Origin of the sequence: Halomicrobium sp. IBSBa (assembly GCF_017612575.1) — an archaeon.
GTDB lineage: Archaea > Halobacteriota > Halobacteria > Halobacteriales > Haloarculaceae > Halomicrobium.
In genome coordinates this window covers 167917-222768 of the sequence record NZ_JADPQC010000004.1, presented here as the reverse complement: position 1 = coordinate 222768, position 54852 = coordinate 167917, and the positions used below count along the sequence as shown (strand labels likewise).

Sequence of the window (54852 nt, the reverse complement as noted above, 5' to 3'; positions counted from 1 at the left end):
TCTCAGTCGTCGTCGGCCGGGGCCGCTCCGTCGAGCGTCCCCGTATCGAAGCCACCCCAGTCGAACGTTCGCTGGAAGTACAGCGCGACGTTGACCAGCGCGAGCAGAACCGGCACCTCGATGAGCGGGCCGACGACGGTCGCGAAGGCCACGCCCGAACCGACGCCGAAGACCGCGACTGCGACCGCGATCGCGAGTTCGAAGTTGTTCGACGCGGCGGTGAAGCCGATCGCGGTCGTCGTCGAGTAGTCCGCGCCGATGCCCCGTCCCATGCCGAAGCTCACGAAGAACATCACGACGAAGTAGATCGTCAGCGGGACGGCGATCAGCAACACGTCGCCCGGCGACGCGACGATGGCACCGCCCTGCGTGGCGAACATCACGACGACGGTAAAGAGGAGCGCGACCAGTGTCAGCGGGTCGATCTTCGGGACGAAGGTGTCCTCGTACCAGTCGACACTCTTGACGCGGGTCCCGACGTAGCGGCTCAAGAATCCGGCCGCGAAGGGGATCCCGAGGAAGACGACGATCGCCTCGAACACCTGCATCGGCGTGATGTCGAAGGTCGCGATGCCGGCGACCAGCGACTCCATCCCCAGCAGCGGCGGGAGGAAGAGAGCGAAAAACCAGACGTAGACGCCGTAGGTGACGATCTGGAAGAGGCTGTTGAAGGCGACGAGCCCGGTGACGTACTCGGTCGATCCCTCCGCGAGTTCGTTCCACACCAGTACCATCGCGATACAGCGAGCCATCCCGATGAACACGAGCCCCAGGAAGTACTCGGGGCGGGCGGGCAATCCGGGGACGAGACCGCTGAAAAAGATCACGGCGAGTCCGAACATCAGCGTCGGGCCGATCAGCCAGTTCTGGACGAGGCTCAGCCCGAGGACGCGCCAGTTGCTGAAGACGGTCCGGAGCTGCGAGTAGTCGGCCTTGGCCAGCGGCGGGTACATCATCAGGACCAGGCCAATCTCCACGAGGTGGAGGTTCTGGATCGGCCGGGTCACCGACGGAGCGACGTATCCGAGGCCGACGCCGATCGCCATCGCGCCGAAGATCCAGACGGTGAGGTACTTGTCGAGCACGTCCATCGACCGTGGGTCCCCACAGCTCTCACAGTCACAGTCGGGCCCGTGATCGTGTTCGGCGGCGCTCATCGATCGAGTGCCTCCTCGACCTCGTCGAACAGGGCAACGACGCGGTCCTCGATCTCGTCGCGGATCGCACGGACGGCATCGAGGTCTCGACCGTCCGGATCGTCCAGCGCCCAGTCGCGCACGTCGACCGTGGCGTCGAGATCGAGCGTCGAACAGCCCATCGTCGCGACGTGATCGCAGGCGTCCAGTTCGGCGGTCGAGATCTCGCGCGGTGTCCGATCCGAGACGTCGATGCCGACCTCCGCCATCACGTCGATCACTTCCCCGTGGACGTGGTCGGCCGGACGAGTTCCGCCGGTGCGGATCTCGACGACCTCACCGAGGTCCCGGCGGTCGCGCTCGCGCTCGGCGAACGCCGTCGACATCTGCGAGCGACCGGCGTTCTGGACACAGACGAACGCGAGGCGAACGTCGGCCATCAGGCCTCACCTCGCGTCTCGTCCAGCGCCGACAGGAGTGCCGTCGTCCGCGCCGTCGCCTCGTAGTAGCGCCAGGTCCCGTCCTTGCGTCGGGTGACGAGCCCCGCCTCCCGGAGGTCCGACAGCGCGTGACTGATCGCGCTCTCGCTGACGTCGACGACCGGACTGATCTCACAGACGCAGAGCTCGTCCTCGGCGGCCGACAGGAGCCGCGCGATCCTGTAGCGAGTGTCGTTGCTCAACGTCGCCAGCGCCGTCAGATCGGCCTCGGGATCCGACGGGATCGTCGCTGCGTGCGATTCGATCGATTCGACGCGGTCCTCGACGTCGCCGGCACAGCACTCGCCGAGTTCCCGCGTGAGGAGGCGCTCCAGTCGCTCAGATTGTTCGGCCATCGGTACTTGATCGATTGCACAATCGTTCATATAACGTTGGTGGATCCGCTCGCTGGACCCGTTCGCCGGGCCGGACCTATTTGCTGGGCTGAAATTGTTCGCCGGACTGTTCGGATATCGACACGTGGACTGTGCCGATTCGCTGGGGGGTGTGTCGGTCGGCCAGTGGGTGCCGACTCGTTGCCACTTTCCGTCCACTGCTGGCGAGCACCAGACTGTCGCCTCCGGACCGCTATTGACCGCTCAGGTGGGATACGTCCTCGTACCCGGGGAAGGTTTTTATTCTGTGGTCCGTTACCCCGTCGCATGAGCCCCGACCAGGCCGTGCTCCGCCGTGCGATCGAGCGCGGCGAACAGGAGGGCGGCAGCGTCGAGTTCAAAGAGCGGCTCACCGAAGACCTCCACCTCGCCGAGGGTCGACTGGAGAGCCTCGCTGCACAGTTGCGCCACCGCGTCCTCTCCGGTGACGGGGAGGCGACCTACGTCGTCGGCGTCACGGACGACGGCGGGCTCGCCGGGATCGCCCCGGAGGCGTTCTCCGAGTCGATGGACGTGCTCTCGCTGCTGGCCGACGAGGCCGGCGCACACATCGAGGCCGTCCAGACCTGGGGGGTCGACAGCGCATCGCAGACGACCGACCCAGACGGTCCCCCGGCGACGGCCGACACGGACACCGCGCCAGAGGGCATCGTCGGCGTCGCGACGATCCGTGAGGGAGCGGTGCTGGAAGACGACGACCACATCGTCGTCGGCACCGCGGGCCACGTCGACCACGGGAAGTCGACGCTGGTGGGCACGCTCGTCACCGGGAGCGCCGACGACGGTGAGGGCAGCACCCGATCGTATCTGGACGTGCAACCACACGAGGTCGAGCGCGGCCTGTCGGCCGACCTCTCCTACGGCGTCTACGGCTTCGAGGACGACGAGCCGGTCCGCATGGACAACCCCGACCGCAAGGACGATCGAGCACGCGTCGTCGAGGAGTCCGACCGCCTCGTCAGCTTCGTCGACACCGTCGGCCACGAGCCGTGGCTTCGGACGACGATTCGGGGACTCGTCGGACAGAAGCTCGACTACGGCCTGCTGACCGTAGCGGCCGACGACGGACCGACGAAGACGACCAGAGAGCACCTGGGCATCCTGCTCGCGACGGAACTGCCGACGATCGTCGCCATCACGAAGGCAGACCTCGTCAGCGACGAGCGCGTCGCCGAGGTCGAGCGGGAGGTCGAACGGGCGCTGCGAGACGTGGACAAGACCCCGTTGCGCGTCGAGCGCCACGGCGTCGACGCCGCGATCGAAGAGATCTCCGAGACCGTCGTTCCCGTCGTGACGACGAGCGCCGTCACGATGGACGGGATCGACCAGCTCGACGCGATGTTCGAACGCCTCCCCAAGACTGCCGGCGAGAGCGGCGCGTTCCGGATGTACGTCGATCGCAGCTACAACGTCCAAGGCGTCGGCGCGGTCGCCTCCGGGACGATCAAGTCGGGAACGGTCGAGGCCGGCGACGAGTTGCTGCTGGGACCGATGCCCGACGGCACCTTCCGCGAGGTCGAAGTCCGATCGATCGAGATGCACTACCACCGCGTCGACGAGGCCAAAGCCGGCCGCATCGTCGGCATCGCACTCAAGGGCGTCACGGAGCCCGCCCTCGAACGCGGGATGGTGTTGCTGCCCCGCGACGCCGATCCGGACCCGGTCAGAGAGTTCGAGGCGGAGGTGATGGTGCTCAACCACCCGACGCGGATCGGCGACGGCTACGAGCCGGTCGTCCACGTCGAGACGATCAGCGAGGCCGCCCAGTTCTTCCCGACCGACGGCCAGCTGTTGCCCGGCGACAGCGGCGAGGCCACGGTCCGCTTCAAGTTCCGCTCGTACCTCGTCGAGGAAGGCCAGCGGTTCGTCTTCCGCGAAGGCCGATCGAAAGGTGTCGGGACGATCACCAGCGTCGAGACGGGCGACTGACAGCAGCGTCGGATTGTGGCGTGAGGTGAGGTGGAGAGTGAGAGGAAGTTTCGAGTGCTTTCGGCGTGGGGGTGGTGGGGGTGGAGTGAGAGGGTTGGGTAGAGTGGTAAGGAGGGGTGTGATGGAGTGATGGTGGTAGGATGGGGTGGAGTGATGGAGTGTTGAAGTGGAGTGGTAGGGTTAGGTGGAGGGATAGGGAGAGAGGAGGTTTCGAGTGCTTTTCACTGTGTAGATGGGGGCACCGTGGGGGCGGGCTCGCTGTCAGGACTCGCCAGCCACGTCTTCGATGTCCTCGCGGGTGTCGAAGACCAGTTCCGGATCGAGATCGTCGAGTTCGAACTCGTAGTACTGGCCGCCGCTGAGGCCCTCGTTGCGTTCGTAGCGCTTGAGGAAGCCGAGCATCCGCAGGTCCGAGAGGTGGCTGTGGACGCTCCGGACGGTCGTCAGCGGTTCGTTCGCCCACGATTCGGCGACGTTCTGGTAGAGTTCGTAGATCTCCTTCGCACGGGCGGGCGTCTCGCCGTCGTCTTCGAGATGGGCCAGCGTCTCCAGCACCAGTTGTGCGTGGGTCGTCTGGTCGCGGATCTTGTCGCTGAGACGCCCGCGCTGGACACGTTCGCGGGCACGTTCGATGTGTTCGTCGGTCACCCGAAACTCGCCCTGATTCTCGGCGACCTCCGCTCCGACGCGTAGCAGGTCGATCGCCTGCCGGGCGTTCCCCATGTCGCGAGCGGCCAGCGCGGCGGCCATCGCGATCGCCGACGAGTCGTAGCCGTCGTCTTTCAGCGCGTTCTCGGCGCGCTCTTCGAGGATCGCGCGGAGTTCGTCGGCCGAGTACGGCGAGAAAGAGATCTCTGTCTCCATCAGCGTGTCTTTGACCTTCGCCGAGAGCTGCTGGCGGAAGGTGTAGTTGTTCGAGATGCCGATGACGCCAACGCGGGAGTCGGTGATGTGGCCGATCGAACGCGCTCGCGGGAGCTCGTACAGCAGCGTGTCCACGTCGTCGAGGTGGTCGATCTCGTCGAAGACGACCAGATGGGTCCCACCGGTCGTGTCCAGTTCCTCGTACAGCGCTCCGAAGGCGTCGCCGGTCCCGAGCCCGCGCTTGGGGAACGTCTCGCCGTCTGGCCCGCGGAGGTCGTTGACGAGTGCGCGCACGACCATGAATACCGTCTTGCCGTTGCAGTTCTGCTCGTGGACGTGGAGCGCGTCGGCCTCCGGACGCTGCTGGATCTCCTCGGTCAGCGCGTCCATCATGTAGTTCGTCACCGCGGTCTTCCCGAGGCCGGCTTTCCCGTAGAGGAAGATGTTCTGGGGACTCCGGCCGAACAGCACGTCCTTGAGCGCGTTGCGGTACTCCTCGATTTCTTCGTCGCGTTCGAGGATCTCGTCGGGCTGGTAGTCCTCGGTCAGGACACTTTTGTCTGCGAAGATAGTGTCCGTAATCGCGTCGAAGGGACCACCCATCGTTAGTTCGGTCAAACCGTGGCCACCACATAAACCTTACTTCACGTGTTTCTCTTGTTTCTCGTGCTTCAGGTGATGCCACCGTGGTGACGACTTTCGTTTCCGATGTCGTCTTTTCCTGTGCGAAGTCCTCACACGTCCTTCTCTCGCTTTTTCGTCGCCCCGTTCTCACGTGAAAGCACTCGAAAGCTACTCTCACACTGTGGTCGACTGGCTCTCGGCACGACGGGCACGGAGTCGTCGACGGCCAGAACTGTCGACCACACCTGCCGACGACCACGATCTGTCGACGCTGTCCTCACACTTTCCCGGTCGCTGCTGCGCTATCCTCACACACCCCACTCGCTGCTCCGCTGCCCCCCCACCCCTCATTCGCAACCGAAAGCACTCGAAATCCCCTCTCACTCTCTCGTGACCCGCCCGTTCGCCGTCTCGATTGCTCCCCAGAGTGGATTTCGAGTGCTTTCCACACGACCGCGCCGGCCTGCCGTGTGGAGAGAGTGCATTTCGTGTGCTTCCCGGCAACGACTCACACGACGTGACTGAGAGCGAGCGAGACGGATCGACTCTCCACCAGCCCCCACGCCGATCAGTGCGCTGCCCGGTACTGCCCGTCTTCTGCAGACACCAGCCCGAACGTCTCTGCCCAGCCGAGCAGCCGCTCTATCCGTTCGTGCCACTCGGCCTCCCAGTCTTCGTGGCGGTTCCGTTCCCACCGGGGGATCTCCTCTCGGATGGCAGTAAAGACCGCTTCGGGCGTCCGTGGCTCTGTCGCCACACACTCCAGCACCTCTCGGGCACCGAAGACCCGCTCCCGGAAGGCGGTCGACAGTTCCTCGTCGCTCGGCGCGTCACGCACCCGGTGGAATCCGCGGTCGGTCTCCGCGACGAGGCCCAGCGCCTGCATGAACGTCAGGTACTCCCGCGCTTCGTCTCGCGACGTGACCGCAGTTCCGTCCCGCACCCGCGTACAGCAGTCCTCGACGCTGCCGGGGACCAGCGGGAGCGTCCCGGCGGCCTCCCGGAGGAAGCCGACGGCACGGACCGGCGGGACGACCTTGAACCGAACCTCGGGCATCGTTCAGAGCCCGAAGCTCTCTGCCAGCACGTCCTCGTGGGTGTCGCCGAAGACGTGGGTCTCGCCCCCGACCACGTCGACGGTTACCTGGGCCGGCGCGAACACTTCGACGGGCAGCTCGCTGAAGTCCCAGTCGGCGTCGTCGAAGGTCTCTGCCAGTGGCGTCCCGTACTCCTCGCCCGCGATCGAGGTGACCTCCTCGAAGCGGTCGAACTCCTCTTCGACGGTGAGATGGACCCGTCCGCCGTAGGCCAGCGCGTCGGTCGTCCGGGCGATGGCGGCCGCCTCGCTATCGGCGACGGGTGCGACCGGCGCGGAGCCGGTCGCCGAGAGGATCGAGATGGGATCGTACCCCAGCTCGGACAACCGGAACGCCGCCAGCTCGGCGGCCCGTGCGGCGGCGACGACGCTGCCAGTGACGCTGGCCGTCGCGTAGACCGGGAGGAAGACGGCCGTCTCGGGAACGCCGGTCCGTTCGGCGACGTGGCTGGCAACGTCTTGCTCCGGTAGCTCGTCGGCTTCGATCGTCAACACGGCGAAGTCCGCGGCGTCGTGATAGCCCACGCGGCTGTAGATCTCTTCTTCGGCCACCAGCGCGCGGGCGGGGCCGCTGCCCAGCCCCTCGAAGCCGTCGACGCTGAGTTCCCAGCCGCCTTTCTGGGAGCACAGCAGCCCCAGCGCGGGGTGGTCGGTCGACAGTTCGACGTGGGTCAGCGGTGCGCCCGCGACGCTCGACAGCTTCGTCTGGACGGTCGCCAGTCCGGCCGTCTGGATCTCGGTCGCGAGCAGCCCCGCCTCGACGGCACCGGGAACGTCGACACCGAAATCGAGCACCGCGGCGTCGCCCTCCAGCGCGTGGACGGCGATCGTCAGTTCGTCGGCGAAGTCGATGGCCTCGTCGACGAGCTCCGTCGCCATCCGATTGAGACTCTCCATACCCACCGCTTGGCTCTCCCTGCCCTAAGACTGTTCGTGTTCGATCGGTGTGCTCACGTCACGACGAGGTAGACGCCCGCCGCGGCCAGGACGAGTCCGGCGACGCGTCCCAGCGTCTCGTTGATCTGGACCTCGTCGCCGCCGGCACCCAGATAGAGGTACTGCTGCTGGAGCTTCCCCATCGCCACCGGCTTGATCGCCCAGACGACGCCGAGTACCACGCAAAACGCCCCGAACGCGACGGTCAGCCACGATTGCATGCCCACACGTGTGTCGGCCTGTGTGAAATCAGTCGCGGTCGCTCCGGGCCGCCCGCCCGAGGTGTTCCTCGACTGCGGTCACCTTGTCGGCGGCCGCCTGGTCGACGGTCCGCTTGTCGTCGATCTTCAGGAAGGTCTCGACGCGATCGGCCTCGACTGCCTCGTGGGCGGCGTGGGCCGCGTCGAACAACTCCTTGCTGTCCTGGGCTTCGATGATCGTGCCCATCGGCGTCGTCTCGTAGGACACGTCGAACGGCTCCAGCGCGGCGACGGCGTCGGCGACGTACGACGCCATGCTCTCTTCGACGACCGGTGCGACCGAGAGGAACGCGATACAGGTCATGCTGGTAGCTGACGGTTCGACGCACCGCCCCTTAGATCACGCGGTGGCACCACTCCTCGCGACCGCGGAAAGATCACCACGTGACCGCGGCATGCCCACCACGCGACCGCGGGAGGAGGGGTACCGTTCGGAGCGTGGAAAGCACCCGCTGACACCGTCGCCGTCTCAGCCCGTCTCCGTGTCAGCGTCGCCGGCTCAGCCCGTCTCCGTGTTTTTCTCGCCTCTATACGACCTCAGTCAGTGGCGTGTGGCTGCTGTATCGACGGCCCGTACCGTTCCAATAAGTATACGTTATTGGGCACGAAAGTCGGCCCCGTGAGGAGTGTCTCAGACGACGTTGCGGTGCTCGTCCTCGAAGACGAGAGCGAGCTACTGGAGGCGTACGTCAACGGGCTCGAAGACGAGTACGACGTGTACGCAGCCGAGACCGCGGCGACCGCGACGGACCACGTGGACGGTCTCGGCGACGACCTCGACGTGGCTCTCCTCGATCGCCGGCTCCCCGAGCGGTCCGGCGACGACGTTCTGCGGTACATCCAGTCGGCACCCATCGACTGTCGAACGGCCATGGTGACCGCCGTCGACCCGTCGCTCGACATCATCGACATGGGGTTCGACGACTACGTCGTCAAACCGGTCACGCCGTCCGACCTTCGGGCGGTGATCGACCGACTGTTGAAACTCGAAGCGTACGACGAAATCTACCAGACGCTGAGCGAGAAACGCGTCAAACGAAGCGTCCTCGCGGCCGAACTGTCTCGGACAGAACTCGAACGCAGCGAGGAGTTCACTGCGCTCCAGTCCGAGATTGCCGATCTCGAAGCCCAACTCGAATCGATCGAGTCGGAGATCGACGACGAGACCCTCCCGCAGTGATCGCGCCGATCAGGTCGGCGGGCTGGAGATCTCGTCGTTCATGTCGAGTCGGCGGTTGTGGACCGCTTCGCCCGACCGTCCGTCGAAGAGGTGGATCGTCTCTTCGGGAATCGAGACGGTGACACGATCACCGACAGCGGCCTGCTGGAGGCCGTCGATCGTCGCGATGAACGTCTCGCCCTCTGGTGCGCTCTCGAACCGGAGATACACCGTGTTCTCGTCGCCCATCGGCTCGACGACCTCGACGACCGCCGAGTAGGTGTGACTGCCCGATTCGTCGGTGCCCACTTCGATGTCCTCGGGGCGGACACCGAGCGTGACGTTTCGGGTCTCGCCTACGTCGTCGAGCGTCGACTGTGAGAGGGGATATTCGAACCGCGAGCCGACGAGCGTGTCGCCGTCCCGCTCCATGTCGAAGAAGTTCATCGACGGATCGCCGATGAAGCCGGCGACGAACTGGTTTGCCGGTTCGTGGTAACACTCCAGTGGCGTCGCCACCTGCTGGAGCTTCCCGTCGTTGAGGATGGCGATACGGTCGCCCATCGTCATCGCCTCGGTCTGGTCGTGGGTGACGTACATCGTCGTCACGTCCAGTTCGGACTGCAAGCGCTGGAGCTCCGTCCGCATCTGGGAGCGCAGCTTGGCGTCGAGGTTGCTCAGCGGCTCGTCCATCAGGAACACCTCCGGGTCTCGGACGATCGCCCGACCGAGCGCGACGCGCTGTTGCTGGCCACCAGAGAGCTCCGAGGGTTTGCGATCCAGCAGCTCCGCGATTCCCATCGTCTCTGCGGCGTCGTGGACCCGCTCTTCGATCTCGTCGTCCGGGAGCGTCGTCGACTCTTCCAGGCCGAACGCCATGTTCTCCGCCACAGTCATGTGGGGGTACAGCGCGTACGACTGGAACACCATCGCGATGTCGCGATTCTGTGGCTTCACGTCGTTGACAACCTGTCCGTCCAGGCGGATGTTGCCGCTGGTCACCGTCTCCAGTCCGGCGACCATCCGCAGGGTCGTCGACTTGCCACAGCCGGAGGGGCCGACGACGACGATGAACTCGCCGTCGTCCATCTGGATGTCGACGTCGTCGACTGCGACGATCTCGCCTTCGTCACCGTCCTGGAACACCTTCGTCAGTCGGTCGAGTTCGAGCGTCCCCATCCTATCGCCCTCCGGAAGCGACGGTACAGTTCTCGTGCGATACGTCTCGTCGACTGTGTGACTGATGTCGAATCATGAGTTCCTGCTGGCTGGTGCGTCGGGTCATGTCGCCACCCCTTCGGCGAACTCCTCGCCGAACATGATGTACACCGCGAGCGTCGGCAGGGCGGCGATGAACGCACCCGCCATCCGAAGCGCGAAGTCCTGTCCTTCGAGTGACTGTCCCAGGCCCGCGAGGATCAGCACGATCGGTGCGGCCGTACTGGATTCCGTCTGGACCAACACGAGCGTGAACAGCAGATCGTTCCAGATCTGGGTGAACTGATAGATCAGAACGACGGCGAACATCGGCCCCGACAGCGGGAGGACGATCCGGCGATAGACGCGCCGGATCGACGCGCCGTCGAGCCGTGCCGCTTCGATCATCTCCTCGCTCATGTTCTTGTAGTACGATCGGAACAGCACCGTACAGATCGGGAGCCCGTAGGCGACGTGTGTGACGATGAGTTCGACGACACCGGTGTAGTCCGAGCTGATCCCGAGTGCCCACACGAAGCCGAGTGCCTCCTGCAGTGGCACCATCGACCAGAACTGCGAGAGCGGCACGAGCACGGCCTGGTAGGGGATGAAGATCCCCGCGACGAACAGCGCGAGGATCGGTGCCTTGTACTTGGGCTTCCAGTTCGACTGCGTGATGCCGTAGGCCGCGAAGCTCCCCAGCAGCGCCGAGATGACTGTCGCCGGCACCGCGTACAGCGCGCTGTTGATCAGTCCGCGCGCGAGCGCGTCGAACGCGGCCTGCCACTTCGCGAGCGTGAACACCTCCGGCGTCGGCGGTGCGAACGGGAGCGTCCCGCTGACGCCGGAGCTGGTCTTGAACGAGGTGACCAGTCCCGACTCGATCGGGATCAGGAAGAACGCCAGGATCGCGAGCAGCCCGAGGTACAGCGCGACGCGGTAGGCGTCGATCTCCGCGAGCAGCCCCGCTGGCTGGTCCGATCCCGCCGCCGATACAGCGCCACCGTCCGTCCGTGTCTCGTCGCTCATAGGTGTCCCTCCTTGTACTGGTAGTAGAGGTACGGGCCGACGATGCTCAGTGCCATCAGGAACAGCATGATCGCGATCGCCGACGAGTACGCCCAGTTGAGGTTCGCGTACGCCTCACGGACCATCTTGGTCGCGAGGATGTCGGCCCCGTTCGGTGGTCGGTAACCGCCGACCAGCGAATACAGGAAGTCGAAGGCCTTCAGCGCGAACACCATCAGGACGACCGAGGCGCTGATCGTCGATCCCTTCAGCTGTGGGATGATGACGCGCCAGTACATCCGCAGCGTCGACGCGCCGTCGACCTTGGCCGCCTCGTAGTGCTCGTCCGGAATCGCACGCAACCCGGCGAGGTAGACGACCATCGCGTAGCCCGCGAACTGCCACATCAGCGCGAACACGACCGCCCAGAGAACGATATTTGGGCTGCCGATCCAGTCGACTCGGTCGAGGCCGATCGACGTGAGCACGATGTTGATGACGCCGTTGTTGAAGTTGTACATCCACGCCCAGAACTGGGCGGTCACCACGAACGAGAGGCTCATCGGGAGCAGGTAGATCGTCCGGAAGGTGTTCTCGAATCGGATGTTCCGGTCGATCAGGATCGCGAGCCCCAGCCCGATCGCCAGTGTCACGAGCGTGAACCCGATCAGGAGCACGAACGTGTTGACCGCGGCGTCGACGAAGCCGCTGTCGGCCAGCGCGCGGGCGTACATCTCCAGGTCCAGATCGCTGTAGTCCGGCGTTCCGAACCCCTGGAAGTCCGTCAGCGAGATCATGACGTTCCAGATGATCGCGCCGTAGACGAACAGCCCCACCAGCAGGAACGGTGGGAGCCAGAACTGCGAGGACTCGACGAAGTCGCTGCCGAACCGCTCGTTCAGCCTGGCGATCGGCCTGAATCCGGTCTGCTGTTTTTCTTCGACGACCCCGCCGTCGGTGACTGCGTTGCCACTCTCCTCGGTGTCGTCGTTATGCAATGCCATGTCTCTCACCACCTGTCGAAACCGCCGAAATCCGGTCGCTCATTGGACCGGGATCAGTTGGAAACCGCGTCGATGAAGCCGCTGGTCGCCGCCTCGACGTTGTACGGTCCCGAGAACTCGCTGGAGATCACGTCGTTCAGCGTCGACATCGTCTCGGAGTCGACGCCCAGACCGTGCTGGAGGTTCGGGGGCCGCTCCTCGGCGTTGGCGAAGTCCTCCTGGGTCTCCTGGAGGTACGGACCGAACGCGCTCATGTCCACGTCCGTCCGGGTCGGGATCGATCCCTTGTACTGGTTGAACGCGACCTGTGCGGCCTCGCTCCCGGCGAAGGCCATGAACTTGTCCGTCTTCTCCGGGGTCGGGTTGTTCGACGGGTAGAGGAACGAGTCGAAGTGGAGCATGTACATTCCCTCGGAGCCGGGGAACGTCTTGAAGCCCCAGTCCTCGTCGTACTCGAAGTCCTCGGCGTTGCGGAAGGCACCGGCCGCCCAGTTACCCTGGTGGATGAAGGCAGCGTTGCCCTCGATGATGTTCTGGTTGGACTCCGTCAGACCGATCGAGGACGCGTCGTCGTTGATGTAGTTCTCGAGGATCTCGGCGACCGACTCGAAGGCCGACTGAACGGCGGCCTCGTCGGGACTGCCCTCGATGAAGTTCATGTACGCGTCGTATCCTTCCTTGCCGAGCATGGTCGACGCCCACAGCTGGGTCGTCGTCCAGGTCCCACTCATACCGTGGGTCATCGGCACCGCGTCGGTCTCGGTCGCGACCGTCTCCAGTGCGTCGATCAGGGCCGAGACGCTGGTCAGCGAATCGGGATCGACGCCCGCCTCCTCGACGACCGAGGTGTTGTAGAACAGGCAGTTCAGTCGGTGGGAACCCAGCGGCACGGCTCGGAACGCACCGTTGTACTGGTGGAGCTCGACTGCTTCCTGGACCATCACGTCCTCGAAGCCCTCGTCTTCCCACACGCTGTCGGCCTCGCCCAGCACGCCCTCGTAGCGCTGGAGGTTCTTGCCGGGCCAGTTGGCGAAGGAACTCGGTGGGTTGTTGTTCTGCAGCCGGTTGGCGACGACTGCGTCGAGGTTCTGGTTCCCGCCCCCACCGATGGGGTTGAACTCGTGTTCCATGTCGGGGTATTCCTCTTCGAACGCCTCGACGAGTGCCTCGGCCGCCGCTGCACCGTCGCCGCCGGTCCAGCCGTGCAGCACTTCGAGTGGCTCCCCGCTGCTGTCGCCGCCATCGCCGCCATCGCCGCCGTCACTGCCGTCGGTGTTCTCACTGCCGCCGTCGCCGCCGTCGCCGCCGTCACCACCGCCGTCCCCGCTACAGCCAGCGAGGCCGATCAGTGTTGCCGCTCCTGTCGCTTCAACGAACCGCCGCCGCGAAAGTCGGTCACTATCGTCAGTCATGGTACTCCATGATAGGGAATGATCGATTGCCATATATAACTGTCCCTCTGAACGAAACTATTCTTACTGAGATTTTTCCACTTAGTTCTGTTCACCATGGAGAACAAATTGTGTGTCGGTAGTTCGCTCGAACGATCGAAGACCGATGGGCATACGGCGGTCCACACGGTGATCGTACCCATGCGCCCTTCGACGACCGCCGCAACGTACCCCATCGCCGGCGACGCGCGTGAGCGGCCGCTGCTCGCCGTGTGGCTGTCGCTCGCTCTCTCGTTCGTCGTCCCAGTCGTCCCACTGCTCCCGGTCGTCGGCTACGTCGTCCGTGCCCTGACGGCCAGCGAACGCGGTGACGCTCTTCCCCCGTTTCTCGCGGACGGTCGAACGCTCCTCCGGCAGTCCGTCGGCGGGTCGGTCCTCTGTGTGTTCTTCCTCGGACTGCCCCTCGCTGCCCTGCTCGTGACCGTGTACGGCGTCGTCACGCTGGACGCCAGCGCGGGCGACCTTCCGACCGGTCGCATCCTCGCCGGTTCGACGGCGACGCTGTTCGTCGGCCTGCTGGGGCTCTACTTGCTCCCGATCGCGCTGACGGTGTACGGCCAGACGGGGTCGCTTCGGGAGGCGTTCTCGATCGCGCCGTTTCGGTCGATCGGTGGCCACGGCGCGTACTTCTTCGGCTGGACGCTCGGGTTCGTCGCGCTCACTGTCACGCTCGGTATCGGGGGGTCGCTCCTCACGTTCTCCCGTGTCGGGCCGCTCCTCGGGACGTTCGTCTTCGCATACGGATTCCTCGTCGCCACGTACCTGTGGGGGCGTGCGATCGCCCGCGCACGCCGACGCTGATCGCCGACACACGACGACAGGGGATTTCTCTATAGTGAACAGGTCTGGGCCGACGCCGCCACGGCCCCGCTCTCGGGGTCGCTCGGGGACGAGTCTGCGAACGGCAGCAGCCTGTCCGTCGCCTCACTCTGGACCCTCGATATCCGCCGGCTGGTGCAATCCGACGACGACACGCGTCCCGCCGAACCGACTCTCTTCGACGTGGAGGTCTCCACCGGAACTACGGACGATCCATCGGGTCAGCCACAGCCCCATCCCACTACTGTGTGAGAGCGCGCGCTCGGTGTCCTGTGTCAGCACATCTCGTTCGACAGCGGGGAGTCCGGGGCCGTCGTCCGCGATCGCCAGTGACACGTCGTGTGCTGGATCCCGCGGCTTTCGGGACACCTCGACGTGGACGCTGGGATCGTCGCCGTCGTTGTGCTCGACCGCGTTCTCGAGCAGGTTCTCGACCGCGTACGGGAGCAGTTCGTGGCCCCTGACGACGGTCGCGGTCGGCCCCGTCGTCGTGACCGTTGCCGTCGGCCAATCGAGTTCCAGTCGCTCTCTGTTGTCGTCCAGTATCGACGACAGCTCGAACGTGGTCCAGTCCTCCTCACTGCCACAGTCACGCAACTGCTCGATGTGGCGCGCCCTCTCACTGAGCTCCGTGATATTGTCGATCCGGCGCTCGATCGCGTTGACGTGATCGCTTTCTTCGGGCACTGCTTCGGCGAGCACTTCGAGGTGGCCCCGCATCACGGTCACGTCGTTTCGGATGTTGTGTCGCAACACTCGATTGAGCACGCTGAGCCGTTGCTCGCGCGTCTTCTGTTCGGTGATGTCGGTCGTGACGAACGTCGCGCCCGTGAACTGGTCGTCGCTGGTGTACAGCGGCCCCGCCCACACTCGAACGTCCAGTATCGCGCCGTCGCTGTCGCGGTGCCGCGTTTCGACGCCGGTGAACTGTTCGCCCGCTTCGAGCCGACGACACCACGACTCGACGGTCTCTGGGGTGTCGGCCACGGTCTGGAGGTAGGGCCGACCCACGACTTCGGACTCCGTCCAGCCGAACATCGACTCGGCACCCGCGTTCCACAGCTGTATCGCGCCCTCGCTGTCGACGACGACGATCGCGACTGGTGCGACCTCGACGACGGAGACGAACCGACTCACCAGATACTCGATCGTCGTGGTGAGGACCTCGATCTCCTCCTCGGTGCTCAGGTGTTCCCGGAGGACGGTGACGAGGTCGACGACGAGCTGATCGACCAGCTCGTCGCGATCCGTCGAGGCGTTAGACTGGTACGTGCTCAGCAAGAGCTGCTGGACCTCGGTGTAGCCCTCGGACCCGAGGACGTTGAACAGCGCGCCGACGAGTTGCTCTGCGCTCCGACTCATTTAGGCAAGCCTAAAAAACAGTCGTGTAAAGAGGTTCCGAACAACAGTCTCCGCTCGACGGTGGCAGCAGCACCCGCGTCTGCGGGCCGCACGCGGCGGGCACTCGCCGGCCACGTCCGTGCGACGTGTGGTGAGAGATGCCACTCGAAAGACGACATTCGATGTCTACTTTCGGGGCTCGAATCTCTCCCCTACAGCAGTAGCGATTACGCGAGACGAGCACACGCACAGCGGTCGCTCGCTGTATAGCGTTCGAGAGGAGTGCGGTGGGGGAATTTGAACCCGGAGCAGACGTGCTCACTTCGTTGCGCGCGACTGCTGTGGTTCAAACCCCTTGTCCCGATTGCTGGCGCTCACGAGTTTGTTCGCGCCAGAACAATGCGGTGGGGGGGATTTGAACCCCCGTTAGGACCGTGGCAGGGTCCTGTGATACCACTACACTACCACCGCGGTGAGTGCATTTTGATTTGGTGGGGGTGAAGGATAAAAGCCTTCCGAATCGGAGCCAAAACCGTGGGAGGGCGACCCGAGTGAGAGAATACCACGTACAGGCCATCTAGGGCCGTGTGAACGCTTCTCATCGCGCGCGTGAAGCGGACTCTTTTTAAGGATGGCTGGGGGAGTAATCGGCACAGTCTAGTGGCGCGACGTGGAAGCGTTTCGGTATGACGACTAGCGTACTCGTGCCGTCTTCCCTCGTCCGGGAAGCCGAGGACAGACGCGAGGCGACTCGCAAGCTGGGATACGTGGCCCGCGCGGCCGTCGTGTTCCGGGCCGATCGGCTGACGGTCTTCCCCGATCCAGCGGGAGCGGGGAAGTGGGAAGACGGGTTCGTCGAAACCGTCTTGCGGTACGCCGCGACGCCGCCGTACCTCCGAAAGGAGGTCTGGGGCAAGCGGGACGAACTGGAGTACGTCGGCGTCTTGCCGCCGCTCCGCGTCCGCTCACAGACCGGCTCCGGATCCGAGGGTTCGGGGTCGTTAAGACAGGGAATCGTGACCGAGGTCGGAGCTGATGGGCGCGTTCGGGTCAATTGCGGACTGCAACACCCGATCTCTCTCCCGGTACCTTCCGCGATGGAAGTGCCCGGTGAGGGGGAGCGCGTCACCGTCAGGGTCTCTTCGCGACGGCCAGTCCGCGCAAAGCTCGTCGACGAGCCCCTCACCGGGTACGTCGTCGACACCGCGGACGTGGATACGGCACTCGAACGGTCCGACGCCGGGTTCGCCATCGCCGCATCGCGGCATGGTGAGGAACTCGGCGTCGACCGGCTCGGCCAACTGGTCGAGCGCCGGACCGACGCGGGCCACATGACAGTGGCCTTCGGCGCTCCGGAGCGCGGGTTGCCAGCGATATTCGGATTGGACCCGGACGACGCCGTCCCAGACGGCACAGGTGACGACGACGCCGGGTTCGACCTTTGGCTGAATACGGTTCCAAACCAGGGAAGCGAGGTCGTGCGAACCGAAGAAGCGATGTTCGCCACCCTCGCTTCGCTGACCCTCACGGAGTAGACCATGCCACAACCAAGCAGACCACGCAAAGGCTCGCTGGGCTACGGCCCGCGTACGCGAGCGGCGAACGAAACGCCGCGCTTCAACAGCTGGCCGTCCGACGACGGCCAGGCTGGTCTCCAGGGGTTCGCCGGCTACAAGGCGGGAATGACACACGTCACTCTCGTCAACGACGAACCCAACTCCCCACGCGAGGGGATGGAAGAGACCGTCCCGGTGACGGTCGTGGAGACGCCGCCAGTGCGCGCCGTGGCAGTCCGAGCCTACGAAGACACGCCGTACGGCAAGCGTCCGCTCACGGAAGTCTGGACCGACGAGTTCCACTCGGAACTCGATCGCGCTCTGGACCTTCCCGAGGGCCACGACGCCGATGCCGCAGAGGAACAGGTACGCGACGCACTCGACGCCGGTGACATCGCGGACGTGCGCGTCGTCACGCACACGGTCCCCGACGAACTGGCCAACGTGCCCAAGAAAAAGCCCGACGTGATGGAGACGCGAGTCGGCGGTGGCTCGCTGAGCGACCGATTCGAGCACGCGCTCGAACTGGTCGACGACGGCGGCGAACACGCCATGAACGACGTGTTCCGCGCCGGTGAGTACACCGACATCGCGGCCGTCACGAAGGGGAAAGGCACCCAGGGCCCCGTCAAGCGATGGGGCGTCCAGAAGCGGAAGGGCAAGCACGCCCGCCAGGGCTGGCGACGACGGATCGGCAACCTCGGTCCGTGGAACCCCTCCCGGGTCCGCTCGACGGTGCCCCAGCAGGGCCAGACCGGCTACCACCAGCGAACCGAGCTCAACAAGCGCCTCATCGACATCGGCGACGGCGACGACGCCAGCGTCGACGGCGGCTTCGTCAACTACGGCGAAGTCGACGGGCCGTACACGCTCGTCAAGGGCTCGGTTCCCGGTCCGGACCAGCGCCTCGTGCGCTTCCGACCGGCAGTGCGTCCGAACGACCAGCCGCGCCTCGACCCAGAGGTGCGCTTCGTCTCGACGCAGTCGAATCAGGGATAACACATGCAGGCAACAATCTACGACCTGGACGGTAACGCAGGCGACGAGGTCGATCTGCCGGCGGTCTTCGAGACCACGGTCCGACCCGATCTCATCGCCAGTGCAGTGCGTGCCCAACAGGCAAACCGGAAGCAGGACTACGGGTCCGACGAGTACGCGGGACTGCGAACGCCTGCCGAGTCGTTCGGCAGCGGTCGCGGGATGGCCCACGTTCCCCGAGAGGGTGGCCAGGCACGGCGCGTCCCCCAGGCAGTTGGGGGCCGACCGGCCCACCCGCCGAAGGCCGAGAAGGACCGATCGCTGACGATCAACGACAAGGAGCGCAAGCTCGCGACGCGCTCGGCCATCGCCGCGACGGCCGACAGCGAACTCGTCGCCGAGCGCGGTCACGAGTTCGACGACGATCTCGAACTCCCGCTTGTCGTCGACGATTCCTTCGAGGACCTCCAGAAGACCCAGGCCGTCGTCGACACGCTCGAATCCCTCGGCGTTCACGCCGACATCGAGCGCGCCGACGACACGAAGATCAAGGCCGGCAAGGGCTCCGCCCGCGGGCGGAAGTACCGCCGACCGTCCTCGATTCTGTTCGTCACCAGCGAGGAGCCGTCGAAGGCGGCTCGAAACCTCGCCGGTGCCGACGTGACCACCGCGCGCGAGGTCAACGCAGAGGACCTCGCACCGGGGACGGCCCCCGGTCGGCTCACGATCTGGACAGAGAGCGCACTCGAGGAGGTGGCCGAGCGATGACGTGGGACGTGATCAAGTATCCGCACGTGACCGAGAAGGCCATGAACGACATGGACTTCCAGAACAAGCTGCAGTTCGCCGTCGACTCCGCGGCCTCGAAGCCCGAAGTCGCCGACGCGGTCGAACAGCAGTACGACGTCACCGTCGAAGCGGTCACGACGCAGAACACGATGGACGGCGAAAAGAAGGCCGTCGTTCGCCTCTCCGAGGACGACGACGCCCAGGAAGTCGCCTCCAGGATCGGGGTGTTCTAACGATGGGACGACGAATTCAGGGACAACGACGCGGTCGCGGGACGTCCACGTTCCGGGCTCCCTCGCACCGCTACAAGGCAGACCTGCAGCACCGTAACGTCGAAGACGGCGACGTCGTCTCCGGCACGGTCGTCGACATCGAGCACGATCCCGCCCGCTCGGCACCCGTCGCGGCCGTCGAGTTCGAGGACGGCGATCGCCGGCTCGTGCTCGCGCCCGAGGGCGTGGGCGTCGGCGATCGGATGCAGGTGGGTGTCTCCGCGGCGATCGAGCCCGGCAACACCCTCCCGCTGGCCGAGATCCCGGAAGGGGTCCCGGTGTGCAACGTCGAGGCCAACCAGGGCGACGGCGGTCGCTTCGCCCGGGCCTCCGGCGTCAGCGCACAGCTGATGACCCACGACCGCAACGTCGCGGTCGTGAAGCTCCCCTCGGGAGCGGTCAAGCGGCTCGACCCGCAGTGTCGTGCCACCATCGGCGTCGTCGCCGGTGGCGGTCGCACCGAGAAGCCGATGGTCAAAGCCGGCAACAAGCACCACAAGATGAAAGCGCGAGGGACCAAGTGGCCCAACGTCCGCGGTGTCGCGATGAACGCCGTCGACCACCCGTTCGGTGGCGGCGGCCGACAGCACCCCGGCAAGCCCAAGTCCATCTCGCGTAACGCCCCGCCTGGTCGGAAGGTCGGGGACATTTCCTCGAAGCGAACCGGTCGAGGTGGCAACGAATGAGTTCAGGATATCAGACTGGCCAGGAGGGTGACTTCACCTATCGTGGCCACACGCTCGACGAGCTGCAGGAGCTGTCGCTCGACGAGGTTGCGGAACTGCTCCCCGCTCGCCAGCGGCGAAGTATCACACGCGGTCTGACCGACGAGCAACAGAAGCTGCTCGAGAAGGCCCGCGACGCAGAGCCCGAGGAGACGGCGAACAACCCGATCCGAACCCACCTGCGGGATATGCCGATCCTGCCGGAGTTCGTCGATCTGACCTTCGCCGTCCACAACGGGCAGAGCTTCGAGCGCGTGCAGGTCGAGCCCGAGATGATCGGTCACTATCTCGGCGAGTTCCAGCTCACTCGGAAGTCGGTTGAACACGGTCAGGCCGGCATCGGGGCGACCCGCTCCTCGAAGTTCGTACCGCTCAAGTAAATCATGGGAATCAGCTACTCAGTCGACGCCGACCCGGACACGACGGCAAAAGCGATGCTCCGGGAGCGGCAGATGAGCCACAAGCACAGCAAGGCTATCGCTCGGGAGATCAAGGGCATGACGGCCGACGACGCGATCGCGTACCTCGAAGACGTGATCGCGGAGAAGCAGTCGGTCCCGTTCAAGTCCCACAACTCGGGCGTCGGCCACCGGAACGACATCGACGGCTGGGACGCCGGTCGCTACCCCGAGAAGGCCAGCGAAGCGTTCCTCGACCTGCTCGAAAACGCGGTCGGGAACGCAGACCACCAGGGCTTCGACGGTGGGTCCATGGAGATCATGCACGTCGCCGCCCACAAGGTCGGCGAACAGCAGGGTCGCCAGCCCCGCGCGATGGGCCGGGCATCTGCCTGGAACAGTCCGCAGGTCGACGTCGAACTGATCTTAGAGGAGGTCGACGAATAATGGCAGACGAACAGCAGTTCATCGAAGACGGACTTCAGCGGACCCAGATCGACGAGTTCTTCGCAGACGAACTCGGTCGTGCCGGCTACGGCGGCATGGACGTCGCCAAGACGCCGATGGGGACCCAGATCGTGCTCAAAGCCGAGAAACCCGGTATGGTGATCGGCAAGGGTGGGAAGAACATCCGGAAGATCACCACCACCCTCGAAGAGGAGTTCGGCCTCGAAGATCCGCAGGTCGACGTCCAGGAAGTCGAGGAGCCAGACCTCAACGCCCGCATCGTCGCGGACCGTCTGGGCAACGCCCTCGAACGCGGCTGGTACTTCCGAAAGGCCGGTCACACCACGATCGACCGGATCATGGAAGCAGGCGCGAAGGGCGCAGAGATCGTCCTCTCCGGGAAGGTCACGGGCGCACGCTCGCGCGTGGAGAAGTTCAACCGCGGCTACATCAAGCACAACGGTGAGCCCGCGGAGAACATCGTCGACAGCGGCGTCGGCGTCGCCGTGATGAAACTCGGCACCATCGGTGTCCGAGTGAAGATCATCCCGCCTGAGGCGGAACTCCCCGACGACTTCGAGATCTACGAGGACGTTGAGGTCGAGGACTACGTCGCCGACACCGACGGCGAGTCCGTCGAGGAACTCCTCGAAGGCGAGCCCGAAGGCGAGGACGCTGCCGCCGAGCACGGCGCGCAGGCCCCCGCCGACGAGGACGCAGACGAGGACGAACTCGTCGAAGACGTCGACGAGGAAGTCGTCGAGGAAGCGGCCGACGAGTTCGACGAGGTCGAGACGCCCTCCGACGAGGACGCAGACGTCGACATCGACGACGTCGAGGAGTCCATCGAGGAGGACCTCGACGAGGACACCGCCGCCGAGGCGGAAGAACTCATGGACGAGATGGACGATTCAGACTCGTCCGCAGACAGCGAGGAGGGTGACGACGAATGACCGTCATCCACGTCGAGGAGGTCCGCGACATGACGGCCGCCGAGCGCGAGTCGGAACTCGAGGACCTCAAGACGGAACTGCTCAACGCCCGCGCCGTTCAGGCGGCGGGTGGGGCACCCGAGAATCCGGGTCGCATCGGCGAGCTGCGGAAGGCCATCGCCCGGATCAAGACGATCCAGACCGAAGAAGGGGACCTCGAATGAGGTCCGACGGGTCGAACGGTGTGAACCGTGAGACGTGCGACGCTGCGGACGAAGAGGACTCCGAATGATGCCACTGACACCCGAAACGCTCCCACGACACGAACTCGCCGGCCTCGACGTCGAGGTCGTCGCAGCGGCAAATCCCGACGCGATCGGTATCGCCGGGACCGTCGTCACCGAGACGACGAAGACGCTGGGTGTCGAGGGGACCGATCGGGTGTGGCACGTGCCGAAGGACGCGGCGACGTTCCGGTTCGACCTCCCGGCCGAGGGCGACTCCGAGTCGCGCTCGGTCCGGGTTCGCGGTTCGAACCTCGTCGCCCGCCCCGCTCGACGCACGGAAGCGACAGGTGATTCCAAATGGCGCTAGGACTGAACGTACAGGAACCGGACGAGGCCTGTGCCGACGATAACTGCCCGTTCCACGGCACACTGAGTGTCCGCGGGCAGACGATCGAAGGCGAGGTCGCGTCCACTGACATGGAGAAGACCGTCGTCGTCGAACGCGAGTACGACGTGAAGGTGCCCAAGTACGACCGGCTGATGAAGCGACGCAGCCGCGTACCGGCTCACGCACCCGACTGTCTCGACCTCGCGGTCGGCGACACGGTCACGATCGCAGAGTGTCGACCGCTCTCGAAGACGAAAAGCCACGTTGTCGTTGCAATCGAGGAGGGTGACGACTGATGGAGGCCCTGAAAGCAGACGTCACACAGGGTCTCGAGAAGGGCTCGCTGATCACGTGTGCCGACAACACGGGCGCACGCGAGCTGCGAGTCATCAGCGTCTCGGGCTACTCCGGGACGAAGAACCGTCATCCGAAGGCCGGGCTCGGTGACAAGATCACCGTCTCGGTCACGAAAGGGACGCCGGAGATGCGTCGGCAGGTGCTGGAGGCCGTCGTGGTCCGCCAGCGCAAGCCGATCCGCCGTCCGGACGGCACCCGCGTCAAGTTCGAAGACAACGCGGCCGTCATCATCAACGAGAACGAAGAACCCCAGGGCTCGGAGATCAAGGGCCCGATCGCTCGCGAGGTCGCCGAACGATTCGGCTCCATCGCGAGCACAGCGACGATGATCGTATAGCATGACACGACAACCATCCAAACAGCGCAAGAACGCACGGCGTGCCCCGCTTCACGAGAAGCAAAAGCAGGTGCGATCGACGCTGGCCGACGACCTCCGCGAGGAGTACGACCAGCGATCTGTTCGCGTCAACGCGGGCGACACCGTCGAAGTGCTGCGCGGCGACTACGCCGGCGAAGAGGGCGAAGTCGTCGAGGTCGACCTCGACGACGCCGCTATCTACGTCGAGGACGTGACCGTCGCGGCAGCCGACGGCGAGGACGTTCCACGCCCGCTCGACGCGAGCAACGTTCGCGTCACGGAGCTGGACCTCGACGACGACCGCCGCGAGGCGCGCCTCGAATCCGAGGAGGACAGCGCATGAGCAACCATCAGAAACGACTATCGGTCCCGAAGAGTTGGCCGGTCGAGCGCAAGACCGAGACGTTCACCGTAAAGGCAGACGCTGGTCCCCACGGCGAAGCAGGAGTCCCCCTCCTGATCGTCCTGCGGGACGTGCTGGGCTACGCGGACTCCCGGAAGGAAGCCCGCTACGCTCTCAACAACGACAGTGTCCTGATCAACGGCAAGGCCGTCTCCGACGAGGAACGCCCGGTCGGGATGTTCGACATCCTGGCGTTCGTCGAGCGAGACGAGTACTACCGCGTGTTCCCCGGCGAGGGCGGTCGGCTGGCGCTGACCCCCATCGACGAGGACAGCGCGCAGTCCAAGCTGGGCAAGATCGTCGGCAAGCGAGCGGTCAGCGGCGATCAGATCCAGCTGACGCTGCACGACGGCCAGACGCTCCTGGTCGAGGAAGACACCGACTACGACGGTGGCGACTCCATCGTCGTCGGCAACGACGACGACGAGGTCGTCGCTCACTTCGAGTACGAAGCGGGCGCGCTCGTCACCGCCGTCGACGGCGCACACGCCGGTGAGATCGGTGAGATCGACGAGATCCAGGTCACACCGGGCAGCTCCTCGAACAACGTGCTCGTCGAGCAGACCGACGGCGACGGCTTCGAGACCGTCGAAGAGTACGTCGTCGTCATCGACGAGAACTTCGTCGACGAGGACGCCGAGGACGCGGCGGCACAGGACCCCGACGGAGGTGACGACGAATGAGCTCCGAGACCGACGCTGGCTTCCACGAGATGCGCGAGCCTCGCGTCGAGAAGGTCGTCGTCCACATGGGCGTCGGCCAGGGTGGTCGTGAACTCCAGGAAGGCGAGGAGATCCTCGCCGAGATCGCGGGCCAGCAGCCGGTCCGGACGGTCGCACAGAACACCGTCGGCGAGTTCGAGATCCGCCAGGGCGACCCGATCGGTGCGAAGGTGACCCTGCGGTCCGACGACGCCCAGGAGTTCCTCGAAACTGCGCTCCCGCTGACGGAGCTGTCAGTTTCGCAGTTCGACGACACCGGCAACTTCAGCTTCGGTGTCGCAGAACACACCGACTTCCCGAGTCAGGAGTACGACCCACAGATCGGGATCTACGGGCTGGACGTGACGGTCAACCTCGTCCGCCCCGGCTACCGCGTGGCCAAGCGCGACAAGGCCTCGCGCTCGATCCCGTCCAGCCATCGACTCGACGCCGACGACGCCGCTGCCTACGTCGAGTCGACCTTCGACGTGGAGGTGAGCGAATGAGCGAAAGCGAATCAGAAACAGAGGCCGAGGAATCGGTCCCGACCGGACAGCTCGAGGCGTGCCAGCGATGCGGTCGCGAGCAGGGTCTCGTCGGCAAGTACGACATCTGGCTGTGTCGCCAGTGCTTCCGAGAGATCTCTCGGGGCATGGGATTCAAGAAGTACAGCTAACTATGACAGGAAACGACCCACTCGCCAACGCGCTGTCGGCGCTCGACAACGCCGAGAGCGTCGGCCACCTCGAACAGACAGTACAGCCCGCTTCGAACGAGATCGGCAGCGTACTCGAGGTCTTCTACGACCGCGGGTACATCGACGGCTTCCAGTTCGTCGACGACGGTAAAGCCGGCTCCTTCGAGATCGAACTGAAAGGTGCCATCAACGAATGTGGCCCGGTCAAGCCCCGCTACACGGCGGGCGCAGACGAGTTCGAAAAGTGGGAGAAACGCTTCCTCCCCGCCCGTGACTACGGGACGCTCGTCGTGACCACCAGCCACGGCATCATGAGCCACTACGAGGCCCGCGAAGAGGGCATCGGTGGCCAGGTCATCGCATACGTCTACTAACAATGCCAGAAGTAACACTCGCAATTCCAGACGAGGCAAGCGCGGAGCAGGACCACCTCGACCTCACGGTCGAGGGGCCCAACGGCTCCGTCACACGGCGACTCTGGTATCCGGACATCGACGTCTCCGTGCAGGACGGTAGCGTCGTCATCGCCTCCGAGGAGTCGGACGCGAAGACGCGCTCGACGATCGGGACGTTCGAGAGCCACGTCGAGAACATGTTCCACGGCGTCACGGAGGGCTGGGAGTACGAGATGGAAGTCTTCTACTCTCACTTCCCGATGCAGGTCGAAGTCGAAGACGGTGACGTCGTCATCGAGAACTTCCTCGGCGAGCGAGCGCCCCGACGCGCTCCCATCCACGGCGACACCGACGTGTCCGTCGACGGGGAGGAACTCACCCTCTCCGGCCCGGACATCGAGGCCGTGGGCCAGACAGCCGCAGACATCGAACAGCTCACACGCGTCAACGACAAGGACGTCCGCGTGTTCCAGGACGGCGTGTACATCACGAACAAGCCGAACCGAGGTGACGCCTGATGGTAGACGACGAAGACGCAACCGAGCAGGGCGACGACGAACTCACCGAACTGACCGACATCAGCGGCGTCGGCGACTCGAAAGCGGAGGCCCTCCGCGAGGCCGGCTTCGAGACCGTCGACGACGTTCGCGGTGCCGACCAGTCCCAGCTCGCAGATGTCTCGGGCGTCGGTAACGCACTCGCCGCTCGGATCAAGGCCGACGTCGGCAGCCTCGAAGTCGCCGACGACACCGAGGCCGAGGTCGAGGAAGAGGAGACCGACGAGTCCGACGAGGACGTCGAGACGGAACTCCGTCCTCGCGGCCTGGTCGACAAGACTCCGACCCTCGACGACGAGGAAGAACGGCTGCTCACCCAGCGCGATCGGGAGAACACGCCGCAGTTCAACGCACAGGATCACCACAAGAAAAAGCGGATCCCGACCTCTTGGCGCGCGCCGCGTGGCAAGCTCTCGAAGCAGCGCCGCGGCATCAAGGGCAAGGGCGATACGGTCGAAGCCGGCTTCCGCTCGCCCAAGGCAGTGCGAGGCAAGCACCCGTCGGGCTTCGAGGAGGTCCGCGTCCACAACGTGGACGACCTCGAGGGCGTCGACGGTGACCGCGAAGCCGTCCGAATCGCCTCCAAGGTCGGCGCTCGCAAGCGCGAGCGCATCGAAGAGGTCGCCGAGGACGAGGGAATCCGCGTACTCAACCCCACCTACGAGGAGGTACAAGTCGAATGACGGACCTGACAGCACAGAAGCGACTCGCAGCAGACATCCTCGACGTCGGCGAGAACAAGGTCTGGTTCGATCCCGAACGCCAGTCCGACCTCGCAGACGCCATCACGCGTGACGACGTCCGCGAGATGATCGACGAGGGTGCCATTCAGGCGAAAGACGCCCAGGGCAACTCGCGCGGTCAGGCGCGAGCACGCCAGGAGAAGCGAGCGTACGGCCACCAGAAGGGAGCGGGTTCCCGGAAGGGGAAAGCCGGCGCACGGCAAAACGAGAAACAAGACTGGTCGTCGCGCATCCGAGCCCAGCGAAACTGGCTCAAAGAGCAGCGCGACGACGGCCAACTCGACAGTTCGCAGTACCGCGACCTGTACGATCAGGCGGCCGGCGGCGAGTTCGACAGCGTCGCCGACCTGCAACGATACGTCGAAGCAAACTACGGTGACGAATAATGGCAACAGGACCACGATACAAGGTGCCGATGCGGCGCCGCCGTGAGGCACGAACGGACTACCATCAGCGGTTGCGCCTGTTGAAATCTGGCAAGCCCCGTCTCGTTGCTCGAAAGAGCAACAAGCACGTCAGGGCGCAGCTGGTGACGCTCGGCCCCGACGGAGACGAGACCCTCGCTGCAGCACAGTCACAGGACCTCCAGGAGTTTGGCTGGGAGGCACCGACGGGCAACCTGCCCGCCGCGTACCTCACCGGTCTGCTCGCGGGTCTGCGAGCGATCGAGAACGGCGTCGAGGAGGCGGTCCTCGACATCGGGCTCAACAGCCCGACGCCGGGCAGCAAGGTCTTTGCGGTACAGGAAGGTGCAATCGACGCTGGGCTCGAAATCCCCCACAACGACAGTGTGCTCGCCGACTGGCAGCGAACCCGCGGCTCTCACATCGCGGAGTACGCCGAGTCGCTCGACGAGGACCTCTACGGGCGGGACTTCGACGCCACCGAGCTGCCGGAGCACTTCGACGAGCTCCGGGAGACACTGCTGGAGGCAGATGAACTATGAGTAACGGATGGAACCCACGAACGCGGCTGGGCAAACAGGTCGCCAACGGCGAGATCGACTCGATGCAGGAGGCGCTGAACTCCGGCCTGCCGCTCAAGGAACCGGAGATCGTCGACCAGCTCGTCCCCGATCTGGAGGACGAGGTCCTGGACATCAACATGGTCCAGCGGATGACCGACTCCGGACGCCGGGTCAAGTTCCGCTGTGTCGTCGTCGTGGGCAACCGCGACGGGCTCGTCGGCTACGCCGAGGGGCGCGACGACCAGGTCGGCGGTGCGATCCAGAAGGCAATCGAGATCGGTAAGCTCAACCTCATCGACATCTCCCGTGGCTGCGGTTCCTGGGAGTGTGGCTGTGGCCGTCCCCACACGGTCGCGCTGCGCACGACCGGCAAGGCCGGGAGCGTCGAGGTCGAGCTCCAGCCCGCACCGCGCGGGCTGGGCCTGGCGGGCGGAGAGACCGTCCGCAAGGTGCTCGAACTCGCCGGTATCGAAGACATCTGGACCCGCTCGTCGGGCAACACGCGAACGACCGTGAACTTCGCGAAGGCGACCTTCAACGCCCTGCAGAACACGGCCGAGGCTCGCGTGCCCGAACGCACCTTCGAGAAGCGTGAGGTGATCGAATGAAGGCACTCGTTCAGCTCCGCGGTGAGGTCGACATGAGCGAGGAGGTATCGGACACGCTAGAGATGCTCAACATCCACGGCGTGAACCACTGCGTGCTGGTCCCCGAGACGGACACCTACCGTGGCATGGTGACGAAGGTCAACGACTTCGTCGCCCACGGTCGGCCGAGCGTCGACGTCGTCGAGACGCTGCTCGCAAAGCGAGCCGAGCCTCTCGAAGGGTCGGCCGACGTCGACGACGAGTGGATCGCCGAGCACACCGACTACGACGACCTCGGTGCGCTCGCGCAGGCCCTCGTCGACGAGGAGACGACGCTGCGCGACGAGGGACTCTCCCCGACGCTCCGTCTGCACCCGCCTCGTGGCGGCCACGACGGGCTCAAACACGCCGCCACCGAGAGCGGCCAGCTCGGGAAGCACGACTCCGAGCAGATCGATCAGCTACTGGAGGCGATGCGATAATGACGAGTAAGAAACGACGACAACGAGGTTCGCGCACCCACGGCGGCGGCTCCCACAAGAACCGCCGCGGTGCCGGTCACCGCGGTGGCCGCGGTCGTGCCGGGCGCGACAAACACGAGTTCCACAACTACGAACCGATCGGCAAGAGCGGCTTCAAACGACCCCAGAAGGTCAAAGAGGAGATCGCCGAGGTCGGGGTCCGCGAGCTCGACGAGGACGCTGCACTGCTGGCAGCCGAGGGCGTCGCGGAAGAGACCGACGGCGGCTACCGCATCGACGCCCGCGAGGTCGTCGACGAGGACGCCGACGCGGTGAAGATCCTCGGTGCCGGCCAGGTCCGAAACGAGCTCGAACTGGTCGCCGACGCCTTCTCCGACGGCGCTCGCGAGAAGGTCGAGGCCGCCGGTGGGAGCGTCGAGCTGACCGAGCTCGGCGAGGAACGCGCAGAAGCCAAGGCTGAAGACGACGAAGACGAAGCAACCGACGAGGAGTAACATGAGCTGGAAGGACACCGCCGAACCGGTCCTCGTTCGCATGCCCGCCGTCCGCCGGCCGGAGGGGCACGTCCCCTTCAAGCGGAAGCTGGCCTGGACAGCCGGGGTGCTCGTGCTGTATTTCTTCCTGACCAACGTGATGCTGTTCGGACTCGACATCGGGTCGGACTCGGCGCCACTGGGTCGATTCTCGTCGATCCTGGCGTCCGGTCAGGGATCGATCATGCAGCTCGGTATCGGGCCGATCGTCACGGCCAGCATCGTGTTGCAGCTGCTCGGCGGTGCCGACCTGCTCGGACTCGACACGCAGAACAACCCCCGTGACCAGATCCTCTACCAGGGGCTCCAGAAGCTGCTGGTACTCGTGATGATCTTCCTCACGGGGCTGCCGATGGTCTTTGCCGGTGGCTTCCTGCCACCCACGTCGGTGAACCTGTTCGGGCTGAATCTGAGCGCCGGGGCCACTTCGTGGCTCATCTTCGCCCAGATCGCCGTCGGTGGCATCCTGATCCTCTACATGGACGAGATCATCTCCAAGTGGGGGGTCGGGAGCGGGATCGGCCTGTTCATCATCGCCGGCGTCAGCCAGCAGTTGATCGGTGGTCTGTTCGCGCACCCGATCTTCGGGAGCCCCCAGGGCGAACTCGGGTTCTTCCCGACCTGGTTCCAGATCATCACCGGTAACATCCCGATCGGACCCGTCCTGCAGGCCGACGGCCTCCAGGAACTGCTGATCGGTGAGGGCCAGATTATCGCGCTGCTGACGACGATCCTCATCTTCGTGGTCGTCGTCTACGCCGAGTCGGTCCGCGTCGAGATCCCGCTGTCGAACGCGCGGGTCAAGGGCGCGCGTGGTCGCTTCCCCGTGAAGCTCATCTACGCCAGCGTCCTGCCGATGATCCTCGTCCGCGCGCTGCAGGCCAACATCCAGTTCCTCGGTCGGATTCTGGTGTCCCAGACCGGCCAGAACGGCGTCATCTCGCTGTTCGGAATGGAACTGCCGTGGCTCGGCGTCTACTCGATCTCACAGGGGAGTCCCGCCAGCCCGACGGGGGGACTGTTCTACTACCTGTCGCCGATCTACGCGCCACAGGACTGGATGTGGTGGGCCTACTCGACACAGGACGCGCTCAACGTGCTCCTGCGAGTCGGCGTCGACCTGACGTTCATGATCGTCGGCGGTGCGATCTTCGCCATCTTCTGGGTGGAGACCACCGATATGGGGCCGGAAGCGACGGCCAAGCAGATCCACAACTCCGGGATGCAGATTCCCGGCTTCCGACAGAACGTCGGCGTCGTCGAGAAGGTGCTCGAACGCTATATCCCGCAGGTCACCGTCATCGGCGGTGCCCTCGTGGGCCTGCTCGCCGTGATGGCGAACATGCTGGGTACCGTCGGGGGCGTCTCCGGTACCGGGCTGCTGCTGACGGTCTCGATCACGTACAAGCTGTACGAGGAGATCGCAGAGGAGCAGCTCATGGAGATGCACCCGATGATGCGCCAGATGTTCGGGTAATCACACGGCGACGTTCACGGCCGACGACGCCCTCGTCGACGCGGTCTCTGGACCGCCCTTTTCCGTTCACACGACGAGGTAGAGGCCTCTTTGCCGAGATGAATTTCTCCTCCCGCTCGGTGTCGTAGAAGACTCACCAGTTATCTGTTCTGCATCTACCTACGGCCTTTATTTCCCTCTCTGTCTGCGTCTGGGCGTTATCAGAGACAAATATCTCTCGATATCTCAGCAAACTTCTATTCTGGAACTATATACAGTGTATTTGTGTATCAAATCGAGCATCTGTATTCGAACTCGCACTATCTCTCTTCACCCAGACCGATTCACTCACTTGACACCGATTGATGGATTCCCTCGGGGACCCTCGCACTGCGGTGCGTGTTGCCAAACGTTTTGTATTCTCGGGACGGGCACTACGTCGTGGCGTCGATGAACCCGATACTCTCCCCACCGAAGGCAGTTCTCGTCGTCGGTGCCCCGACCTCGCGAGGTGAGCGGCTCGAAACGGTCCTCGCCGACGTGGCCGACAGCGTGTACGTCGCCAAATCGACAGACAGGGCCACGGCTGTCCTCTCGGAGCACGACGACGTTGGCTGTGTCGTACTTGCGGCCGACTGCGACGGCGTCGTCGGGTTCCGGCGGACCGTCACAGACCACGACGAGTATCTGCCGGTCGTGCTCCTGTTCGACGGCTCGGTGACCGACGTGAGCGGCGTGACCAGTGCCGGAGAGACGACGCTCCTGCCGACTTCGGCGTCGGACGAGGAGCTGTGTGATATCGTCACGGACCACTTCGAAACGTACCGTGATCGGCTGGTAACCGCAGAGGAGAGTGACATGCTCCAGTCGTTCCTGTCCTCGATCGAGATCCCGATGTTCGTGAAAGACGAGCAGGGTCGGCACCTCCGGAAGACGGAGGCGTGGGGCGGTATCGACCCGGAGGTCGTCGTCGGGAAGACCGACCGGGAGCTGTACGCGTACGATCCCGAGTCGGCCGAGCAGTTCTACGACCACGACATGCGGGTCATCGAGAACGGCGAGCGCATCGTCGACCGCGAGGAGGCTCCCGGACCGCCGGGCAACCGGTACTGGGCACGGACGACCAAGGTCCCGTGGCACGACGACGACGGCAGCGTGAAGGGACTGCTGGGGCTGTCCTACGAGATCACGGACCTCAAGCAGCAGGAACGGCGACTGGAACTGCTGGAAGATCGCTTCGACCAGTTCGCGACTTTTCTCTCCGAGGAGGTCCTCGACACGCTCCAGTCGGCGAACGGACAGCTCGGCATCGCTCGCGAGACGGGCGACGACGACGCGTTTCGGGCCATCGAGAGCGCCCACGACCGCATGGAACAGCGACTTCGCGACCTCAGTACGCTCGCGGGCAAGTCCCCGAACGTCGGTGCCACGAACAGCGTCAATCTGGCCTACGTCGTCAACGAAGTCTGGTCGTTCATCGCGACCGGCGACGCACAGCTAGCGTTGCACGTGCCCGACGAGACGCTCATCCACGCGTCGATGGGGGGCATCCGTCCGATCGTCGAGCACCTCCTCCGACACGCGGCAGACAGCGGCGAGGACGTGACGGTGTCCGTCGGCGCACTCCAGGCGGGCTTTTACGTCGCCCACGACGCGCCCACGTCGTCGGCCGACTGCGGGCGAGCGACCGAGAGTGGATTCGTGACGCCGAACGACGGACAGGGATCGGGCCTCGCGTTCGTCTCCGAGATCGTCGAGCGCAACAACTGGTCGCTCACGGTCACCGACCGCGACGAGTCGGGGACGCGCATCGAGATCCGTGGTCCGCTGGTCGTCACCGGCACGGAGACGGACTGTGTTCCGGGGGCCGACCACTCGCTCACCGAGAGCGATCCGGTCGGCGAGGGTGACGTGACCGGCAGCGTCGAGGTCGAGTCCGTGAGCAACTGGTGGACGCTGGCCGGAACGACGGGGACACAGCGACAGCAGCGAGACTACTACTTCGCACACGCCGCCGTCGAGGGCGACGCCCGTATCGAGGCGCGACTCGTCGACATCGAACACGTCAACGACTACGGCTCTGGCGGGCTCATGGTCCGGGACGGGCTCGGTCCCGAGGACCCGTACGGCTTCCTCGGCTGGACGGTCGGGCGCGGGACGGAGATTCTCTGGCGGACCGACCCCGGCGGCGAGACGAGCCGGCATCTGCTCGACGACGACGCGGGACCGCAGTGGCTCCGGATCGACCGGATCGGCGACACGGTGACCTACCTCGTCTCGCTCGACGGATCGAACTGGCGTCGCCTAGACCAGCGTCCGGTCGCGCTGTCGGACCCGATCCACGTCGGACTCGCCGTTTCGGGTGCGATTCCGACCGACGAGTGCGAGGCGACGTTCGCGGACGTGACGGTCTGTGAACTCGACTGTGAGTGATACTGCCGGCTGTAACGTCGTGACGATCTTCGCCACCCGGGGTGGCGAAATCGGTCACAGATGTACAGCCGGTAGTATGAGGGGCGTTCTGCCGTCTCACTCGATCGTCGCCAGTACGTCGCCGATCCACTCCAGGTTTCGCTCGGGGACGACGCCGTAGCCGTAGAACGACAGCGAATCGGCACCCGCGTCGACGGCCGCCTCGACCTGCTCGCGGAGCTGTGCCCGCGAGTGGACGATCGGATCGCCCGCGAGGATGCCCGCCCGCACGGGGGCGTCGACGAGCGACCGGGTCGTGTGAACGTCGTCTCGGACCACCGTCGGATCGGAGTGATAGGCGAGAACCGTCGCTTCGTCCATGTACTGAGACATTCCCGCAAGATCGAGACCGTGCTTCCAGGACTGTTCGACGCCCATCCGGTCGTCACCGAGGCCACCCATCTTGAAGTAGTAGCCGAAGTCGGTGTCTCCGAGCACGTCGTCAAACGCGCCGAACAGCTCGGTCAGCGTCTCGCGGCGCGCGTCGGCGTAGGCGAACACTTCGGGATGTTCCATGAGCCAGCCACCCACGTCGGTATCGTGGGCGAGACGGCCCTCGAACCGGTCTGTCAGCCCCGCGCGGGCCGACTGCCGGGCGCGCTCGACGTCGACGCCGGCCGCCCGGGCGTTGTCCTGACAGTGTTCGCAGAAACAGAGGCCAAAGAGGAACTCGCCGAGTCGGCCCAGCCGGTGGAAGAACTCCTGGTGGTGCCAGCCGTAGCCGGTGCCGTACTGGTAGTCGGCCAACTCCATCTCGACGGTCTCGAAGACATCACGGTCGCCGAGGTCACCCGTCAGCTCGATACCGAACTCCTGTACGTCGGGGTGGGACGGACAGAGGCCGAACACCAGCGAATCGCCGAACGGGGACGTGAGCGTGGCGTCGGGGTGGCGCTGGCCCTGCCGAGAGCTGTGGAACGTCGCTCCCCACGAGTTCAGATCGACGGGAGTGCCCTCGAAGCCGGCCGCGATCTCGGCCAGCCAGTCGTCGTCTCCCATCGTCTCGTTGACGTCGGGCGTGATCTCGCCGTAGCGGTCCCAGTCGGGCTGGAAGTACTCACTGGCGTCGGCGAAGAACGTCTTCCGTTCGGGGTTGTGCGGGTTGAGCGTCTGCACGGAGTGCATGGTCGTCGCCAGGTTCACCTCGTCGATCCCCAGGGCGGCGACACGCTCGGCGGCCCGCTCTGGTCCCTCGTCGACGAGGTCCCACGGGTGTGCCCAGATGGCGGCGTTCACGCCGACCACCTCGCGTTACTCTCGAAGGTCGCCGCTGGATCGGCCGGATAGATCGGCCGCGGGACGTGCTCGTACGGTGTCTCCTCGACGCGCTGGTTCGTATCGCCGGCAGTGAGAGCGAACAGCCGTCTGGCGGCGACCTCCTTCCAGGCCGGACTGAGGTAGCCGCTCTTGAGGACGACGGTGCCGCGCTCGTCGAGGTCGAGGCCGAAGTCCGCGAAGAAGTCGGGGTCCCGGTGCAAGTTCGTCTTGCAGTCCGCGACGAACACGTCGGCGCTGTCGGTCGCGAGGTGGGCGACGGCGGCCCGCTCGTAGCTTTCGACCCGCTCGACCGTCCCCGTGAGTTCGAGGCCGCCCTCTCGATCGACGAACTGACCCAGTTCGAGCTCGACCGTCGCGCCCGCGCCGGCAGCCACACAGGTGTCGTAGCTGTCCGGGTCCGCGTAGATCGCGGCGATGGGCCGGTCGAGGTCGTCGCGATCCAGCAGTCGTTCGAGGAAGTCGACGGCGTCCTGACTGCCGCCGGCACCGGGGATGTCGCCCGTCTCGGCGACGGCGACCGGCCGCGCGTCTTCGCCGGCCGCGACCGTCAACGCCTCCGTCGGCGAGTGTGCTTCGGTGGTGAAGTCGAACTCCCGGCGACGTTCCCAGAACGAGGTCGCGAGGTCGGCCGCCGTCTCCGTGACTGCCTCGCGGGCGCTCGCGTCGCCAGTCACGAGCGCGTGACACCCCGCGTGGGGGGAGTCCGCCCAGGGAAAGCCCAGGAAGTAGTTGGCGTCGGCGACGCCCGGTCGCTCGTCGGCTTCCCGGAGACGCTCGATCAGCGTCCGCATCGGCTCGGCTTCCGTCTCTGATCGCTCGCCGGCCAGTATCATCGGCATGGACTCCCAGGCCAGCGCCAGGTCGAGTTCGCCCCGGAGGTCTGCGACCAGCAGGTCGGCTGCGCGCTCGCCCGTCTCGACCACGTCGGTGTGTGGCGCGGTCCGGTACCCCGCGACGCCGTCGACTCGCTCGACCAGCCCTTCGGTGATGGTCGCGTGCATGTCCAGCGCGGCGGTGACCGGTACGTCGTCGCCGACGGCCTCGCGAACGGTTTCGAGGATCGCCCCTTCGGGGTCGGGCTCGCCGTCGACGTACATCGATCCGTGGAGGTCGAGACAGACGCCGTCGAGGTCGGCGTCGAGGCGGTCAGCGAGCTCCGACCGCATCCACTCGAAGGCGTCGGCCGTCACCGTACCAGAGGGGATGTTCGCGGCCCCGACCGTCGGGACGACTTCCACGTCGGCCTCGCGGAGCCGGTCGACGATGCCGTCCAGCGACCGCTTGGTGGCGAAGGAGTCGAGCAGCGCTTCGCCGGTCGCGGTCTCGAAGTCGGCCAACGTCGTCGGTCGGTCTGTGAACGTATTCGTTTCGTGACTGATCGTCGCGACTGCGACACGCATAGCGGACCGACAGTGCCGGCGGTAAAAAATCTGTGGGAACGGATCGCAATCGACGGGGCGGCGTCGACGACGCGGCACCCGCTCGGTGGCCGGCTTGCCGACGGTCTACTGTCCCGAGCCCACGTCGTCCCGCGGGTTGGGCACGTCCGAGAGCGCGACCGTCGTGGCGCGTTCGTCGACGGCCGCGTCCGGAATCTCCAGGGTGACGACACCGTCCTCGACGGTCAGGGGAACCTCGTCGCCGGTGGCCACGACTTCGGCTGTCGACAGTGCGGACAGGTCGGCGTGTTCCCCGAGCGCGAGGGGCTCTGTCTCGTCGGGCTCGTCGAGGAAGTGGACGTAGAGCGTGCGTTCCTTCCACGTGTACCGGACGCCGTGGTTCTCGGGGTCGTCGGGGAGTCCCTCCTCGGACTGTGTCTCCTCTGGCTCGGCCTCGGCGACGGGATCGCGTCCCCAGGTCGCCCAGTAGGTCGTCCCGTAGATGGCCGCTCCGTTGTCGTCGAGCCACTCGCCCAGCGTCTCGATGGGGCGACGCTGGAGTTCCGGGATGGTCCCGTCGGCTCTGGGGCCGACGTTGATGAGGAGGTTCCCGTTCTTGCTGACGACGTCGACGAACATCGCGACGAGTTTGTCGCCGTCGAGGTGGTCGTCCTCGTCTTCGGCCCGGTTGTAGCCAAAGGAGTAGCCGACGCCCCGACACATCTCCCACTTGCCCCCGTGGATGTCGTCGAGGTGGTCGTACTCGGGGGTGACGAAGTCGCCGTGGTGGCCCCACGACTCCTGGGCGGCGCGGTCGTTGACGGCGACTTCCTTGTCCCACTCCTCGGCCGCGCGCTCGTAGAAGTCGACGACGAGTTCCTGGGCGTCGAGGCGATCACCGTCGATCCGGGGCGTGTCGAACCAGAGCAGGTCGGGTTCGTACTTGCGGATGAGCTCTCGGTGCTTGGCGTTCATGAAGTCGACGTACTCTGGGCCGGGCACGGCGTCCTCGATGGTGGTCGCGTCGTAGTCGGGGTGGCCGAACAGCCCGTCGAACCCGGGCTGGTAGTAGTTCTGGTTGGCGTGATACGACGGCGCAAAGCGAAGCCCCTCCGCCCGGACTGCCTCACAGAGTTCGCCGACCAGATCCCGTTCTGGCCCCATCTGGGCGGCGTTGTACTGCATGTAGTGGCTGTCCCACAGCGGGAAGCCGTCGTGGTGTTCGCCGGTCATGACGACGTATCTCGCACCCACATCCGAGAAGAAAGACGCCCACTCCTCGGGGTCCCAGTGCTCGGCGTCCCACATCTCGGCGAAGTCGAGGTACTCCACGTCCTCGCCCCACTCGTCCTCGTGGTACTCGCGGATCTCGCTGTCTTCGCGGTACATCCCGAAGGGGTACCACTCGGCGTAGCTCCCGACCGGTGCCCACCCGGGCACCGAGTACGGGCCCCAGTGAACGAAGATCCCGAGCTTCGCGTCCTCGAACCAGTCTGGAACTGGATGTTCGTCTATCGACTCCCAGGTCGGATCGTACTGCTCGCCCATACTGGCCGTAGCCACGCCCCCAGTACAAAACGATTGGCTTCCCAGAGTGGTTCGCCGCCAGCCGCCCGACGTGCCGAGCGGTACAACCCCAGCGAGATCTACGCTTCGTCGGCCGTCTCGACCATCCGACCGTACATCGCGTCGAGCAGTTCGTCGTGCTTGGCGTCGTGGCCGTACTGCCAGCACATGATCCCCCGCAGGGACTCCTCGCGGAGGTACTCGACCTTGTGACCGATGGACTCGGGATCGTCGTAGCTCATGAACTCGCCCTCGGCTTCGAGGTAGGGTGCCTTGGCGTCCTCGTCCCACTTCCTGGTGTAGCTGTCGTCGTCGCCGAACTCGGCTTGCATCTCCTCGTAGCCCATGCGTTCCGTCCCACGGCAGTAGAACCCGCTGCCGACGACGATCTTCTCCCGCGGGACGCCGGCCTCGACGTACGTCTCGACGGTGTCAGCGACGCTGAAACGCGGGTTCAGCGACGACGTGTAGAGGTTCGTGTGGTGGCTCCGCTCGTTGAGGAGCATGTCGTAGGTCATCGCGTTGACGAGGTCGAGGCGCTCGGCGACGGCCGGCAGGTCCACGCCGACGAGGTGGCTCGGCAGGTTGCTCAGTGCCGACGTGAGCAGGTACTCGCGGCCGTCTTCGCGCCCGGCCTCGTCGAGGCGCTCGCGCAGGTGTTCCAGGATCGCCGTGAAGTCGTCGGCCTCGTCCTCGTCGGGAAACTCCCAGTCGTAGTCGATGCCGTCGAGGTCGTGCTCGCGGACGAACTCGATGGCACTGTCCGCGAACCGGTCGCGACTCTCTGGAGTCGCCGCGATGTCGGGGAACTCCTCACAGCGGCCCCAGCCGCCGACGGAGACGATGACCTGCAGGTCGGGATTGTCCTCGCGGAGCGCGACCAGTTCGTCGATGTGCTCGGCGTCGTCGTCGATCACGCCGTCGGCAACGTCTGCGAACGCGTAGTAGACGTGCGTGAGCTTCGAGGCCGGGATGTCAACGTCCGGCAGGCAGCGGTCGGCGACGTACGCGCCGATCACGTCGTCCGATGCGAGTGACTCGGGAGACTGGGCTGTCTCTGACATACGCCACCGTTACGCCAGGCTCGTCTTAAATCTACGTGAAGCGACGCCCGGGCGAGGACACCTATTTACGGGCTGGCCGTCCAGCCTGGCGCATGGGAAGCGACACCGAGACTGTCGTCGTCATGCAGCGACTCGACCCAGACCGCGTCGACGAGTACGTCGAGAGCCACGAGCACGTCCCCGCGGCGGTGACGCGGGCGATGGAAGCGGGCGGTGTCGAGGCGTTCCGCCTGTTCGTCGAGGACGACGTCGCCGTCTGCGTCGTCGAAGCCGAGTCGTTCGAGGCCTACCAGGAGCGCTACGAGAGCGACGAGGCGTGTCTGGAGTGGGAGGCCCACGTCGACCAGTTCAAACGCTCGGGCGTCGATCCGGGGACGGGCGAGATGCCGACGATGGACGAGATCTGGTCGTTCACCAGCGACGAGTAGCTACTGGGCGATCGCTCCGGCCGGGATGGCCCATCGCGGGACACGGCGTCACACCCGGTGGATCTCGTGGAAGGTCCGATAGCGCAGGTACGCCTCGTCGCGCCAGGAGAGGCAGTCGACGGCGTCGAGCCACGAGAGACACGCCTCGTAGTCGGCCCACTCGTCCATCCAGGGGTAGTCCGAACCCAGCATGAGCCGCTCGGGACCGAACCACTCCAGGAGCTGCCGGAGGTAGTCGTGCAGATCCGCGTACGGCCAGGCGGCTCCCGACGACCGGGGCACCGAACTCACCTTGACCGCGACGTTGTCGGCGTCGGCGAGGGCCTCGAAGTCGGTCCACGGCGCGGCGTCCGGTGCCGTCGTCTCGTCTGGCCACCCCATGTGGTCGATCACGAACGTCACGTCGGGGTGGCGCTGGACCAGCCGTGCCACGTCGCGCAGCTGTTGGGCCTTCGGGAACACGAAGACGGCCGTATCGAGGGCTCCGGCGGTCTCCCAGAACTCCGCCAGCGAGTCGTCCAGGAACCACGTCCCGGAGCGATCGATCGTCGTCGGCGCGGCGGCGTACTCGAAGGCGGCGTGCAACCGGACGCCCAGCATCCGGTCGTGGTTTACGACACGCGCCAGCTGCCCAGCGGGATCGGGCCGCTCGGCGTCCGGAAAGAAGTCGATCAGCCCGACGCCGTAGAGGCGGTCTGGGTGGGCCTCGATGGCCTGCTTCGTGTACTCGTTGGCCCGCTCGCCCCGACCGTACAGCGGGGTGGTCACGACGACGGCCTCGGCAACGTCGGCCCGATCCATGTCCGCGACGAGGTCCGCGTGCGTGTACGGCCCGCTCCACCCCGGCGGCGTCACGTCCGGGTGTCGCCACGGCAACTCCGCGGTGTCCGCTCCCCACGCGTGGGTGTGCGTATCGACCAGCATACGCCGTCGTTCAGGCCCACGAGGCATGAATCTTTCCGGAGGGTTTAGGACGCAGGTCGCGGTAGCCATCTGGCATGGTCGGCACAGCGACGTACGACTTCGAGGGAGTGGCAGCTATCGTCACCGGATCGACGAAAGGGATCGGCCGCAGCGTCGCCGCGGCCTTCGCCGAACACGACGCCGACGTGGCCGTCAACGCACGAACGGAGAGCGAGGTCACCCAGACGGCGGCCGAACTCGACGAGCTGGGCGAGGGCACCGTCGTCGGTATCCCCGGGGACATGGCCGAACCCGACGACGTGGAGACGCTCGTCGCGGCGGCGATCGAGGCGTTCGACCAGGTGGACGTGCTCGTCAACAACGCGGCGGTCTGGCCACGGGAGGGGTCGTTGCTCTCGGCCGACCTCGACGAGTGGGACCACACGATGGCCGTCAACGTCCGTTCGCAGTTCTACTGCGCGACGCTGGTGGGCCGGCACATGGTCGAGGCGGGCGTCGACGGTCGTATCGTCAACGTCTCCAGCCAGACCGGCGATCGACGGACCGGCGGGCGTGGCCTGTACGGCATCTCGAACACGGCGGTCAACGGGCTCACCTGGCGGCTCGCCCACGACTTCGCCAGCGAGGGGATCCGCGTCAACGCCGTCTCGACCGACGCCGTCGACACCTTCCAGCTCCGCAAAGAGGCACGCGCCGTCGCCGACACCGAGGACACGACCGTCGAGGCCGTCCTCGACGACTGGGGCCAGCAGCGCCCGCTCGGCCGGCTCGGCCGCCCGGACGATGTCGCGGACGGCGTACTCTTCCTGTGCTCTGATCGGGCCGACTACGTCGTCGGCGACATCCTCCGGATCGGCGGGGGCGGCAATCTGCAGTAGCCACGTGGCGACGAGACTCACCCGGTTTTATTAGTCGGCGTGTGGCGGTGGTGTGTATGGTCGAGATCACCAGCATCGAGAGCACCGAGTTCGCGTATCCGCTCCCGGACGTGGGGACGGACCGTCACGGATTCAACCTCGTGTACGAGCCCGGCACCACGACCGAGCGGAAACTGTTCGCGATCGAGATCCACACGGACACGGGCATCTCCGGGCAGTACGTCGGCGGCAACTCTCCGGCGGCCGCCCAGTACAACATCGTCGCCGACTACCTCGTCGGGAAGAACCCGCTCCACCGCGAGAAACACTGGTCGGAAGTCAAACGCGCGCTCCGGAAGTACGATCGAATGGGAATCGGCCCCATCGACATCGCGCTGTGGGACTTCGCCGGCAAGTACCACGACGCGCCGATTCACGAACTGCTCGGCACCTACCGCACGTCGATCCCCGCCTACGCGTCGACGTACCACGGCGACGAGAACGGCGGTCTGGACTCCCCCGAGGCGTTCGCGTCGTTCGCCGAGTCGTGTCTCGACCGCGGTTTCGGCGGCTTCAAGCTCCACGGCTGGGGTGGCGGCGACGGCTCCCGGGACGTCGACCGCGAGGCCGCCGCGGTCCGGGCGGTCGGCGAGCGCGTCGGCGACGAGATGGACCTGATGATGGACCCCGCCTGCGAGTACGAGACGTTCGGCGACGCGCTCCAGGTCGGGCACGCCTGCGACGACGCCGGCTTCTTCTGGTACGAGGACCCGTACCGCGACGGCGGCGTCTCCCAGCACAGCCACAACAAACTGGGCGAACACCTCGACACGCCGCTCCTCCAGACCGAACACGTCCGCGGCCTCGAACCGAAGACCGACTTCGTGGCCTCGGGCGCGACCGACTTCGTTCGAGCCGACCCCGAGTACGACGGCGGGATCACCGGCGCGATGAAGACCGCACGCATGGCCGAGTCGTTCGGACTCGACGTGGAGTTCCACGCGCCGGGGCCGGCCCAGCGCCACTGTATCGCCGCCTGCCGGAACACCAACTATTACGAACTCGCACTGGTCCACCCCGACTGTCAGAACACCCAGCCGCCGGTGTACGACGGCGGCTACTCGGATCTGCTCGACACCGTCGACGACGACGGCTGTGTCGACGTTCCGGACGGCCCCGGCCTCGGCGTCGAGTACGACTGGGACTACATCGAGGCCAACGCGACCGGGAGTCGGCACGTCTACGACGACAGTAACAATTGAAACGATTGACACACCGATCGCACTGTTGTCGTGCGATCGGGTGTACATCGACTTTCAATGGCGACTATAGCGTCGGCGTCTCGCGGGCGCTCGTCGATGCCCTAACCGTCAAAATAATATGTGACGCTTCGAATATACGCAGTAAGCCCCTGTCTGTGGTACGCCATTACAGGGCAGTCAGGATTCGACTATGCACACTCAGAGTCACCAGCAGTCGGGCAGTAGTGTCGTCGACCCCATCCTGGAGATCAGAAACGCGTCTGTCACGTTCGACATGGATCGGGGTGAGTCTCGCGTCCTCGACGAGACCAACATGGACATCGGCCGCGAGGAGGTCCTGGGGATCGTCGGGGAGAGCGGATCGGGCAAGTCGATGTTCGCCTCGGCGTTGCTCGACGCCGTCGTCCAGCCCGGCCAGCTCAGCGGGACCGTCCGCTACCACCCCGAAGACGGCGACCCGGTCGACGTGACGTCGTTGCCGGAGGACCAGCTCAAGTCGTTCCGCTGGGAGCACATCTCCATGGTGTTCCAGGGCGCGATGTCGTCGTTCAACCCCACGACGACCATCGAGACTCACTTCAAAGAGACGCTGCTGGCCCACGACACCGACGTCGAGGAAGGGCTCGAACACGCGCGGGAACTGCTCTCGGATCTCTACCTCGAATCCGACCGCGTGCTGGCGTCGTACCCACACGAACTCTCCGGGGGGATGACCCAGCGTGCGCTCATCGCGCTGGCACTGGTGCTCGAACCCGAGGTGCTCGTCATGGACGAGCCGACGGCGGCGCTGGACCTGCTCATGCAGCGGTCGATCCTCGAACTGCTCGAAGACCTCCAGTCGAAGTACGACCTCACGCTGGTGTTCATCACGCACGACCTCGCGTTGATCTCGGAACTCGCAGACCGGCTGGCGGTCATGTACGCGTTCGACTTCGTCGAGATCGGTCCCACCGAGGACCTCCTCGACCACGCGGCCCACCCGTACACGCGGGCGCTCCTCAACGCCGTCCCGAACCTCGAAGCCCCCATCGACAAGATGGAACCGATCGCCGGCTCCGCTCCCGACCCGGTCAACGTTCCGGACGGCTGTCGCTACCACCCGCGGTGCTCGCTTGCCGACTCGACGTGCCGGGAGTCAGACCCCAGCTTCTACGACGCGACGGACACCCACGACGTGGCCTGTCACCACTGGGAGGCGGCACAGACGGAGATTCCCTTCTCGCTCGACGACGGCCAGGACGGCGCGGCGTCGGCCGACGTTTCGGCCACCTGGTCCGACCACCAGGACGAGGACCCGCTGGTGTCGATGGAGTCGCTGGAAGTCCACTTCGGCGACGACGACGGGCCACTGAGTGGCTACTTCTCCGACTCCGAGACGGTCCGGGCCGTCGACGGCGTCGACCTGGACATCTACGAGAACGACGTCGTCGCACTGGTCGGTGAGTCTGGCTGTGGCAAGACCACGCTGGGCAAGACCGCCGTCGGGCTCCAGCGGCCGACCGGCGGCTCGATCACCTACCGCGGACAGGACATCTGGGACGCAAAGGACGGAAAGGGTGACGTGTCGGTCCCCTTCGCCGACATTCGCCGCGCGCTCCAGATCATCCACCAGGACCCCGGCAGTGCGCTGAACCCCTACCACCGGGTCCAGACCACGCTCGCAGAGCCCCTCAAGCGCTGGTACCCGGAACTGGACAAACAAGAGCGCAACGCCCGCATCAACGGGATGCTCAAGACGGTCGGCATCACGCCGGCCGAGGACTACGCCGAACGATACCCCCACCAGCTCTCTGGCGGCGAACAGCAACGCATCGCGCTCATCCGCGCGCTGTTGATGAACCCGGACCTCATCCTCGCCGACGAGGCGATCAGCGCGCTCGACGTGTCGCTGCGCGTCGAGACGATGGACCTGATGCTGGAGCTGCAAGACCGGTTCGACACCTCGTTCCTGTTTATTTCCCACGACCTCTCGAACGCCCGGTACCTCGCCGAGAAGGCCGACGGCCGCATCGGGATCATGTACCTCGGCGAACTCGTCGAGATCGGACCGGTCGAGCAGATCCTCCAGAACCCCAAACACCCCTACACAAAGGCACTGCGCTGGGCCACGCCGGATCTCGCCGGGGACGACGAGTCCGAGATGCCGATGCGGACCATCGACATTCCCGACCCTGTCGACCCGCCCAGTGGCTGTCGGTTCCACACGCGCTGTCCCGAAGCCCGCGAGGTCTGTGCCCAACAGTCCCCCTCGCTGGAAACGAGCGACCACTGTGCGTCCTGCTTCCGGACGGACGAGGACCACGAGTACTGGGACAGTCCATCCCTGGCCGACGACGCGTAACGCGGCGGAACTTTTATTGAGTCGTCTGTCGCAGTCGAGTGTATGAGTTCGAACAGCGTTTCGAGCGAAGCGACCTCGCCGACCGCCGTCAGGCGCGTCCTCGGACACGTCTGGCAATCGAACCTCCTCCGTATCGCCCTGCTGGGCGTCGTCCTCGTCGTCCTCGGTGCGCTGGTCATCGACGGCGTGTTCGCGGGGATGTTCGGCATCTGGGGCGTCTCGGCCATGCTCGTGGGCTTCGGTGGCTACCTCGTCTACAAGCTCTCCTACGAGCCATAATGTATCGGGCGGGAATCATCGGTGCGGGCGGCATCGCCGGCCTCGGTATCCTCGGGATGCACGACGAGGACGACGTGGGCGAGACGAAGGTCCGCGCGAGTCACGCGGGCGGCTACGACGCCACCGAGGACATCGAACTCGTCGCCGTCGCCGATGTCGACGAGGAGGCACTCGCGACGTTCGGTGACGCGTGGGACGTTCCCGCCGAGCACCGCTACACCAGCCACGAGGCGATGCTCGCCGCCGAGGACCTCGACGCCGTCTCCGTCTGTACGCCGTCGTACCTCCACCACGACCACGTCGTCGACGCCGCCAGCGCGGCCGACCCGCCCTCGGTCATCTGGTGTGAGAAACCCATCGCCTCGCAGGTCGCGAACGCCCGGGCGATGATCGACGCCTGCGACCGCCGAGAGATCGACCTCGTCGTCAACCACTCGTTTCGCTTCACCGAGAAACTCCAGCGCCTCCGGACGCTGCTGCAGGACGAGCGTCTCCTCGGAGAGGTCCAGTCCGTCTCCGCGCAGTTCAGACAGGAACTGCTCCGCAACGCGACGCACGTCCTGGACACGCTGTCGTACCTCCTCGATCAGGACGTCGACACCGTGGCCGGCCACCTGACGGGGACGAACGGTGCCACGACCGCACTCGACGCCGACGAGCAGGTGACCGACTCCGGTGGCGGGGGATTCCTCGTCACCGACGAGGACGTGTACGTCAACGTCGACTGCACGCTCGAACGGGAGATCTCCTCGATGACCTTCCAGATCGTCGGGACCGAGGGAAAGTGCTATCTCAACAACGACGACGGCGAGTGGCGCTACTGGCGGCTCGAAGACGGCGAACACGTGGAGCGTGAACTGCCCGGCATCGACGGCGCGTGGTCGTGGGACGAGGACTACCGGTCGGCCTTCCCCAACGCGGCGCGCCACGTCAGCGACCTGCTGGACGGGGCGGCGACGAACCACTCGCCCGGCACCGAGGCGATCACGTCGCTGGAGGTCATCATCGGCCTGTACGTCTCACACAACACCGACAGCATCGTCTCACTGCCACTCGAACGCCCCCTCGAAGACGTGACGGTCACCTCGTGGTGAGTACGCCGCCGTCGAAAGCCGGTGTGTCTCCCGTCTCGGCCCCTCGTCGGTTCTTCGAAAAAGAACAACTGTTTTCTAACATGGGACTGTACCCCATGCCATGTCGGACGGTCCAAAAGCGACGTACCCGATCAAGGCCGCACAGACCTCCTATCGCGTCCTCGAAGCGCTAGAGGAACTCAACGGGGCCGGCATCTCCGAGCTCGCCGCGGAGACCGACCTCCCGAAGAGCAGCGTCCACAACCACCTGAGCACGCTCCGCGAGATGGAGTACGTCGCGAAGGAGGGGTCGACCTACCGTATCAGCCTGAAGTACCTCAGCCTCGGGACCCACGCCCGCTCCCGCCGGCAGGTCTACGAGGTCTCGAAGTCCGAAGTCGACGAGCTCGCCGCGGACACCGGCGAACTCGCGAACCTCATGGTCGAGGAGCACGGACGCGGCGTCTACGTCTACAGCCGACACGGCGACGACGCCGTCAACGTCGACGCCCGGATCGGTCACCGCGTCCACCTCCACAGCACCGCCCTGGGCAAGGCGATCCTGGCCCACCGCGACCGCGACGAGGTGACGGACATGCTCGACAGGCACGGGATGCCGAGCATGACCGCGGAGACGATCCAGAGCCGCGACGTCCTCTTCGACGAGCTGGAGACCATTCGAGACCAGGGCATCGCATTCGACAGGCAGGAGCGTCTGGAGGGGCTCCACTGCGTCGCCGCACCGATCCTCGACAAGGACAGAGAGGTCAGAGGGGCCATCAGCGTCTCCGGCCCGGTCAACCGCCTCAACGGGGAACGCTACGAGGAAGAGATCCCGAGCCTCCTGTGCAAGGCCGTCAACGTCATCGAACTGAACATGGCGTACTCGTAACCGTGTCCCGGCGCGACTCGTTCCCGCGATTCCTGCTGAAGTACGTCTGTAGCCAGAAGCGCGGCATCGCGGCGCTCTTTGGCTTCCTGGCAGTCGCGCTCGTGCTCCTCGCCGTGTCGGTCTCCGTGACCGAACCTGGGAGCGCGAACCACGTCCTCGCCGTCCTCAACCTCATCGGGATCGGACTCCTCGAAGGGCTACTCGTCGTCCTCGTTCTCGCTTGCTGGTCGATCACCGGCGACGATCCCGTCGAGTGATCGTCCGGCCGTCTTCACCGCGGTCGTTCCCGAGCCACCTGGGCGAACGACGAATCTGCAATGACGAACAAGATTCTTCGCTGCCGAACGGTCCCGCTCCATCCCGCTCGCTTCGAGTAACGAACGTACGTCTGTTATCTACCGTCCCAGAAAACCCGGACCCCACTGGTAACAGGCAGTAGAGGCGTTCTATGACGATATTCAACGCAGACGAATCGACGGCTGACGGGGACGTGGACGTACGGGTAGTCGAAACACACCGAACGTCCGTGATAGTCTCCGAGACACGTGAATACCTGCCACGGACTCCGGACGACCCAGAGGGCAGAAGAACTGTTCGGTAGAACATAATCAAATTCGGCGACAAAGAACAACTCCGCTACGGCGCTCCCAGATGGGATAACAAAGGTACGTTTGATATTGGATGTTCTGGTCGCCGTGAGAGTTGCTGTCGTCGGCCGGCACAGACCCAGTACCGTGGTATTCAGCATCACATAACGCACCGCACGGTGTCGGTCGACGGCGTCGTCTCCAGAGATGGTGTCACTGCGAGTTTCCGCTGCCTCTCTCTGACCACGACGGTCGCCACGCGGTGGCCGTGATCGTCGTCGGTTCGGACCGCCGACCCCGATGATGAAAAATTATAAATAGTCTAGGTAACTGGGGTGTGGTATGGTGGCAAACAGAAACCGCCAGGAGAGTGGAGAGCGTAGCCAGCGTCGGGTCTCACGCCGACGGCTGCTCACCGTGACTGCCAGTGGCGCTGCTGCCCTCGCGGGCTGTAGCGGTGACGGATCGACGACCACGTCGACCGACGGGAGCGGGGACTCCTCGACGTCGGCTTCGGACGCCGAGCCGCGCGACCCCGAACTGGTCAGGAAGGTCGGACGGATCCCGACCGACGTCAACTGGAACATCTTCGGTCCGGACTTCCCGTGGAACCTCGCGCGTGGGCTGTACCACGTGACCCGGCCCACTCAGCTGTGGGTCCTCGACGACTGGTCGTACGACACCGACGAGCAGATCGAGACCTGGACGTTCCCCGACAACCTGACCTGGTGGAACGGCGACCAGGTGACGGCCGAACACCAGTACATCTCCGACGAGATCTCGCGCCTCCAGAATCCCGAGGGGAGTTCCATGAAGCGGGTCTGGACCGAAGACGACCGAACGCTCAAGCGCGAGTACAAGAAGCCCCAGAACCCGACGATCCTCAAGGAGAGTTCCACTGGGACCTTCCTCGCGGCCCACCCGAGCCTCTACCAGGAGTGGCTCGAAAAGTACCAGGACGCTGCGGACCAGTCCGCGCGGGACTCGGTCACCCAGGAGCTCGAAAAGTTCAAAGTGACCAGCACCGAGATCCTCGACAACGGGCTCGGTAACGGCCCTTACGAGCTGACGGAAGTCAACAACCAGGCCATGGTGTTCGAGGTCCGGACGGACCATCCGTGGTACCAGGACAACCAGGTCGAGACCTACCGCGTCCGGGCGATCAAAGAGGGCGGCAGCATCATCAAGAAGCAGGACAAACTCGATCTCGGACGCGGGCTGTTGAAGTCCTCGTTTACCGGTCCCGATCACCTGCAAAACATCACCGAGAGCCGGTCCGTCCAGCTCCGCAAGGTCGCGTTCAACCACACGAACGAGCACCTCCAGAAGCGGAAGGTCCGGCAGGCACTCGCCCACCTGATCGACTGGAACAGCATCATCGCGAACCAGCAGCCCCAGGCCGCCGCGGTGCCAAAGCAGACGGGAATGGGCAAGCGGATGGCAAAGCAGTGGCTCGGTGACGAACTGTACGGCAAGATGGCCGACTACCCGATCACCGCCGACCCCGAGGGCGCGACGAAGTACCTGAACGAGGCCGGCTACAGCAAGCAAGGCGGGGAGTGGGTCGATCCCGACGGCAAGACCGTCTCGTTCAACATGCTCTCGATCAACTGGGGTGCCTTCACCAAAGGCGCGCGGACGGTCAACTCCCAGATGAACCAGTTCGGCTTCGACATGAACTTCGAGGGCGTCTCCGGCGGTGTCTACTACAAGCGCGCCAGAAACCAGATGGACTACGACCTGACCTTCTTCTTCCACAACAACTTCCTGAACCACCCGATCTCGTACTTCCGATCGAGCCAGATCGGCGGGCTGCGTCTCGCGAATCTGGAGAACTACGGCACCCAGCTCCCGAAGTGGCTCGACGAGGGCAAGGAACGCTCCCCGTTCAACGGAATGGCGCTCACGCCGGAGATTCCGACCGAGCCCGGTGCCAAGGAAATCTCCGGCGACGGCAAGCAGATCAACCTCTGGGAGCTGTACGACGAGACGCTCAGCGCGGAATCTGAGGCACAGACCCGCGAGAACGTCCGCCTGCTCGCCCGGTACTGGAACTACGATCTACCCCACCTCGTCATCCTCCAGCCGAAGGCCGGCTTCTGGGGAGACACGAAGGACTTCGACATGCCGGTCGACGACGAGACCTACGAGATCTACGCCGGCATGCACGCCGCACTCAAGCGCGGGGCGATCAAGCACAAGTACAAGTAACCGTCGTCCACCCGACCGCTGTCTGTCCCAGTCCACCGTCTCACACTTTCTTCAGACCGTTGACTGTCACTTCGTGACGCTATTCGCGACGACATCTCACAGAGAGACAGCCGAGAGTCTCGTGCGAAAAACCGGATCTTCGGAGGACCGACCGCACGCAGTCACGCCCCGGGAAAACGCTGCGCGAAGTCTCACTCCATCTTCGCTGTCGCCGTCTCCTCGCCGGCCGTATCGGAGTGGCGGGCCCGGATACGGGGGTTGAACAGGCGGTCCATCCCCTGGGAGAGCAGGATGAGGCCGACCGAGAACAGCGAGATGGTCACCATCGGCCAGATCATCCAGTGGATCCGGCCGAGGTTGCTCAACACGCCGCTGGTCTGGTAGGCTTCGTTCATGATGACGCCCCAGTTGGCCGAGGTAAACGGCAGGATGCCGAGGAAGTACAGCCCGACGGACTCGAAGATGACACCTCGGGCCGCGTTGGCCGCGTTGATCGTGATGTAGGGCATCAGCTGCTTCGTCACGTCTTTGCGGAGGATGTGTGGCGAGGACATCCCCATCGCTCTGGACGCCTCGACGTAGGACTCGTGGCGGATCGAGAGCACCTGTGACCTGAGGGTGCGAGCCAGACCCGGCCAGTTGTCGATCCCCAGCAACAGCCCGACGACGAAGGGTCGTTCCGGCGTGAAGATCGACGCGATGACGAGGATCAGGGGGAGCCCCGGGATCGTCAGCACCGCGTCCGTGATGAACATCAGGATGTCGTCGACTCTGCCGCCCTTGTAGCCGGCCGTGACGCCGATGACCGTCGCCAGCACCATCGAGATGACGGCCCCCGCGACGACGATTTCGAGGACTGCCGGCGTCGCGTGGACGAGCTGTTTTCCGATGGGTTTGCCGTAGCCGTCGGTCCCGAGGGGTACCGCCCAGTTGGTAAACGGCGGCACGTACCGCGGTGCCTCGTTGAACTCCGGTTTCGGCACGATCGAGACGCCGACAGTCCCGACGAGGGTAAACGCCAGCAGGATCGAGATCCCGATCCTGGTCCGCAGGTCGCCCCAGATGATCCGGAACGGGGTCCGGATCGAGTCCTCGACGAAGCGGTCGAACCGCTCTCTCCGCGAGAGCGGTCCCGTACTCTCGTCGGCGATGTCTGCGAGGTAGTCGGCCGCCGATTCGGAGTCAGAACGACTCATCTTCGCCTCCCGATTCGATCCGTGGGTCGATGAGACTGTATGTCATGTCTGCGATCGTGATGCCGGTGATGGTGATCGTCGTGAAGAAGATGAACGAACCCAGCAAGAGCGGGTAATCGCGGTTCTCCAGGGCACCGAACGTGTACCAGCCGACGCCCGGGTACGTGAAGATCTGTTCCATGATGACGCTGCTGGAGAAGATGCCCGCCAGCCCGATCATCAGCCCGGTGTACATCGGCAGGATGGCGTTCTTGCCGACGTAGCGAGCGGCGATGAGCCGGCTACTGAGTCCGCGAAGCCGGGCCGAGCGGACGTAGTCCTCTCCGAGGATACGGACGCTGTTGCCGCGCATCCCCAGCGCACCGCCCCCGAACCCGACGACGAAGCCGGTGAAGATCGGGAGAATGGAGTGGTGGACGACGCTCACCATGAAATCGAGGTTGAACCCCGGCGTCGTCGCCGGGCCGTATCGCCCGGCGATCGGGAACCACCCCAGCTGGTACGAGAAGACGATGAGCATGAAGATGGCCGCCGCGTAGTAGGGGACGGAGTTGGCGGCGACGATGACGCCGGTCATCCCGGAGTCGAACCGCGACCCCTCGCGGTAGGCCATGAACGCGCCCAGGAAGACGTTCGTCGAGAACCCGAGCACGAGTCCGTAGACGCTGACGTAGATCGACCACGGCATCGCCTTGAACAGGATGTCGAACACCGGTTCGTTCTGCCAGATCGACTTCCCGAAGTCCTGGTGGACGACGATGTCCTTGATGTAGTTGTAGTACTGGACGTACAGCGGCGCGTCGGGCTGGAAGCCCGTGTACAGCTCGATCAGTCTGTTCACCTCCTGCATGTTGGCTTGCCCGGTGCCCTGGGTCGCCATGTCCTGTAGCAACTGCTGGCGCATCAACTCCAGTGGCCCCCCGGGCAGCAAGCGGTACATGAAGAACGTGATCGTCACGACTACGAACAACGTCAGCACTGATTGGCCGATTCGCTTGGCATAATACCGCATACGACGTTGTTTGCAAACCCTCTATATATAATTTGCGTAGCAGGACTGGACCGCGGTCCCCCTGTCGGCGGCGACAGTCTCGCTCTCCGTCCGCACGACGCTCTCGGAATCGGGCGTCGCTCGTCTCACCCGACGACGTGGATTCGATTGTCGTATCTGGTCTGCTGGGAATCGGTCTTGACACAGCTGGTCGCGACGACCGCGTTCCCGACGACGGCGGGCGAGGCAAACTGGCTCGAAAACGTGTTCGTCGTGTTCACTCGCCACAGCGTCTCGCCGGAGGCGGGGTCGACACCCTGTAGATTGACGCCGCCGACGTACAGCGTCTCGCCGTCGAACGCAGCCGTCTCGTAGGTGAGCCCGACGTTGCGGTGCCAGTCGACGGCTCCCTCGGCGGCGTCGACGGCGTACAGCGTGCCGGTCACGCTGCCGACGTAGACGGTGTCGTGTCCGACCGTCGGCGTCGTCCAGAGCTGTCCCTCCAGCGGGGCCGTCCACCGTTCGCGCCGTCCTTCGAGGTCGATCGCGTAGAGACGCCCGCCGTTGTCGCCGACGTACGCGACCCCGTCTGCCACTGCCGGGGCCGAGCGGCTCGCGACGCCGTCGATCTCGTGGTGCCACCGCTCGGTGCCCGTGGCTCGATCGAGGGCGAACAGCGTCGAGCGCTCACCGTCCGCACACGTCGCGAGGTACAGCACCGTGTCGTCCCGGACCGTCGGCGGCGACCAGACGGCGTCCGAGGGCTGGCAGTCGCGTCCGTGGTGCCACTGTTCGGTGCCGTCGTCCGCGTCGAAGGCCCGGAGCGTCTTTCCGGCGGTTCGCGTCCGGGCGTACACCGTGCCGTCGGCGTACACCGGGGCCGAGACGACCTGGAGGGGCTGGTGCCACTCGGTGTCGCCGCCGTCGCGTGCGAAGCCGTACAGGCCTGCACGCTCCCCGCGGATCGTCACGTAGACGCGCCCGGCACCGAGGGCCGGGGAGAACCGGTTGGCGCGACTGAGCGTGCGGGACCACTCGACCGCTCCGGTCGTGACGTCGAGTGCTTCGACGGAGCGGCCACAGCCGACGTAGGCGATGCCGTCGGCGACGGCCGGCGTCCCGAGGATGTCCCCCTGGTCCTGGGCGCAGGTGTGAGACCACTGCTGTGTGGCGTCGGTTCGCGGCCCGGATGCGTCGGGACTGTGGCCCGTGTGACGCGCGTTGCGGCCGAACATCCCCCACCCGGTGTCGACGGAGAGGTCGGTCGCGGCCTCGGTCGTGCGCTCGTCGTCAGTCGTTCGGGGCGATCGATCGCTCGTCGTCGGTGCCGAACAGCCGGCGAGCAGCCCGCCACCGACGACGGCCAGCACGCTCCGCCGATCGACCCGTGTGCTGTCGTCCGTCACTGTCGGCTGTTCGACGACCGGTCGCTTAAACGTTTGTCCGAGAGTCGCTCCGTCGGCGTCACCGTGCGAGTGACGAACAGCTTTTTAGCCGATTGCCCGCACAACCCTGTATGGTCGCCTACGAGCCGACGTGGGAGTCACTCGAACAGCACGAGCTACCGGACTGGTTCGACGACGCGAAGCTCGGGATCTTCATCCACTGGGGGGCCTACTCCGTCCCCGCGTGGGCCCCCGTCACCGACGACGGGGAAGTCAGCGAGTCCGGCTACGCCGAGTGGTACGTCAGGGGGATGTACGACGAAGACAGCGACGTGTACGACTACCACCGCTCGACCTACGGCGAACAGGTCGAGTACACCGACTTTCTGGAGCAGTGGAGCGCCGACGGCTGGGACCCGGAGCGCTGGGCGACCTTCTTCGACGAGGAAGTAGGTGCGCGCTACGTCGTCCTGACCGCGGAACACCACGACGGCATCCAGCTCTGGGACAGCGACGTGACCGACTGGACGACCGTCGAGCGGGGCCCGAACCGGGACATCGTCGGCGAACTCGGCGCGGCCGTCCGCGACCGCGACATGAAGTTCGCCGGCTCCTTTCACGGCCTCCTGAACTTCTTCGATCCGGACAACCCCGGTCTGTTCGGTCACCCGGACGTCGACGACGAGGGCCACCCCGGCCCGGAGTACGTCGAGTTCATGAACGAGAAGCTGACCGAACTCATCGACGAGACGCGGCCGGATCTCCTGTGGCTCGACGGCAACTGGAAGGCCGACACTGAGGCGTACGGCACCAAGGAGACGGTCGCCTACTACTACGAGCAGGCGGCCGAGGAGTGGGACAAGGAAGTCGCCGTCAACGACCGCCTCGGTGCGGGCGAAGAGCAGACACACGGCGACTTCTACACCCCCGAGTACGAGACGTTCGACGAGAGACAGGAACACAAGTGGGAGGCGACGCGCGGCCTCGGTGGCTCCTTCGGGTACAACCGCAACGAACCAGAGGACCACTATCTCACGGTCGCGGAACTCGTCCACTCGTTCGTCGACATCGTTTCGAAGAACGGCAACCTCCTCATCAACGTCGGCCCGCGAGCGGACGGGACCATCCCGGCGGTCCAAAAAGAGCGCCTGCGAGGACTTGGCGAGTGGCTCGCGGTCAACGGCGAGGCCATCTTCGGCACCACCTACTGGGAGCAGGCCGAGGACAGTGTCGCTTCCAGCATCGACGTACGCTACACCTGGAAAGACGGGACCCTCTACGCGACGCTGTTCGACTGGGCCATCGGCGAACAGACGCTCTTCGAGGACGGCCCCGACGTAACGCCCGCGTCGGTGTCGCTCCTGACGGCGTCCAGCAAAGAGCCGGTCGACTGGAAGCACGAGGACGGGGCGGTCACCATCGATTTCGACGCCAATCCGCCTTCTGACCATCCGGGGGTCGCCTACGTCCTCGCGCTGGCGGACGTAGCGAATCCGGCGTCGGCCTGATACGGCCTATTGTCGATCGTTTCCGGACCGACGACGTGGCGACCCGCCTCACCGCAACAGCGAGTGGCGAGCGAGGAGCCGGCGCAGCCGAATCCCGATCGCACCGCCGACGAGCCCGGTCGCCAGCGCGACGCCGGCCGGGAGCGAGACCGCCAGCGCCTCGTAGATCCCGTAGACGAGCAGCTGGTCGAGCAGCGTTTCGGGCGCTCGCCCGAGCGTCGTCAACACCACGTCGTACCGGCTCGACAGGACGAAGTCGTCGACGACGTGGACCGCCAGCAACAGCGGCGTCGCGACGACCGCGGCGAGCGCACCCCGGTAGTAGCCCGCGTCGTCCCACGCGGTCAGCGTCCCGGCGACCACTCCCCCGAGGAATCCGTTGGCCACGATCGCCGTCGTCGGCAGCAGCCCCAGTTTCCCCACGGCGAACGAGAAGACCACGACGACCACGGCACCGGCGAACTCCGGGTGGTCCAGACCGCGCCAGCGGTGATGCGTGGCGCTCACGGCTGT

The 54852-nt window shown here is 65.3% G+C and carries 62 protein-coding genes and 1 tRNA gene (1 of these 63 only partly in view); 39 read left to right on the top strand and 24 right to left on the bottom strand.

Features of this window, described 5'->3' with window-relative positions; all coding sequences use genetic code 11:
- Positions 1-2: 2 nt before the first annotated feature.
- From arsB to IL252_RS12545, 3 genes are read right to left on the bottom strand one after another with little or no spacing between them, the layout of a single operon-like run.
- Positions 3-1157 carry an ACR3 family arsenite efflux transporter gene (gene arsB / locus IL252_RS12555; RefSeq protein ID WP_279634286.1) on the bottom strand — a complete coding sequence of 385 codons (1155 nt, stop codon included), beginning with the start codon at positions 1155-1157 and terminating at the stop codon, positions 3-5.
- Positions 1154-1576, bottom strand: a complete 423-nt coding sequence (locus tag IL252_RS12550) for a low molecular weight phosphatase family protein (protein ID WP_208628261.1) — start codon at positions 1574-1576, stop codon at positions 1154-1156. The genes arsB and IL252_RS12550 overlap by 4 nt, the downstream gene beginning before the upstream one ends.
- Complete coding sequence (locus IL252_RS12545; protein WP_208628260.1) at positions 1576-1971, bottom strand: metalloregulator ArsR/SmtB family transcription factor; 396 nt, start codon at positions 1969-1971, stop codon at positions 1576-1578. Before IL252_RS12545 ends, IL252_RS12550 begins: the two co-directional genes overlap by 1 nt.
- Before the next feature lie 306 nt (positions 1972-2277).
- Between IL252_RS12545 and IL252_RS12540 the strand changes: the two genes are divergently transcribed.
- On the top strand, positions 2278-3939 hold the full coding sequence (locus tag IL252_RS12540) for a GTPBP1 family GTP-binding protein (RefSeq protein ID WP_208628259.1): 1662 nt from the start codon (positions 2278-2280) through the stop codon (positions 3937-3939).
- A gap of 261 nt (positions 3940-4200) precedes the next feature.
- Here IL252_RS12540 and IL252_RS12535 read toward each other — a convergent pair whose 3' ends face one another.
- The 5 genes from IL252_RS12535 to IL252_RS12515 all read right to left on the bottom strand — a co-directional run bounded on the left by IL252_RS12535 (position 4201) and on the right by IL252_RS12515 (position 8023).
- Positions 4201-5406 (bottom strand): orc1/cdc6 family replication initiation protein, encoded by a 1206-nt coding sequence (locus IL252_RS12535; protein ID WP_018259092.1) that lies wholly within the window; start codon positions 5404-5406, stop codon positions 4201-4203.
- 589 nt (positions 5407-5995) lie between these two features.
- Positions 5996-6484 carry a hypothetical protein gene (locus tag IL252_RS12530; RefSeq protein WP_208628258.1) on the bottom strand — a complete coding sequence of 163 codons (489 nt, stop codon included), beginning with the start codon at positions 6482-6484 and terminating at the stop codon, positions 5996-5998.
- A gap of 3 nt (positions 6485-6487) precedes the next feature.
- Positions 6488-7420, bottom strand: a complete 933-nt coding sequence (mch, locus tag IL252_RS12525; protein ID WP_208628257.1) for a methenyltetrahydromethanopterin cyclohydrolase — start codon at positions 7418-7420, stop codon at positions 6488-6490.
- Positions 7421-7473: 53 nt separating this feature from the next.
- The gene (locus IL252_RS12520) at positions 7474-7680 is read right to left on the bottom strand and encodes a hypothetical protein (protein WP_015762773.1); all 207 of its coding nucleotides are present in this window, start codon (positions 7678-7680) and stop codon (positions 7474-7476) included.
- A gap of 28 nt (positions 7681-7708) precedes the next feature.
- The gene (locus tag IL252_RS12515) at positions 7709-8023 is read right to left on the bottom strand and encodes an MTH1187 family thiamine-binding protein (protein WP_170093850.1); all 315 of its coding nucleotides are present in this window, start codon (positions 8021-8023) and stop codon (positions 7709-7711) included.
- Between the two features lie 315 nt (positions 8024-8338).
- On the opposite strand from IL252_RS12515, the gene IL252_RS12510 reads away from it, so the two are divergent.
- A complete protein-coding gene (locus IL252_RS12510) occupies positions 8339-8899 on the top strand; it encodes a response regulator transcription factor (protein WP_244257126.1) in 561 nt (186 codons plus the stop codon).
- Between the two features lie 9 nt (positions 8900-8908).
- Here IL252_RS12510 and IL252_RS12505 read toward each other — a convergent pair whose 3' ends face one another.
- From IL252_RS12505 to IL252_RS12490, 4 genes are all read right to left on the bottom strand, one after another.
- Entirely contained in the window at positions 8909-10057 is a 1149-nt protein-coding gene (locus IL252_RS12505) for an ABC transporter ATP-binding protein (RefSeq protein WP_208628256.1), read from the bottom strand.
- 102 nt (positions 10058-10159) lie between these two features.
- Complete coding sequence (locus IL252_RS12500; RefSeq protein WP_208628255.1) at positions 10160-11104, bottom strand: carbohydrate ABC transporter permease; 945 nt, start codon at positions 11102-11104, stop codon at positions 10160-10162.
- Positions 11101-12087 (bottom strand): carbohydrate ABC transporter permease, encoded by a 987-nt coding sequence (locus tag IL252_RS12495; RefSeq protein WP_208628254.1) that lies wholly within the window; start codon positions 12085-12087, stop codon positions 11101-11103. Before IL252_RS12495 ends, IL252_RS12500 begins: the two co-directional genes overlap by 4 nt.
- A gap of 53 nt (positions 12088-12140) precedes the next feature.
- Entirely contained in the window at positions 12141-13499 is a 1359-nt protein-coding gene (locus IL252_RS12490; protein WP_208628253.1) for an ABC transporter substrate-binding protein, read from the bottom strand.
- Between the two features lie 180 nt (positions 13500-13679).
- Between IL252_RS12490 and IL252_RS12485 the strand changes: the two genes are divergently transcribed.
- On the top strand, positions 13680-14339 hold the full coding sequence (locus IL252_RS12485) for a DUF4013 domain-containing protein (RefSeq protein ID WP_208628252.1): 660 nt from the start codon (positions 13680-13682) through the stop codon (positions 14337-14339).
- 123 nt (positions 14340-14462) lie between these two features.
- Here the strand turns inward: IL252_RS12485 and IL252_RS12480 are convergent, their stop codons facing one another.
- A complete protein-coding gene (locus IL252_RS12480; protein ID WP_208628251.1) occupies positions 14463-15719 on the bottom strand; it encodes a PAS domain S-box protein in 1257 nt (418 codons plus the stop codon).
- Between the two features lie 379 nt (positions 15720-16098).
- Positions 16099-16169, bottom strand: a tRNA-Gly gene (locus tag IL252_RS12475).
- Positions 16170-16384: 215 nt separating this feature from the next.
- Here IL252_RS12475 and IL252_RS12470 point away from each other — a divergent pair.
- The 26 genes from IL252_RS12470 to IL252_RS12345 all read left to right on the top strand — a co-directional run bounded on the left by IL252_RS12470 (position 16385) and on the right by IL252_RS12345 (position 33079).
- Positions 16385-17233 carry a putative RNA uridine N3 methyltransferase gene (locus IL252_RS12470; RefSeq protein WP_208628250.1) on the top strand — a complete coding sequence of 283 codons (849 nt, stop codon included), beginning with the start codon at positions 16385-16387 and terminating at the stop codon, positions 17231-17233.
- 3 nt (positions 17234-17236) lie between these two features.
- Positions 17237-18253, top strand: coding sequence for a 50S ribosomal protein L3 (locus IL252_RS12465; protein ID WP_018259107.1), 1017 nt, complete (start codon positions 17237-17239; stop codon positions 18251-18253).
- Positions 18254-18256: 3 nt separating this feature from the next.
- On the top strand, positions 18257-19000 hold the full coding sequence (gene rpl4p / locus IL252_RS12460) for a 50S ribosomal protein L4 (RefSeq protein WP_153552978.1): 744 nt from the start codon (positions 18257-18259) through the stop codon (positions 18998-19000).
- Complete coding sequence (locus IL252_RS12455) at positions 18997-19254, top strand: 50S ribosomal protein L23 (RefSeq protein ID WP_015762786.1); 258 nt, start codon at positions 18997-18999, stop codon at positions 19252-19254. Before rpl4p ends, IL252_RS12455 begins: the two co-directional genes overlap by 4 nt.
- 2 nt (positions 19255-19256) lie before the next feature.
- Positions 19257-19979 carry a 50S ribosomal protein L2 gene (locus IL252_RS12450; RefSeq protein ID WP_015762787.1) on the top strand — a complete coding sequence of 241 codons (723 nt, stop codon included), beginning with the start codon at positions 19257-19259 and terminating at the stop codon, positions 19977-19979.
- A complete protein-coding gene (locus IL252_RS12445) occupies positions 19976-20398 on the top strand; it encodes a 30S ribosomal protein S19 (protein ID WP_153552979.1) in 423 nt (140 codons plus the stop codon). The genes IL252_RS12450 and IL252_RS12445 overlap by 4 nt, the downstream gene beginning before the upstream one ends.
- A gap of 3 nt (positions 20399-20401) precedes the next feature.
- Positions 20402-20863 carry a 50S ribosomal protein L22 gene (locus IL252_RS12440; RefSeq protein WP_015762789.1) on the top strand — a complete coding sequence of 154 codons (462 nt, stop codon included), beginning with the start codon at positions 20402-20404 and terminating at the stop codon, positions 20861-20863.
- The gene (locus tag IL252_RS12435; RefSeq protein WP_153552980.1) at positions 20863-21816 is read left to right on the top strand and encodes a 30S ribosomal protein S3; all 954 of its coding nucleotides are present in this window, start codon (positions 20863-20865) and stop codon (positions 21814-21816) included. Before IL252_RS12440 ends, IL252_RS12435 begins: the two co-directional genes overlap by 1 nt.
- Complete coding sequence (rpmC, locus tag IL252_RS12430) at positions 21813-22019, top strand: 50S ribosomal protein L29 (protein ID WP_015762791.1); 207 nt, start codon at positions 21813-21815, stop codon at positions 22017-22019. The genes IL252_RS12435 and rpmC overlap by 4 nt, the downstream gene beginning before the upstream one ends.
- A gap of 67 nt (positions 22020-22086) precedes the next feature.
- Positions 22087-22389 carry a ribonuclease P protein component 1 gene (locus tag IL252_RS12425; RefSeq protein ID WP_049940794.1) on the top strand — a complete coding sequence of 101 codons (303 nt, stop codon included), beginning with the start codon at positions 22087-22089 and terminating at the stop codon, positions 22387-22389.
- Positions 22380-22706, top strand: a complete 327-nt coding sequence (locus IL252_RS12420; protein WP_015762793.1) for a 30S ribosomal protein S17 — start codon at positions 22380-22382, stop codon at positions 22704-22706. The genes IL252_RS12425 and IL252_RS12420 overlap by 10 nt, the downstream gene beginning before the upstream one ends.
- Positions 22706-23104 (top strand): 50S ribosomal protein L14, encoded by a 399-nt coding sequence (locus IL252_RS12415; protein ID WP_015762794.1) that lies wholly within the window; start codon positions 22706-22708, stop codon positions 23102-23104. Before IL252_RS12420 ends, IL252_RS12415 begins: the two co-directional genes overlap by 1 nt.
- Before the next feature lies 1 nt (position 23105).
- Positions 23106-23468, top strand: a complete 363-nt coding sequence (gene rplX, locus IL252_RS12410; RefSeq protein WP_208628249.1) for a 50S ribosomal protein L24 — start codon at positions 23106-23108, stop codon at positions 23466-23468.
- Positions 23465-24211, top strand: a complete 747-nt coding sequence (locus IL252_RS12405; RefSeq protein ID WP_153552983.1) for a 30S ribosomal protein S4e — start codon at positions 23465-23467, stop codon at positions 24209-24211. The genes rplX and IL252_RS12405 overlap by 4 nt, the downstream gene beginning before the upstream one ends.
- A complete protein-coding gene (locus IL252_RS12400; RefSeq protein WP_208628248.1) occupies positions 24208-24735 on the top strand; it encodes a 50S ribosomal protein L5 in 528 nt (175 codons plus the stop codon). The genes IL252_RS12405 and IL252_RS12400 overlap by 4 nt, the downstream gene beginning before the upstream one ends.
- The gene (locus tag IL252_RS12395; protein WP_015762798.1) at positions 24732-24905 is read left to right on the top strand and encodes a 30S ribosomal protein S14; all 174 of its coding nucleotides are present in this window, start codon (positions 24732-24734) and stop codon (positions 24903-24905) included. The genes IL252_RS12400 and IL252_RS12395 overlap by 4 nt, the downstream gene beginning before the upstream one ends.
- Positions 24906-24907: 2 nt before the next feature.
- The gene (locus tag IL252_RS12390; RefSeq protein WP_015762799.1) at positions 24908-25300 is read left to right on the top strand and encodes a 30S ribosomal protein S8; all 393 of its coding nucleotides are present in this window, start codon (positions 24908-24910) and stop codon (positions 25298-25300) included.
- A 2-nt stretch (positions 25301-25302) separates the two neighbouring features.
- Positions 25303-25839 carry a 50S ribosomal protein L6 gene (locus tag IL252_RS12385; protein WP_015762800.1) on the top strand — a complete coding sequence of 179 codons (537 nt, stop codon included), beginning with the start codon at positions 25303-25305 and terminating at the stop codon, positions 25837-25839.
- Complete coding sequence (locus IL252_RS12380; RefSeq protein ID WP_170093860.1) at positions 25839-26561, top strand: 50S ribosomal protein L32e; 723 nt, start codon at positions 25839-25841, stop codon at positions 26559-26561. The genes IL252_RS12385 and IL252_RS12380 overlap by 1 nt, the downstream gene beginning before the upstream one ends.
- Complete coding sequence (locus IL252_RS12375; RefSeq protein WP_153552986.1) at positions 26558-27007, top strand: 50S ribosomal protein L19e; 450 nt, start codon at positions 26558-26560, stop codon at positions 27005-27007. Before IL252_RS12380 ends, IL252_RS12375 begins: the two co-directional genes overlap by 4 nt.
- On the top strand, positions 27007-27567 hold the full coding sequence (locus IL252_RS12370) for a 50S ribosomal protein L18 (RefSeq protein ID WP_015762803.1): 561 nt from the start codon (positions 27007-27009) through the stop codon (positions 27565-27567). The genes IL252_RS12375 and IL252_RS12370 overlap by 1 nt, the downstream gene beginning before the upstream one ends.
- Positions 27564-28196: a 30S ribosomal protein S5 gene (locus IL252_RS12365; protein ID WP_015762804.1), complete on the top strand. Its 633-nt coding sequence runs from the start codon at positions 27564-27566 to the stop codon at positions 28194-28196. Before IL252_RS12370 ends, IL252_RS12365 begins: the two co-directional genes overlap by 4 nt.
- Positions 28193-28657 carry a 50S ribosomal protein L30 gene (rpmD, locus tag IL252_RS12360; RefSeq protein ID WP_153552987.1) on the top strand — a complete coding sequence of 155 codons (465 nt, stop codon included), beginning with the start codon at positions 28193-28195 and terminating at the stop codon, positions 28655-28657. Before IL252_RS12365 ends, rpmD begins: the two co-directional genes overlap by 4 nt.
- The gene (locus tag IL252_RS12355) at positions 28657-29151 is read left to right on the top strand and encodes an uL15m family ribosomal protein (RefSeq protein ID WP_208628247.1); all 495 of its coding nucleotides are present in this window, start codon (positions 28657-28659) and stop codon (positions 29149-29151) included. Before rpmD ends, IL252_RS12355 begins: the two co-directional genes overlap by 1 nt.
- Before the next feature lies 1 nt (position 29152).
- On the top strand, positions 29153-30667 hold the full coding sequence (secY, locus tag IL252_RS12350) for a preprotein translocase subunit SecY (protein WP_208628246.1): 1515 nt from the start codon (positions 29153-29155) through the stop codon (positions 30665-30667).
- A gap of 429 nt (positions 30668-31096) precedes the next feature.
- Positions 31097-33079: a PAS domain-containing protein gene (locus IL252_RS12345; RefSeq protein WP_208628245.1), complete on the top strand. Its 1983-nt coding sequence runs from the start codon at positions 31097-31099 to the stop codon at positions 33077-33079.
- A gap of 96 nt (positions 33080-33175) precedes the next feature.
- Here IL252_RS12345 and IL252_RS12340 read toward each other — a convergent pair whose 3' ends face one another.
- The 4 genes from IL252_RS12340 to IL252_RS12325 form a co-directional block, all read right to left on the bottom strand.
- A complete protein-coding gene (locus IL252_RS12340; protein WP_208628244.1) occupies positions 33176-34354 on the bottom strand; it encodes a hypothetical protein in 1179 nt (392 codons plus the stop codon).
- Positions 34351-35796, bottom strand: a complete 1446-nt coding sequence (locus tag IL252_RS12335; RefSeq protein ID WP_208628243.1) for a M81 family metallopeptidase — start codon at positions 35794-35796, stop codon at positions 34351-34353. Before IL252_RS12335 ends, IL252_RS12340 begins: the two co-directional genes overlap by 4 nt.
- A 105-nt stretch (positions 35797-35901) precedes the next feature.
- Positions 35902-37323 carry an alpha-L-fucosidase gene (locus IL252_RS12330; RefSeq protein WP_208628242.1) on the bottom strand — a complete coding sequence of 474 codons (1422 nt, stop codon included), beginning with the start codon at positions 37321-37323 and terminating at the stop codon, positions 35902-35904.
- 98 nt (positions 37324-37421) lie between these two features.
- On the bottom strand, positions 37422-38405 hold the full coding sequence (locus IL252_RS12325) for a glycoside hydrolase family 18 protein (protein WP_208628241.1): 984 nt from the start codon (positions 38403-38405) through the stop codon (positions 37422-37424).
- Between the two features lie 92 nt (positions 38406-38497).
- Between IL252_RS12325 and IL252_RS12320 the strand changes: the two genes are divergently transcribed.
- The gene (locus tag IL252_RS12320) at positions 38498-38833 is read left to right on the top strand and encodes an L-rhamnose mutarotase (protein ID WP_208628240.1); all 336 of its coding nucleotides are present in this window, start codon (positions 38498-38500) and stop codon (positions 38831-38833) included.
- 48 nt (positions 38834-38881) lie between these two features.
- On the opposite strand, the gene IL252_RS12315 is transcribed toward IL252_RS12320, so the two are convergent.
- Positions 38882-39757 carry an amidohydrolase gene (locus IL252_RS12315; RefSeq protein WP_208628239.1) on the bottom strand — a complete coding sequence of 292 codons (876 nt, stop codon included), beginning with the start codon at positions 39755-39757 and terminating at the stop codon, positions 38882-38884.
- 74 nt (positions 39758-39831) lie between these two features.
- Between IL252_RS12315 and IL252_RS12310 the strand changes: the two genes are divergently transcribed.
- From IL252_RS12310 to IL252_RS12275, 8 genes are all read left to right on the top strand, one after another.
- Positions 39832-40635, top strand: a complete 804-nt coding sequence (locus IL252_RS12310) for an SDR family NAD(P)-dependent oxidoreductase (protein ID WP_208628238.1) — start codon at positions 39832-39834, stop codon at positions 40633-40635.
- 56 nt (positions 40636-40691) lie between these two features.
- Complete coding sequence (locus tag IL252_RS12305; RefSeq protein WP_208628237.1) at positions 40692-41876, top strand: mandelate racemase family protein; 1185 nt, start codon at positions 40692-40694, stop codon at positions 41874-41876.
- Between the two features lie 190 nt (positions 41877-42066).
- Entirely contained in the window at positions 42067-44217 is a 2151-nt protein-coding gene (locus IL252_RS12300; protein ID WP_208628236.1) for an ABC transporter ATP-binding protein, read from the top strand.
- 42 nt (positions 44218-44259) lie between these two features.
- The gene (locus IL252_RS12295; RefSeq protein WP_170092367.1) at positions 44260-44496 is read left to right on the top strand and encodes a hypothetical protein; all 237 of its coding nucleotides are present in this window, start codon (positions 44260-44262) and stop codon (positions 44494-44496) included.
- A complete protein-coding gene (locus IL252_RS12290; protein ID WP_208628269.1) occupies positions 44493-45590 on the top strand; it encodes a Gfo/Idh/MocA family protein in 1098 nt (365 codons plus the stop codon). The genes IL252_RS12295 and IL252_RS12290 overlap by 4 nt, the downstream gene beginning before the upstream one ends.
- Before the next feature lie 100 nt (positions 45591-45690).
- Positions 45691-46461 (top strand): IclR family transcriptional regulator, encoded by a 771-nt coding sequence (locus IL252_RS12285; protein WP_208628235.1) that lies wholly within the window; start codon positions 45691-45693, stop codon positions 46459-46461.
- Positions 46462-46463: 2 nt separating this feature from the next.
- Complete coding sequence (locus tag IL252_RS12280; RefSeq protein ID WP_208628234.1) at positions 46464-46718, top strand: hypothetical protein; 255 nt, start codon at positions 46464-46466, stop codon at positions 46716-46718.
- A 672-nt stretch (positions 46719-47390) separates the two neighbouring features.
- A complete protein-coding gene (locus IL252_RS12275) occupies positions 47391-49259 on the top strand; it encodes an ABC transporter substrate-binding protein (protein ID WP_208628233.1) in 1869 nt (622 codons plus the stop codon).
- Between the two features lie 191 nt (positions 49260-49450).
- Here the strand turns inward: IL252_RS12275 and IL252_RS12270 are convergent, their stop codons facing one another.
- The 3 genes from IL252_RS12270 to IL252_RS12260 form a co-directional block, all read right to left on the bottom strand.
- Positions 49451-50455 (bottom strand): ABC transporter permease, encoded by a 1005-nt coding sequence (locus IL252_RS12270; RefSeq protein WP_153553003.1) that lies wholly within the window; start codon positions 50453-50455, stop codon positions 49451-49453.
- Positions 50442-51467, bottom strand: a complete 1026-nt coding sequence (locus IL252_RS12265; protein ID WP_208628232.1) for an ABC transporter permease — start codon at positions 51465-51467, stop codon at positions 50442-50444. Before IL252_RS12265 ends, IL252_RS12270 begins: the two co-directional genes overlap by 14 nt.
- A 125-nt stretch (positions 51468-51592) precedes the next feature.
- Positions 51593-52852, bottom strand: coding sequence for a PQQ-binding-like beta-propeller repeat protein (locus tag IL252_RS12260; RefSeq protein ID WP_208628231.1), 1260 nt, complete (start codon positions 52850-52852; stop codon positions 51593-51595).
- Positions 52853-52962: 110 nt separating this feature from the next.
- Here IL252_RS12260 and IL252_RS12255 point away from each other — a divergent pair, with 110 nt between their 5' ends.
- The gene (locus IL252_RS12255) at positions 52963-54339 is read left to right on the top strand and encodes an alpha-L-fucosidase (protein ID WP_208628230.1); all 1377 of its coding nucleotides are present in this window, start codon (positions 52963-52965) and stop codon (positions 54337-54339) included.
- A gap of 48 nt (positions 54340-54387) precedes the next feature.
- Here IL252_RS12255 and IL252_RS12250 read toward each other — a convergent pair whose 3' ends face one another.
- Together IL252_RS12250 and IL252_RS12245 are read right to left on the bottom strand one after the other, a co-directional pair.
- Positions 54388-54846: a hypothetical protein gene (locus IL252_RS12250; RefSeq protein WP_208628229.1), complete on the bottom strand. Its 459-nt coding sequence runs from the start codon at positions 54844-54846 to the stop codon at positions 54388-54390.
- Positions 54843-54852, bottom strand: the 3' end of a protein-coding gene (locus IL252_RS12245) for a hypothetical protein (protein WP_208628228.1). 461 nt of this gene lie beyond the right edge of the window; only the last 10 of its 471 coding nucleotides appear in the window; the start codon falls outside the window, past its right edge; its stop codon occupies positions 54843-54845. The genes IL252_RS12250 and IL252_RS12245 overlap by 4 nt, the downstream gene beginning before the upstream one ends.

Bases quoted from the DNA above. Each gene is read 5' to 3' on its own strand.
- arsB (WP_279634286.1), bottom strand. From the start codon at position 1,157: ATGAGCGCCGCCGAACACGATCACGGGCCCGACTGTGACTGTGAGAGC.
- IL252_RS12550 (WP_208628261.1), bottom strand. From the start codon at position 1,576: ATGGCCGACGTTCGCCTCGCGTTCGTCTGTGTCCAGAACGCCGGTCGC.
- IL252_RS12545 (WP_208628260.1), bottom strand. From the start codon at position 1,971: ATGGCCGAACAATCTGAGCGACTGGAGCGCCTCCTCACGCGGGAACTC.
- IL252_RS12540 (WP_208628259.1), top strand. From the start codon at position 2,278: ATGAGCCCCGACCAGGCCGTGCTCCGCCGTGCGATCGAGCGCGGCGAA.
- IL252_RS12535 (WP_018259092.1), bottom strand. From the start codon at position 5,406: ATGGGTGGTCCCTTCGACGCGATTACGGACACTATCTTCGCAGACAAA.
- IL252_RS12530 (WP_208628258.1), bottom strand. From the start codon at position 6,484: ATGCCCGAGGTTCGGTTCAAGGTCGTCCCGCCGGTCCGTGCCGTCGGC.
- mch (WP_208628257.1), bottom strand. From the start codon at position 7,420: ATGGAGAGTCTCAATCGGATGGCGACGGAGCTCGTCGACGAGGCCATC.
- IL252_RS12520 (WP_015762773.1), bottom strand. From the start codon at position 7,680: ATGCAATCGTGGCTGACCGTCGCGTTCGGGGCGTTTTGCGTGGTACTC.
- IL252_RS12515 (WP_170093850.1), bottom strand. From the start codon at position 8,023: ATGACCTGTATCGCGTTCCTCTCGGTCGCACCGGTCGTCGAAGAGAGC.
- IL252_RS12505 (WP_208628256.1), bottom strand. From the start codon at position 10,057: ATGGGGACGCTCGAACTCGACCGACTGACGAAGGTGTTCCAGGACGGT.
- IL252_RS12500 (WP_208628255.1), bottom strand. From the start codon at position 11,104: ATGAGCGACGAGACACGGACGGACGGTGGCGCTGTATCGGCGGCGGGA.
- IL252_RS12495 (WP_208628254.1), bottom strand. From the start codon at position 12,087: ATGGCATTGCATAACGACGACACCGAGGAGAGTGGCAACGCAGTCACC.
- IL252_RS12490 (WP_208628253.1), bottom strand. From the start codon at position 13,499: ATGACTGACGATAGTGACCGACTTTCGCGGCGGCGGTTCGTTGAAGCG.
- IL252_RS12485 (WP_208628252.1), top strand. From the start codon at position 13,680: ATGCGCCCTTCGACGACCGCCGCAACGTACCCCATCGCCGGCGACGCG.
- IL252_RS12480 (WP_208628251.1), bottom strand. From the start codon at position 15,719: ATGAGTCGGAGCGCAGAGCAACTCGTCGGCGCGCTGTTCAACGTCCTC.
- IL252_RS12470 (WP_208628250.1), top strand. From the start codon at position 16,385: ATGACGACTAGCGTACTCGTGCCGTCTTCCCTCGTCCGGGAAGCCGAG.
- IL252_RS12465 (WP_018259107.1), top strand. From the start codon at position 17,237: ATGCCACAACCAAGCAGACCACGCAAAGGCTCGCTGGGCTACGGCCCG.
- rpl4p (WP_153552978.1), top strand. From the start codon at position 18,257: ATGCAGGCAACAATCTACGACCTGGACGGTAACGCAGGCGACGAGGTC.
- IL252_RS12455 (WP_015762786.1), top strand. From the start codon at position 18,997: ATGACGTGGGACGTGATCAAGTATCCGCACGTGACCGAGAAGGCCATG.
- IL252_RS12450 (WP_015762787.1), top strand. From the start codon at position 19,257: ATGGGACGACGAATTCAGGGACAACGACGCGGTCGCGGGACGTCCACG.
- IL252_RS12445 (WP_153552979.1), top strand. From the start codon at position 19,976: ATGAGTTCAGGATATCAGACTGGCCAGGAGGGTGACTTCACCTATCGT.
- IL252_RS12440 (WP_015762789.1), top strand. From the start codon at position 20,402: ATGGGAATCAGCTACTCAGTCGACGCCGACCCGGACACGACGGCAAAA.
- IL252_RS12435 (WP_153552980.1), top strand. From the start codon at position 20,863: ATGGCAGACGAACAGCAGTTCATCGAAGACGGACTTCAGCGGACCCAG.
- rpmC (WP_015762791.1), top strand. From the start codon at position 21,813: ATGACCGTCATCCACGTCGAGGAGGTCCGCGACATGACGGCCGCCGAG.
- IL252_RS12425 (WP_049940794.1), top strand. From the start codon at position 22,087: ATGCCACTGACACCCGAAACGCTCCCACGACACGAACTCGCCGGCCTC.
- IL252_RS12420 (WP_015762793.1), top strand. From the start codon at position 22,380: ATGGCGCTAGGACTGAACGTACAGGAACCGGACGAGGCCTGTGCCGAC.
- IL252_RS12415 (WP_015762794.1), top strand. From the start codon at position 22,706: ATGGAGGCCCTGAAAGCAGACGTCACACAGGGTCTCGAGAAGGGCTCG.
- rplX (WP_208628249.1), top strand. From the start codon at position 23,106: ATGACACGACAACCATCCAAACAGCGCAAGAACGCACGGCGTGCCCCG.
- IL252_RS12405 (WP_153552983.1), top strand. From the start codon at position 23,465: ATGAGCAACCATCAGAAACGACTATCGGTCCCGAAGAGTTGGCCGGTC.
- IL252_RS12400 (WP_208628248.1), top strand. From the start codon at position 24,208: ATGAGCTCCGAGACCGACGCTGGCTTCCACGAGATGCGCGAGCCTCGC.
- IL252_RS12395 (WP_015762798.1), top strand. From the start codon at position 24,732: ATGAGCGAAAGCGAATCAGAAACAGAGGCCGAGGAATCGGTCCCGACC.
- IL252_RS12390 (WP_015762799.1), top strand. From the start codon at position 24,908: ATGACAGGAAACGACCCACTCGCCAACGCGCTGTCGGCGCTCGACAAC.
- IL252_RS12385 (WP_015762800.1), top strand. From the start codon at position 25,303: ATGCCAGAAGTAACACTCGCAATTCCAGACGAGGCAAGCGCGGAGCAG.
- IL252_RS12380 (WP_170093860.1), top strand. From the start codon at position 25,839: ATGGTAGACGACGAAGACGCAACCGAGCAGGGCGACGACGAACTCACC.
- IL252_RS12375 (WP_153552986.1), top strand. From the start codon at position 26,558: ATGACGGACCTGACAGCACAGAAGCGACTCGCAGCAGACATCCTCGAC.
- IL252_RS12370 (WP_015762803.1), top strand. From the start codon at position 27,007: ATGGCAACAGGACCACGATACAAGGTGCCGATGCGGCGCCGCCGTGAG.
- IL252_RS12365 (WP_015762804.1), top strand. From the start codon at position 27,564: ATGAGTAACGGATGGAACCCACGAACGCGGCTGGGCAAACAGGTCGCC.
- rpmD (WP_153552987.1), top strand. From the start codon at position 28,193: ATGAAGGCACTCGTTCAGCTCCGCGGTGAGGTCGACATGAGCGAGGAG.
- IL252_RS12355 (WP_208628247.1), top strand. From the start codon at position 28,657: ATGACGAGTAAGAAACGACGACAACGAGGTTCGCGCACCCACGGCGGC.
- secY (WP_208628246.1), top strand. From the start codon at position 29,153: ATGAGCTGGAAGGACACCGCCGAACCGGTCCTCGTTCGCATGCCCGCC.
- IL252_RS12345 (WP_208628245.1), top strand. From the start codon at position 31,097: ATGAACCCGATACTCTCCCCACCGAAGGCAGTTCTCGTCGTCGGTGCC.
- IL252_RS12335 (WP_208628243.1), bottom strand. From the start codon at position 35,796: ATGCGTGTCGCAGTCGCGACGATCAGTCACGAAACGAATACGTTCACA.
- IL252_RS12330 (WP_208628242.1), bottom strand. From the start codon at position 37,323: ATGGGCGAGCAGTACGATCCGACCTGGGAGTCGATAGACGAACATCCA.
- IL252_RS12325 (WP_208628241.1), bottom strand. From the start codon at position 38,405: ATGTCAGAGACAGCCCAGTCTCCCGAGTCACTCGCATCGGACGACGTG.
- IL252_RS12320 (WP_208628240.1), top strand. From the start codon at position 38,498: ATGGGAAGCGACACCGAGACTGTCGTCGTCATGCAGCGACTCGACCCA.
- IL252_RS12315 (WP_208628239.1), bottom strand. From the start codon at position 39,757: ATGCTGGTCGATACGCACACCCACGCGTGGGGAGCGGACACCGCGGAG.
- IL252_RS12310 (WP_208628238.1), top strand. From the start codon at position 39,832: ATGGTCGGCACAGCGACGTACGACTTCGAGGGAGTGGCAGCTATCGTC.
- IL252_RS12305 (WP_208628237.1), top strand. From the start codon at position 40,692: ATGGTCGAGATCACCAGCATCGAGAGCACCGAGTTCGCGTATCCGCTC.
- IL252_RS12300 (WP_208628236.1), top strand. From the start codon at position 42,067: ATGCACACTCAGAGTCACCAGCAGTCGGGCAGTAGTGTCGTCGACCCC.
- IL252_RS12295 (WP_170092367.1), top strand. From the start codon at position 44,260: ATGAGTTCGAACAGCGTTTCGAGCGAAGCGACCTCGCCGACCGCCGTC.
- IL252_RS12285 (WP_208628235.1), top strand. From the start codon at position 45,691: ATGTCGGACGGTCCAAAAGCGACGTACCCGATCAAGGCCGCACAGACC.
- IL252_RS12275 (WP_208628233.1), top strand. From the start codon at position 47,391: ATGGTGGCAAACAGAAACCGCCAGGAGAGTGGAGAGCGTAGCCAGCGT.
- IL252_RS12270 (WP_153553003.1), bottom strand. From the start codon at position 50,455: ATGAGTCGTTCTGACTCCGAATCGGCGGCCGACTACCTCGCAGACATC.
- IL252_RS12265 (WP_208628232.1), bottom strand. From the start codon at position 51,467: ATGCGGTATTATGCCAAGCGAATCGGCCAATCAGTGCTGACGTTGTTC.
- IL252_RS12255 (WP_208628230.1), top strand. From the start codon at position 52,963: ATGGTCGCCTACGAGCCGACGTGGGAGTCACTCGAACAGCACGAGCTA.